Annotated in this window: 55 protein-coding genes, 3 tRNA genes, 1 other RNA gene and 1 riboswitch (1 of these 60 running past the window's edge); of the genes, 42 read left to right on the top strand and 17 right to left on the bottom strand. The window is 38.3% G+C overall.

The genetic code is table 11. The features are described 5' to 3' along the window. From SFC32_RS05260 to SFC32_RS05305, 10 genes are all read left to right on the top strand, one after another. On the top strand, positions 1-317 hold a 317-nt coding region (locus tag SFC32_RS05260), incomplete at its 5' end, for a hypothetical protein (protein ID WP_411216632.1). 209 nt (positions 318-526) lie between these two features. Next, positions 527-1,381: a dTDP-4-dehydrorhamnose reductase gene (rfbD, locus tag SFC32_RS05265; RefSeq protein ID WP_411049841.1), complete on the top strand. Its 855-nt coding sequence runs from the start codon at positions 527-529 to the stop codon at positions 1,379-1,381. A gap of 183 nt (positions 1,382-1,564) precedes the next feature. Further along, a complete protein-coding gene (locus tag SFC32_RS05270) occupies positions 1,565-3,076 on the top strand; it encodes a hypothetical protein (RefSeq protein WP_411049840.1) in 1,512 nt (503 codons plus the stop codon). 273 nt (positions 3,077-3,349) lie between these two features. Next, a complete protein-coding gene (locus SFC32_RS05275) occupies positions 3,350-4,156 on the top strand; it encodes a dihydroorotate dehydrogenase electron transfer subunit (RefSeq protein WP_205401381.1) in 807 nt (268 codons plus the stop codon). A gap of 12 nt (positions 4,157-4,168) precedes the next feature. Continuing rightward, positions 4,169-5,113, top strand: coding sequence for a dihydroorotate dehydrogenase (locus SFC32_RS05280; protein WP_214222917.1), 945 nt, complete (start codon positions 4,169-4,171; stop codon positions 5,111-5,113). 216 nt (positions 5,114-5,329) lie between these two features. Beyond that, complete coding sequence (gene pyrF / locus SFC32_RS05285; RefSeq protein ID WP_411049839.1) at positions 5,330-6,022, top strand: orotidine-5'-phosphate decarboxylase; 693 nt, start codon at positions 5,330-5,332, stop codon at positions 6,020-6,022. Positions 6,023-6,075: 53 nt separating this feature from the next. Beyond that, positions 6,076-6,705, top strand: a complete 630-nt coding sequence (pyrE, locus tag SFC32_RS05290; protein ID WP_006532509.1) for an orotate phosphoribosyltransferase — start codon at positions 6,076-6,078, stop codon at positions 6,703-6,705. 74 nt (positions 6,706-6,779) lie between these two features. Further along, on the top strand, positions 6,780-7,280 hold the full coding sequence (locus SFC32_RS05295; RefSeq protein WP_411049838.1) for a YbhB/YbcL family Raf kinase inhibitor-like protein: 501 nt from the start codon (positions 6,780-6,782) through the stop codon (positions 7,278-7,280). Between the two features lie 18 nt (positions 7,281-7,298). After that, entirely contained in the window at positions 7,299-7,952 is a 654-nt protein-coding gene (locus SFC32_RS05300; protein WP_074559862.1) for a uracil-DNA glycosylase, read from the top strand. A 12-nt stretch (positions 7,953-7,964) separates the two neighbouring features. Further along, positions 7,965-9,233, top strand: a complete 1,269-nt coding sequence (locus tag SFC32_RS05305) for a dihydroorotase (RefSeq protein WP_411049837.1) — start codon at positions 7,965-7,967, stop codon at positions 9,231-9,233. A 19-nt stretch (positions 9,234-9,252) separates the two neighbouring features. On the opposite strand, the gene plsY is transcribed toward SFC32_RS05305, so the two are convergent. Further along, positions 9,253-9,897 (bottom strand): glycerol-3-phosphate 1-O-acyltransferase PlsY, encoded by a 645-nt coding sequence (gene plsY / locus SFC32_RS05310; RefSeq protein ID WP_074563511.1) that lies wholly within the window; start codon positions 9,895-9,897, stop codon positions 9,253-9,255. Between the two features lie 222 nt (positions 9,898-10,119). Here plsY and parE point away from each other — a divergent pair, with 222 nt between their 5' ends. The 8 genes from parE to SFC32_RS05350 all read left to right on the top strand — a co-directional run bounded on the left by parE (position 10,120) and on the right by SFC32_RS05350 (position 17,753). Beyond that, positions 10,120-12,069, top strand: a complete 1,950-nt coding sequence (gene parE / locus SFC32_RS05315; RefSeq protein WP_074625832.1) for a DNA topoisomerase IV subunit B — start codon at positions 10,120-10,122, stop codon at positions 12,067-12,069. A gap of 54 nt (positions 12,070-12,123) precedes the next feature. Further along, positions 12,124-14,583 carry a DNA topoisomerase IV subunit A gene (gene parC / locus SFC32_RS05320; RefSeq protein WP_411049836.1) on the top strand — a complete coding sequence of 820 codons (2,460 nt, stop codon included), beginning with the start codon at positions 12,124-12,126 and terminating at the stop codon, positions 14,581-14,583. Positions 14,584-14,710: 127 nt separating this feature from the next. Beyond that, positions 14,711-15,733 carry a branched-chain amino acid aminotransferase gene (locus tag SFC32_RS05325; protein ID WP_039697049.1) on the top strand — a complete coding sequence of 341 codons (1,023 nt, stop codon included), beginning with the start codon at positions 14,711-14,713 and terminating at the stop codon, positions 15,731-15,733. Positions 15,734-15,799: 66 nt separating this feature from the next. Beyond that, positions 15,800-16,030 carry a DUF2969 domain-containing protein gene (locus SFC32_RS05330; protein WP_039697048.1) on the top strand — a complete coding sequence of 77 codons (231 nt, stop codon included), beginning with the start codon at positions 15,800-15,802 and terminating at the stop codon, positions 16,028-16,030. A gap of 61 nt (positions 16,031-16,091) precedes the next feature. Then, a tRNA-Tyr gene (locus tag SFC32_RS05335) sits at positions 16,092-16,172 on the top strand. Between the two features lie 42 nt (positions 16,173-16,214). Then, a tRNA-Gln gene (locus tag SFC32_RS05340) sits at positions 16,215-16,286 on the top strand. 127 nt (positions 16,287-16,413) lie between these two features. Continuing rightward, positions 16,414-17,610 (top strand): 30S ribosomal protein S1, encoded by a 1,197-nt coding sequence (gene rpsA, locus SFC32_RS05345; protein ID WP_009854084.1) that lies wholly within the window; start codon positions 16,414-16,416, stop codon positions 17,608-17,610. A 71-nt stretch (positions 17,611-17,681) separates the two neighbouring features. Continuing rightward, positions 17,682-17,753 (top strand) — tRNA-Arg (locus SFC32_RS05350). Between the two features lie 188 nt (positions 17,754-17,941). On the opposite strand, the gene SFC32_RS05355 is transcribed toward SFC32_RS05350, so the two are convergent. The 3 genes from SFC32_RS05355 to SFC32_RS05365 form a co-directional block, all read right to left on the bottom strand. Further along, complete coding sequence (locus SFC32_RS05355) at positions 17,942-18,637, bottom strand: LrgB family protein (RefSeq protein WP_039697046.1); 696 nt, start codon at positions 18,635-18,637, stop codon at positions 17,942-17,944. Then, positions 18,630-19,010: a CidA/LrgA family protein gene (locus SFC32_RS05360; protein ID WP_411049835.1), complete on the bottom strand. Its 381-nt coding sequence runs from the start codon at positions 19,008-19,010 to the stop codon at positions 18,630-18,632. Before SFC32_RS05360 ends, SFC32_RS05355 begins: the two co-directional genes overlap by 8 nt. Before the next feature lie 131 nt (positions 19,011-19,141). After that, positions 19,142-19,756 carry a TVP38/TMEM64 family protein gene (locus tag SFC32_RS05365; protein ID WP_074601748.1) on the bottom strand — a complete coding sequence of 205 codons (615 nt, stop codon included), beginning with the start codon at positions 19,754-19,756 and terminating at the stop codon, positions 19,142-19,144. Between the two features lie 93 nt (positions 19,757-19,849). Here SFC32_RS05365 and ssrA point away from each other — a divergent pair. Further along, positions 19,850-20,200, top strand: a transfer-messenger RNA (tmRNA) gene (ssrA, locus tag SFC32_RS05370). A 221-nt stretch (positions 20,201-20,421) separates the two neighbouring features. Here the strand turns inward: ssrA and SFC32_RS05375 are convergent. Genes SFC32_RS05375 through SFC32_RS05385 form a run of 3 tightly spaced genes read right to left on the bottom strand, consistent with a single transcriptional unit; the run spans position 20,422 to position 22,267 of the window. Further along, positions 20,422-21,189, bottom strand: a complete 768-nt coding sequence (locus SFC32_RS05375) for an ABC transporter permease (protein ID WP_411049834.1) — start codon at positions 21,187-21,189, stop codon at positions 20,422-20,424. A gap of 9 nt (positions 21,190-21,198) precedes the next feature. Continuing rightward, a complete protein-coding gene (locus SFC32_RS05380) occupies positions 21,199-21,897 on the bottom strand; it encodes an ABC transporter ATP-binding protein (RefSeq protein ID WP_039696991.1) in 699 nt (232 codons plus the stop codon). 1 nt (position 21,898) lies between these two features. Continuing rightward, a complete protein-coding gene (locus tag SFC32_RS05385) occupies positions 21,899-22,267 on the bottom strand; it encodes a GntR family transcriptional regulator (protein ID WP_006532025.1) in 369 nt (122 codons plus the stop codon). Positions 22,268-22,483: 216 nt separating this feature from the next. Here SFC32_RS05385 and SFC32_RS05390 point away from each other — a divergent pair, with 216 nt between their 5' ends. From SFC32_RS05390 to SFC32_RS05430, 9 genes are all read left to right on the top strand, one after another. Next, positions 22,484-25,591, top strand: a complete 3,108-nt coding sequence (locus SFC32_RS05390) for a DNA polymerase III subunit alpha (RefSeq protein ID WP_411049833.1) — start codon at positions 22,484-22,486, stop codon at positions 25,589-25,591. A gap of 90 nt (positions 25,592-25,681) precedes the next feature. After that, positions 25,682-26,698 carry a 6-phosphofructokinase gene (pfkA, locus tag SFC32_RS05395; RefSeq protein ID WP_074559978.1) on the top strand — a complete coding sequence of 339 codons (1,017 nt, stop codon included), beginning with the start codon at positions 25,682-25,684 and terminating at the stop codon, positions 26,696-26,698. 81 nt (positions 26,699-26,779) lie between these two features. Continuing rightward, entirely contained in the window at positions 26,780-28,282 is a 1,503-nt protein-coding gene (pyk, locus tag SFC32_RS05400; protein ID WP_074563519.1) for a pyruvate kinase, read from the top strand. A 228-nt stretch (positions 28,283-28,510) separates the two neighbouring features. After that, a complete protein-coding gene (gene lepB, locus SFC32_RS05405) occupies positions 28,511-29,068 on the top strand; it encodes a signal peptidase I (protein WP_074559982.1) in 558 nt (185 codons plus the stop codon). A 208-nt stretch (positions 29,069-29,276) separates the two neighbouring features. Continuing rightward, positions 29,277-31,091, top strand: coding sequence for a glutamine--fructose-6-phosphate transaminase (isomerizing) (gene glmS / locus SFC32_RS05410; RefSeq protein ID WP_039696986.1), 1,815 nt, complete (start codon positions 29,277-29,279; stop codon positions 31,089-31,091). 98 nt (positions 31,092-31,189) lie between these two features. Then, positions 31,190-31,525 carry a zinc ribbon domain-containing protein YjdM gene (locus SFC32_RS05415; RefSeq protein ID WP_039696985.1) on the top strand — a complete coding sequence of 112 codons (336 nt, stop codon included), beginning with the start codon at positions 31,190-31,192 and terminating at the stop codon, positions 31,523-31,525. 188 nt (positions 31,526-31,713) lie between these two features. Next, entirely contained in the window at positions 31,714-32,355 is a 642-nt protein-coding gene (locus SFC32_RS05420) for an amino acid ABC transporter permease (protein ID WP_014334657.1), read from the top strand. An 11-nt stretch (positions 32,356-32,366) separates the two neighbouring features. Then, positions 32,367-32,996, top strand: coding sequence for an amino acid ABC transporter ATP-binding protein (locus SFC32_RS05425; protein WP_074482136.1), 630 nt, complete (start codon positions 32,367-32,369; stop codon positions 32,994-32,996). 24 nt (positions 32,997-33,020) lie between these two features. Beyond that, complete coding sequence (locus SFC32_RS05430) at positions 33,021-33,863, top strand: amino acid ABC transporter substrate-binding protein (RefSeq protein WP_074601763.1); 843 nt, start codon at positions 33,021-33,023, stop codon at positions 33,861-33,863. A 166-nt stretch (positions 33,864-34,029) separates the two neighbouring features. Here the strand turns inward: SFC32_RS05430 and SFC32_RS05435 are convergent, their stop codons facing one another. Both SFC32_RS05435 and SFC32_RS05440 read right to left on the bottom strand, forming a co-directional pair. Next, positions 34,030-35,235, bottom strand: a complete 1,206-nt coding sequence (locus SFC32_RS05435; protein ID WP_411049832.1) for a cation diffusion facilitator family transporter — start codon at positions 35,233-35,235, stop codon at positions 34,030-34,032. A 175-nt stretch (positions 35,236-35,410) separates the two neighbouring features. Beyond that, entirely contained in the window at positions 35,411-36,739 is a 1,329-nt protein-coding gene (locus tag SFC32_RS05440; protein ID WP_411049831.1) for an alanine/glycine:cation symporter family protein, read from the bottom strand. 374 nt (positions 36,740-37,113) lie between these two features. Between SFC32_RS05440 and SFC32_RS05445 the strand changes: the two genes are divergently transcribed. From SFC32_RS05445 to radC, 4 genes are all read left to right on the top strand, one after another. Continuing rightward, entirely contained in the window at positions 37,114-38,577 is a 1,464-nt protein-coding gene (locus SFC32_RS05445; RefSeq protein ID WP_411050038.1) for a glycoside hydrolase family 1 protein, read from the top strand. A gap of 66 nt (positions 38,578-38,643) precedes the next feature. Then, entirely contained in the window at positions 38,644-39,258 is a 615-nt protein-coding gene (locus SFC32_RS05450; RefSeq protein ID WP_074601771.1) for a histidine phosphatase family protein, read from the top strand. A 92-nt stretch (positions 39,259-39,350) separates the two neighbouring features. Continuing rightward, positions 39,351-40,466: an AI-2E family transporter gene (locus SFC32_RS05455; RefSeq protein ID WP_411050039.1), complete on the top strand. Its 1,116-nt coding sequence runs from the start codon at positions 39,351-39,353 to the stop codon at positions 40,464-40,466. A 54-nt stretch (positions 40,467-40,520) separates the two neighbouring features. Next, a complete protein-coding gene (gene radC, locus SFC32_RS05460; RefSeq protein WP_014334663.1) occupies positions 40,521-41,201 on the top strand; it encodes a RadC family protein in 681 nt (226 codons plus the stop codon). Positions 41,202-41,297: 96 nt separating this feature from the next. Here radC and SFC32_RS05465 read toward each other — a convergent pair whose 3' ends face one another. The 5 genes from SFC32_RS05465 to SFC32_RS05485 all read right to left on the bottom strand — a co-directional run bounded on the left by SFC32_RS05465 (position 41,298) and on the right by SFC32_RS05485 (position 45,173). Next, on the bottom strand, positions 41,298-41,939 hold the full coding sequence (locus tag SFC32_RS05465; protein WP_039696977.1) for a redox-sensing transcriptional repressor Rex: 642 nt from the start codon (positions 41,937-41,939) through the stop codon (positions 41,298-41,300). Between the two features lie 133 nt (positions 41,940-42,072). After that, positions 42,073-42,420, bottom strand: coding sequence for a DUF1831 domain-containing protein (locus SFC32_RS05470; RefSeq protein ID WP_411050040.1), 348 nt, complete (start codon positions 42,418-42,420; stop codon positions 42,073-42,075). Between the two features lies 1 nt (position 42,421). After that, positions 42,422-43,537, bottom strand: coding sequence for a cysteine desulfurase family protein (locus tag SFC32_RS05475; protein WP_411050041.1), 1,116 nt, complete (start codon positions 43,535-43,537; stop codon positions 42,422-42,424). An 8-nt stretch (positions 43,538-43,545) separates the two neighbouring features. Continuing rightward, the gene (locus SFC32_RS05480) at positions 43,546-44,517 is read right to left on the bottom strand and encodes a ribose-phosphate diphosphokinase (RefSeq protein ID WP_039696974.1); all 972 of its coding nucleotides are present in this window, start codon (positions 44,515-44,517) and stop codon (positions 43,546-43,548) included. A gap of 86 nt (positions 44,518-44,603) precedes the next feature. Next, on the bottom strand, positions 44,604-45,173 hold the full coding sequence (locus SFC32_RS05485) for a CYTH domain-containing protein (protein WP_014334666.1): 570 nt from the start codon (positions 45,171-45,173) through the stop codon (positions 44,604-44,606). 137 nt (positions 45,174-45,310) lie between these two features. Between SFC32_RS05485 and SFC32_RS05490 the strand changes: the two genes are divergently transcribed. The 5 genes from SFC32_RS05490 to SFC32_RS05510 all read left to right on the top strand — a co-directional run bounded on the left by SFC32_RS05490 (position 45,311) and on the right by SFC32_RS05510 (position 49,516). Then, complete coding sequence (locus SFC32_RS05490; RefSeq protein ID WP_039696973.1) at positions 45,311-45,976, top strand: GTP pyrophosphokinase family protein; 666 nt, start codon at positions 45,311-45,313, stop codon at positions 45,974-45,976. Continuing rightward, positions 45,951-46,787 carry an NAD kinase gene (locus SFC32_RS05495; protein ID WP_039696972.1) on the top strand — a complete coding sequence of 279 codons (837 nt, stop codon included), beginning with the start codon at positions 45,951-45,953 and terminating at the stop codon, positions 46,785-46,787. The genes SFC32_RS05490 and SFC32_RS05495 overlap by 26 nt, the downstream gene beginning before the upstream one ends. Next, positions 46,784-47,674: an RluA family pseudouridine synthase gene (locus SFC32_RS05500; protein WP_074868817.1), complete on the top strand. Its 891-nt coding sequence runs from the start codon at positions 46,784-46,786 to the stop codon at positions 47,672-47,674. The genes SFC32_RS05495 and SFC32_RS05500 overlap by 4 nt, the downstream gene beginning before the upstream one ends. 17 nt (positions 47,675-47,691) lie before the next feature. Next, entirely contained in the window at positions 47,692-48,690 is a 999-nt protein-coding gene (gene pta / locus SFC32_RS05505; protein WP_252519441.1) for a phosphate acetyltransferase, read from the top strand. 70 nt (positions 48,691-48,760) lie between these two features. Beyond that, on the top strand, positions 48,761-49,516 hold the full coding sequence (locus tag SFC32_RS05510; RefSeq protein WP_411050042.1) for an SDR family oxidoreductase: 756 nt from the start codon (positions 48,761-48,763) through the stop codon (positions 49,514-49,516). A 31-nt stretch (positions 49,517-49,547) separates the two neighbouring features. Here the strand turns inward: SFC32_RS05510 and SFC32_RS05515 are convergent, their stop codons facing one another. Next, positions 49,548-49,943: a sodium transporter gene (locus tag SFC32_RS05515; protein WP_411050043.1), complete on the bottom strand. Its 396-nt coding sequence runs from the start codon at positions 49,941-49,943 to the stop codon at positions 49,548-49,550. 163 nt (positions 49,944-50,106) lie between these two features. Between SFC32_RS05515 and SFC32_RS05520 the strand changes: the two genes are divergently transcribed. Both SFC32_RS05520 and SFC32_RS05525 read left to right on the top strand, forming a co-directional pair. Continuing rightward, positions 50,107-50,949, top strand: coding sequence for a Cof-type HAD-IIB family hydrolase (locus tag SFC32_RS05520; RefSeq protein ID WP_411050044.1), 843 nt, complete (start codon positions 50,107-50,109; stop codon positions 50,947-50,949). A gap of 167 nt (positions 50,950-51,116) precedes the next feature. Further along, entirely contained in the window at positions 51,117-52,535 is a 1,419-nt protein-coding gene (locus SFC32_RS05525; protein WP_039696966.1) for a glycoside hydrolase family 1 protein, read from the top strand. Positions 52,536-52,577: 42 nt separating this feature from the next. On the opposite strand, the gene SFC32_RS05530 is transcribed toward SFC32_RS05525, so the two are convergent. Both SFC32_RS05530 and SFC32_RS05535 read right to left on the bottom strand, forming a co-directional pair. Next, entirely contained in the window at positions 52,578-53,234 is a 657-nt protein-coding gene (locus SFC32_RS05530) for an ABC transporter ATP-binding protein (RefSeq protein ID WP_411050045.1), read from the bottom strand. A gap of 13 nt (positions 53,235-53,247) precedes the next feature. Continuing rightward, positions 53,248-54,771, bottom strand: coding sequence for an ABC transporter permease (locus SFC32_RS05535; RefSeq protein ID WP_411050046.1), 1,524 nt, complete (start codon positions 54,769-54,771; stop codon positions 53,248-53,250). Between the two features lie 382 nt (positions 54,772-55,153). Between SFC32_RS05535 and guaC the strand changes: the two genes are divergently transcribed. The 3 genes from guaC to SFC32_RS05550 form a co-directional block, all read left to right on the top strand. Beyond that, a complete protein-coding gene (gene guaC / locus SFC32_RS05540) occupies positions 55,154-56,137 on the top strand; it encodes a GMP reductase (protein ID WP_039696963.1) in 984 nt (327 codons plus the stop codon). A 108-nt stretch (positions 56,138-56,245) separates the two neighbouring features. Continuing rightward, positions 56,246-56,341: riboswitch (purine riboswitch) on the top strand. A 179-nt stretch (positions 56,342-56,520) separates the two neighbouring features. Then, a complete protein-coding gene (locus SFC32_RS05545) occupies positions 56,521-57,102 on the top strand; it encodes a xanthine phosphoribosyltransferase (RefSeq protein WP_039696962.1) in 582 nt (193 codons plus the stop codon). After that, positions 57,095-57,671, top strand: the 5' end (the start) of a protein-coding gene (locus SFC32_RS05550; protein ID WP_074563550.1) for a nucleobase:cation symporter-2 family protein. 701 nt of this gene lie beyond the right edge of the window; only the first 577 of its 1,278 coding nucleotides appear in the window; it begins with the start codon at positions 57,095-57,097; its stop codon lies off the right edge, out of view. Before SFC32_RS05545 ends, SFC32_RS05550 begins: the two co-directional genes overlap by 8 nt.

Below are 57,671 nucleotides of genomic sequence, written 5' to 3' on the forward strand. Positions count from 1 at the left end.
TTTTTGTGGCTGGATTAGTTGGATTTTATAATATTATTTCCTTGAGTAATATTATTGTAAATATACCGTTTAGAAAATATATTATATCTATTGGATTACATACAAAGTTTATTTTGATTACACATTATTATTTATGTAGAGGGTTAGTAATGAAATTTTTAGTGCTAATAGGACTTGAAATTCAAAAATATAATGCTCTTTTTCAATTAATCGCAACATTGATTATTATCTTTATGTATGTAGCTTTTTTTGAACTTTTTGATAAATACGCTTCAAGTTATGTGAAACAAATAGTTAAAAAAATTGGTATTTTATAATTATAAAATAATATTTTATCTCATACGACCAATGGTCATAGTTTGCTCTCTTTAATCTTTAGTCATATGGGATTTTTTGTGTTCATCTTGCTAAAGATTGGGTAATCTTCCTTTCAATTACTGCTTTTTCTGAAAAAATAGTGTAAAATAGTAGGGAATGATTTAAAAGGTTTGAAAGCCTTTAATTAGATATTATGAGGAGTGCTAAAATGATTTTAGTTACAGGTGCCAATGGGCAATTAGGAACAGAATTACGTTATCTTTTGGATGAACGTGGTGAGGAGTATGTAGCGGTTGACGTTGCAGAAATGGACATCACTAATGCTGAGAAAGTTGATGAAGTATTTGCACAAGTAAAACCAACACTTGTTTACCACTGTGCGGCTTATACTGCGGTTGATGCGGCTGAAGATGAAGGTAAAGAACTTGATTATGCTATCAACGTGACAGGTACTGAAATCGTAGCTAAAGCTGCAGCAAAATATGGTGCAACTCTTGTTTACATTTCAACTGACTATGTTTTTGATGGTAAAAAACCAGTTGGTCAAGAATGGGAAGTTGATGATACTCCAGATCCTCAGACTGAATATGGTCGTACAAAACGTTTGGGTGAAGAAGCAGTTGAAAAATACGCTAAAAACTTCTACATCATCCGTACTGCTTGGGTATTTGGTAACTACGGTAAAAACTTTGTCTTCACAATGCAAAACCTTGCCAAAACTCATGACACATTGACAGTTGTTAATGACCAACACGGTCGTCCAACTTGGACTCGTACGTTGGCAGAATTCATGACTTACTTGACAGAAAACCAAAAAGAATTTGGTTACTACCACTTGTCAAATGATGCTGCTGAAGATACAACTTGGTATGACTTCGCGGTTGAAATCTTGAAAGATACTGACGTTGTGGTTAAACCAGTTGACTCAAGCCAATTCCCAGCAAAAGCAAAACGTCCACTTAACTCAACAATGAGTCTTAAAAAAGCAAAAGCTACTGGCTTTGTCATTCCAACTTGGCAAGAAGCTTTGCAAGAATTCTACAAACAAGACGTTAAAAAATAATCTTGATAAATAGAAGAAACTGAGTTACGACTTGGTTTCTTTTTTGGTTTAAATATATCGTTCGGTTTTTCTTTTTATTTTCAGGCTTCTTATCTTTTTTTCGTTGTCCTTTTGCCTATTATATGATATATTAGTAGTAAAAGATTGTAATAAAAATGTAATATAAATTGTAAGGTGAGTGTGATGGTAGTGAAGAAAGATATGAACTCAAATGGACATCGTTTATTAATTCAAAAATTACTTGTCAGCATTCATTACCTAACACTTTTCAGAGATGAGATTGTTTTGGTTGAGAAGACCCCATCTTTATTGGGGGCTTCTTTTTCGCCAAATGTTGTGCAATCAGAGTTAGGTGAAATTTTGGCAGCAGTGGATGCGCTTTCTAAGCAAGAAAAGTTGATTAAGTCAACTTTCTGGTATGATGAAGCGTCATTCAGATTGATGAATCACTCTTTGGATATTGTCGGTACTTGGGTTCGTGGGATTGATAACGTCTTAGAAATTTGCGAGTCTAAGTCTGTTTTCCATGCGATTTTGGGTGACAATCGTCAGCGTGTTTTTGGTGTTTTGATTGATGTCTTTACCTCTCTTCGTGTGACAAATTTATCAATCAAAGAAGAATCTGAATACCCTCTTTTGGTTGATCCGCTACAAGTTGTGGAATACAAGAAAAGAGAAGTCAAAAAAGCAGAGCTAATGGCTAAGATTGATGCCTTGACGCCAAGAAAATCTGAAGAAGTTTATGATGACAGTAAAGACGAAAAAGTTGAGTCTATCCCAGAATTAGTAGAAAAAGAATTAGCTAAAGAAAAAGCAGCTAAGTCCGAAAAAGTTCTTGGACCAGGCGAATTAAAAGAAGTTGTTAAAGAAAACGACGAAGTAGCCGATAACCAAGAAGCTGCTGAGGAAGCCCTTGAAACTGTCGTTACTGACGAAGCAGAAACTGTTGAAACTACTGATGCTGAAGAAGTAAGCGAATCAGTTGTTGAGGTAGAGGTGGAAAATTCTGACGAGGAGAATGAAGAGCAAGTTCAAGAAGAAGTGACTCAATCTCCTGAAGAAGAAACTGAACAAGAAGTCTCAGAAGAAGCTGAGCTTGAAGAAGTTTCTGATGAAAATGAAGAAATTGAAGAAACTGCAGAACTAGAAGTTGAAGACGACCTTGTCGAGGCAGAAGAGCCTGAGACAGTTGAGTTGGAAGAACCAGCTGACGAAGTTGCCACGAGCGATGAAAAACAAGTTAGTGATGAAGTTCTTCTTGATGAAGAATCTGAGAAAGAAGAAGTCAAAGAGTCTGAATTTCCAGTAATCAGTCGTGATGAGGCTGTTAAACAGTTTCGTCACTTCCTTTTCGACCATAAAGGTTTGGTGTGTGTCTTGGATGCTGGAGATGATTTGAAGCGCGAGATTAACTTCCACAATGCGTTTGATCGTTTTTACGGTGCAGTAGATAATATTTCAGATTGTTTGGTTATTCTTGAAAATGTTTTGGATGAATTACGCCGCCGTAAAAAAGAAGTCTTTGATGCAGAAGGAAACTTGATTAGCGAACCGACTGAACCAATCAATCTATTGATTTATGGTCAAAATATCTTATTAGAAGATAGCCGCTTTGAAACCTTGATGTCAGAAATCGCCCCATTTACCGGACGCTCTGATTTACACATCTATTCTTATGCAGCATATCTAGATTAAAAAAACTGTCCAGTGGACAGTTTTTTCACGAGCCTAAAAATAAGAAAGCGAGTTAAGTCCATCAGAAACTTACAAAAATAATTGACAAGCAAATGAAAACGCGTTATAATAGTGAAAATTTGAAAACCTTTAATTAAGTCCAGAGAGACTTTCAAGGTTACTGTAAAAAAGAGTGTTATCTCTGATAAAGGGTATGAGTGTACTTTGGTGTGCTCTGCTTATTTTGCTGTAACCTTGCCTTCTGGCGAGGTTTTTTTGTGTGAAAGGAACACTATGAATTCAAGTTGTAAAGACAAAACTTCTGTGTTAAAAGAAGATTTACTGATTGTTAGTCAACGTGAGATTGCCCCACGCATTTTTGAGATGAAGCTTTCTGGTGAGATGGTCTTGGACATGGCACCTGGTCAATTTTTGCACTTGCGTGTGCCGGATCCTAGCAAACTCTTGCGACGTCCGATTTCGATTTGTCAGATTGATAAGGTCAATAAAGTAGCAACAATTGTTTACCGAGTAGAACGTGCTGGGACGACTATTTTATCTCAGCTAAAAGCTGGTGATCGTGTTGATACTATGGGACCTCAGGGAAATGGTTTTGATCTTTCTGTGGTTTCTGCTGGGCAAAAAGCTTTACTAATCGGTGGGGGTATTGGTGTTCCGCCTTTGGTTGAAACAGCTAAGCAGCTTGCTGCTAAGGGTGTTGAAGTTGTTTCTGTGCTTGGCTTTGCGACTAAAGATGCTGTAATTCTAGAAGAGGAATTGTCAGCTTATGGTAAGGTTTATGTGACAACAGATGATGGCTCATATGGTATTAAGGGTTATGTGTCAACGGTTGTCGATGATTTGGTTGAAAAGCAGTCGTTTGATGCCATTTATTCATGTGGTGCGCCCGGTATGCTAAAATATGTGGACAAGAAATTTGAAAATCACCCACATGCTTATTTGTCAATGGAATCACGTATGGCTTGTGGCATGGGAGCTTGCTACGCTTGCGTAGTACATTTGCGAAATGCCAAAGAAGCAGCCAACAAGCGTGTGTGTGAAGATGGTCCAGTCTTTGAAACTGGTCAAATCATTTTGTAAGGAGGCAAAATCATGTCAGAAAATCGTTTAGCGGTCAAACTTCCAGGGCTTGATTTGAAAAATCCGATTATCCCAGCATCAGGATGTTTTGGTTTCGGACAAGAATATGCCAAATACTATGATTTGGATAAACTTGGCTCAATCATGATTAAGGCAACGACCAAGGATGCGCGTTTTGGAAATCCGACACCTCGTGTGGCAGAAACACCGTCAGGCATGCTAAATGCTATTGGGCTGCAAAATCCTGGTGTTGATGTGGTCTTGTCAGAAAAACTGCCTTGGTTAGCTGAGCATTTCCCAGAATTGCCAATCATTGCTAATGTTGCAGGATTCTCAAACGACGAATACGCTTATGTGTCAGAAAAGATTTCAAAAGCTCCAAACGTCAAAGCAATTGAGCTTAACATCTCATGTCCGAATGTTGACCACGGTAATCATGGCCTTTTGATTGGTCAGGTACCAGAATTGGCTTATGCTGCTGTTAAAGCCAGTGTAGAGAACTCAGATGTGCCAGTCTATGTCAAGTTAACACCAAGCGTCGCTGACATTACGACGGTTGCTAAGGCTGTTGAAGAAGCCGGTGCGACAGGATTTACCATGATTAATACTTTGGTTGGTATGCGATTTGATTTGAAAACACGTAAACCAATCATTGCCAATGGTACTGGAGGCATGAGCGGTCCAGCGGTCTTTCCAGTAGCTCTTAAGCTTATTCGTCAAGTAGCGCAAAGTTCTGATTTACCAATTATTGGCATGGGTGGTGTTGATTCGGCAGAAGCAGCCATTGAGATGATGATTGCTGGTGCGTCAGCTATCGGTGTTGGAACAGCAAACTTTGCAGATCCTTACGCTTGTCCAAATATCATCGATCGTTTACCAGAAGTCATGGACCAATATGGCATCACAGATCTCGAGACTTTACGTCGCGAAGTTCGTCAAGAATTACGCGGCAAATAAGCTCTGCTATTTGATTAAAAAGTCAGTAAATTTTTGACTTTGATTGTAAAAAAAGATATAATATTAACAACTGAATAACCTTTAATTGAGTCCAGAGAGGCGAGAAAGGTTCGTGAAAAAAGAAGATATAATCTTTGATAATGGGGTGTTTGCTACCCTGCTTTTCGTGTAACCTCGCCCTCGGGCGGGGTTTTCTTTATAGAAAAAGGAGAAAAAATGCACGAAAGTCGTCCGATTATTGCTCTTGATTTTCCATCATTTGATGATGTGAAATCATTTCTTGCTTTGTTCCCTGCAGATGAGAAGCTCTATGTCAAGATTGGTATGGAACTTTATTATGCTGAAGGGCCAGAGATTGTTCGTTATGTGAAATCTCTTGGACACTCAGTTTTCCTAGATTTGAAATTACATGACATTCCGAATACGGTTAAATCAGCAATGCGTGTGCTTTCAAATCTAGGTGTGGACATGACCAATGTTCACGCAGCTGGTGGTGTTGAGATGATGAAAGCGGCGCGCGAAGGGCTTGGACAAGGTCCAAAACTGATTGCAGTAACTCAATTAACCTCAACATCAGATGAACAAATGAAAGCAGACCAAAACATTCAGACAAGCTTGGTTGATTCTGTGCTTCATTATGCGAAAAAGGCAGAAGAAGCTGGTCTTGCTGGTGTTGTCTGCTCGGCTTGCGAGGTTGCCGTTATCAAAGAGGCAACGTCAGATGATTTTGTTTGTTTGACACCAGGTATTCGCCCAGCAGGAGCTTCGGTTGGTGACCAAAAACGCGTCATGACACCAAGTCAAGCATCAGCTATCGGATCAAGTTATATCGTTGTTGGACGACCAATTACAAAAGCGGATGATCCTGTTGCGGCTTACAAAGCCATTTACGATGAATGGAATGCTTAGTATTTTAATACTAAAGTGAAAATTGATTTTTGAGTTTAGAAAAGAGGAATAAAATGACTTTAGCATCACAAATTGCATCAGATTTGCTTGATATTCAAGCAGTTTACTTAAAACCAAATGATCCATTTACATGGGCATCTGGAATCAAATCACCAATCTACACAGATAACCGTGTGACTTTGTCTTACCCAGAAACACGTACTTTGATTGAAAATGGTTTTGTTGACAAAATCAAAGAAGAATTTCCAGAAGTTGAAGTGATTGCCGGAACTGCAACAGCTGGTATCCCACACGGTGCCATTATCGCTGATAAGATGAATCTTCCATTTGCTTACATTCGTAGCAAACCAAAAGATCACGGTGCTGGAAATCAAATCGAAGGTCGTGTAAGAAAAGGTCAAAAAATGGTTGTCGTTGAAGACCTTATCTCTACTGGCGGTTCAGTCCTTGAAGCCGTTGCAGCTGCAGAACGTGAAGGTGCTGATGTTATCGGTGTGGTTGCCATCTTCACTTATGAATTGCCAAAAGCAACTGAAAACTTTGAAAAAGCAGGTGTAAAACTTGTAACACTTTCTAACTACACAGAGCTTATCAAAGTGGCTAAAGTGCAAGGTTACATCACTGCTGATGATTTGACATTGTTACGTAAGTTCAAAGAAAATCAAGAAACTTGGCGTGACTAATTGAGTTAGTATTTGGCTACTAAGGTGAAAAAACTTTGGTGGCCTTCTTGGTTTAAACATGGAAAGGGGTTATAATGAAACTATCATCACCATTTAAAGATAATGTTTTACCAGATACCTACGCTAAAGGGGCTAGTGTTCAAGTGAGAGGAAACGCTGTGATTTCTTTTCCTTTTACGATTGAGGATGCTCCCAAAGGAACAAAGACATTTGCTTGGACCTTTGTCGACTATGATTCTATTCCAGTTTGTGGCTTTGCTTACATTCACTGGGTAGTGGCTAATGTTCCTAGTGATATGACATCTATCTCAGAGGATTTTTCTCGTCTAGATGCTAAGCACACTCATGGTAAAAATAGCTTGGTTAGCAAGTTTTTAAATGAGGATAACTCAGATATTTATGATGGTTATATGGGACCATATCCACCGGATAAAGACCATGTTTATACCCTTACGGTCTATGCTTTGGATTGTGAATTGCCACTTGAAAATGGTTTTTACATGAATGATTTGCTACATGTTATGGATGGTCATGTCTTGGCAAAAGAAAAGCTAGATTTAGTAGGGAAATACTAAAACTAACGAGGAGTGAACATGCAACATTCAACTTGGCATGAATTAATTAAAAAGGAATTACCAGAGCATTATTTTGGGCAAATCAATCAGTTTATGGACTTCGTCTATCAACAAGAATTGGTTTACCCACCACGTGAAAAAGTCTTTAACGCGATTCAGACAACAGCGCTAGAAAATGTAAAAGTTGTCATCATTGGTCAGGATCCTTATCATGGTCCGAATCAAGCACAAGGCTTGTCATTTTCAGTGCCAGAAGACATTCCAGCTCCGCCATCTTTGCAAAATATTTTGAAAGAATTGGCAGATGATTTGGGGCAACGTGATCACCACGATTTAACACCGTGGGCACAGCAAGGAGTGCTTCTTTTAAATGCTTGCTTGACAGTTCCAGCTGGTCGTGCAAATGGGCATGCTGGTCAAATCTGGGAACCTTTCACAGATGCGATTATCAAGGTGGTTAACCAAAAAGAAACACCTGTTGTCTTCATCTTGTGGGGCGGCTTTGCACGTAAGAAAAAAGCTCTCATTACCAATCCTATCCATCATGTCATTGAAAGTGCGCATCCAAGTCCACTCTCAGCTTATCGAGGATTTTTTGGCAGCCACCCTTTCTCAAAAGCTAACGCTTATTTGACAGAGGATGGCCTCGAACCAATTGATTGGTTGAAATAATAGGAGTTTAACATGTTACTTATTAAAAATGGTCGTGTTGTTGATCCGAAATCTGGTTTTGATCAGGTAGCGGATGTACTTGTTGATGGTAAAAAAGTTGTTAAGATTGCGGATGCAATTGAAGAAGCTGGCGCTGAAGTAATTGACGCTACTGGTCTTGTTGTGGCACCAGGTTTGGTGGACATTCACGTACACTTCCGTGAACCAGGTCAAACGCATAAAGAAGACATTCACACAGGTGCATTAGCAGCGGCAGCTGGTGGCTTCACATCAGTTGTGATGATGGCAAATACCAACCCTACCATTTCTGACGTTGAGACTTTGAAAGAAGTTTTAGCAAGTGCAGCTAAGGAGAACGTTCACGTTTACACTAATGCAACCGTAACGAAAAACTTTGACGGCAAGACTTTGACTGATTTTAAGGCATTGCTTGAAAATGGTGCTCTTAGCTTTTCTGACGATGGTATTCCGCTTCAAAGCACAAAAGTGTTAAAAGAAGCCTTGGATTTGGCTAAAGCAAACAACACATTTGTGGCTGTGCACGAAGAAGACCCAGAATTAAACGGCATCCTTGGATTTAACGAAGGTATCGCACGTGATAAATTCCATTTCTGCGGAGCAACAGGTGTGGCAGAGTATAGTATGATTGCGCGTGATGTTATGATTGCCTATGACCGCGGAGCTCATTTGCATATCCAACACTTGTCAAAAGCTGAATCAGTGAAAGTGGTTGAATTTGCTCAACAATTGGGAGCAAACGTCACTGCAGAAGCAGCACCGCAACATTTCTCAAAAACAGAAGACTTGCTTTTAATCAAAGGCTCTGCAGCTAAGATGAATCCACCACTTCGTACAGAAAAGGACCGCTTGGCGGTTATCGAAGGTTTGAAATCTGGTGTGATTTCAGTGATTGCGACTGACCACGCGCCACACCATGCCGACGAAAAGAATGTCGATGACATCACAAAAGCCCCATCAGGTATGACAGGACTTGAAACATCATTATCTCTTGGTTTGACAAACTTGGTAGCGACAGGCGACTTGACGCTTTTAGAATTGCTTGCTAAGATGACCATTAATCCATCATCTATGTATGATTTCGATGCAGGTTATTTGGCTGAAAATGGCCCAGCTGACATCGTGATTTTCGCTGACAAAGAAGAACGTGTCGTGTCTGACAACTTTGCTTCTAAAGCTTCAAATTCACCATTTATCGGTGAAAAACTTCAAGGTGTTGTCAAATACACTATCTGTGATGGTAACATTGTATATAAAGCATAAAAAAGAAATTAGCATTTTGCTAATTTCTTTTTTGTTCTTGATGACTTAAATTCATTCCCCAAGGAACGAGGTTTTCTTGGTGATTTTTAATACGAATGATATTATCTTTGTGTCGTACAATGATGATGCCTGCAATAATGATAATGAGTAATGTAAAGAGCAAATCATAGTGAGTAAGCAAGAAGCCAAATGCTGGAAAGACAAGAACGCTCACCACAGCTGCGCTTGCAGCAACAACACTAGACAATGAAATCATGCTATAAAGGTAAAGGGTGATGACAAAGATAACGGCAAGAAAGAGAAGAAATAGCGGTGCATATCCAAGAAGAACACCAGCACTTGTCGCAACTGCCTTTCCACCTTTAAACTGTGCAAATAGTGGGAAGGTATGGCCAATAATGGCAAACAAACCGATAAGAACAGGTGACACACCACTAACACCAAAGATAAGTGGAAGAAGTGCTGCCAGAGTTCCTTTTAGCATGTCAATCACAAATGTGACAATTCCTGCTTTGACACCTAAAACTCGAAAAGTATTGGTTGTCCCAGTATTACCGCTACCATGTTCTCTGAGGTTGACATGATAGAAGAATTTTCCAATCCATAGACCAGTTGGGATTGACCCCAACAAGTATGCAATCACAATCATAACTAAAATTTTCATGTTTTCATTATAACATAATCAGTTCTTATGAAAAGGCAAAATTTGAAAAATAAATAACTTGAAGAATCAAGTTAAATTTGTGATAACGCTTTAAATTTGTTATACTATTTCATGAAAAAATTAGTGATTTTCCTTGTAAAATCCTTATTCGATTTGATTTTTTTTTGCAAAAATCTGAAAAAACTTGTAAGATAAAAAAGATGAATTATTTGGAGGTCGCTTTTGGCTAAAAAAGAAATTAATGTAAATAATTATAATGACGATGCCATTCAAGTGTTAGAGGGGCTTGATGCCGTACGTAAACGCCCCGGAATGTACATCGGTTCAACAGATGCGACAGGACTACATCATTTAGTTTGGGAGATTGTTGACAATGCCGTAGATGAAGCTCTTTCTGGCTTTGGTACTCAGATTGATGTTATTCTTAATCAAGATGGTAGTGTGACAGTAAAAGACCAAGGACGTGGGATGCCAACTGGTAAGCACGCTATGGGGATTCCAACTGTAGAAGTTATCTTCACTGTGCTTCACGCAGGTGGTAAATTCGGTCAAGGTGGTTATAAAACATCTGGTGGGCTTCACGGTGTGGGGTCTTCAGTTGTTAATGCCCTCTCAAGATGGCTTGAAGTCGAAATTACTCGTGATGGTGCGGTTTACAAACAACGTTTTGAAAATGGCGGTAAACCTGTGACAACCCTTAAAAAGATTGGAACAGCACCAAAATCTAAGTCAGGTACTATGGTTACTTTTATGCCTGATGACACGATTTTCTCAACGACAGACTTTAAATTTAACACCATTGCTGAGCGCTTAAAAGAATCTGCCTTTTTGCTTAAGAATGTTACATTGACGTTGACGGATAATCGTCCAGAAGAAGCAGAACATCTAGAATTCCATTATGAAAATGGGGTGCAAGACTTTGTTGAATATCTTAACGAAGACAAAGAAACATTAACACCTGTCATTTGGGTGACTGGTGAAGACCAAGGTTTCCAAGTCGAAGTTGCACTTCAATACAATGACGGTTTCTCAGATAACATCCTTTCGTTTGTTAACAATGTTCGTACTAAAGATGGTGGAACACACGAGACAGGATTGAAATCTGCTATTACCAAGGCGATGAATGACTATGCTCGCAAGTCAGGTCTTTTGAAAGAAAAAGATAAGAATCTTGAAGGGTCAGATTACCGTGAAGGGCTATCTGCAGTGCTTTCAATCTTGGTTCCAGAAGAACACTTGCAATTTGAAGGGCAAACCAAAGACAAACTTGGTAGTCCTCTAGCGCGTCCGATTGTAGACAGTATTGTCTCTGAAAAACTCACCTTCTTCCTTTTGGAAAATGGTGAAGTGGCGTCTAACCTTGTTCGTAAGGCTATCAAAGCGCGTGATGCCAGAGAAGCAGCTCGTAAAGCGCGTGATGAATCTCGTAATGGTAAGAAGAACAAGAAAGACAAAGGACTCCTTTCTGGAAAATTGACACCAGCACAGTCTAAGAACCCTAAGAAAAATGAACTGTATCTCGTCGAAGGGGATTCTGCCGGCGGTTCAGCTAAGCAAGGGCGTGACCGCAAGTTCCAAGCTATTTTGCCACTTCGTGGTAAAGTCTTGAACACGGCAAAAGCAAAAATGTCTGACATCGTGAAAAATGAAGAAATCAATACCATGATTTACACCATTGGTGCGGGTGTCGGTGCTGAATTTAACGTTGAAAATTCAAACTACGATAAAATCATTATTATGACCGATGCAGATACCGACGGTGCTCACATTCAGACATTGTTACTAACTTTCTTTTACCGTTACATGCGTCCGCTTGTGGAAGCAGGGCATGTCTACATCGCTTTGCCACCTTTGTATAAAATGTCTAAAGGTAAAGGCAAGAAAGAGCAAGTTGAGTATGCTTGGACTGATGGTGAGTTAGAAGAACTGCGTCAAAAATTTGGTAAAGGAGCTCAACTCCAACGTTACAAAGGTCTTGGTGAAATGAATGCCGACCAATTGTGGGAAACAACGATGAACCCTGAAACACGTACCCTTATTCGTGTGACTATTGATGATTTGGCGCGTGCCGAACGCCGTGTCAGTGTCCTTATGGGTGACAAAGTTGAACCACGCCGCAAATGGATTGAAGATAACGTTAAATTCACCTTGGAAGAAAATACAGTGTTTTAATGGTCTGTGATAAATCCACAAAATTTTTGACGTGAAAAGTAAAGGATAATAATTATGTCAAATGTACAAAATATGTCTCTCGAAGACATTATGGGGGATCGTTTTGGGCGATACTCCAAATATATTATTCAAGAGCGGGCTTTGCCAGATATTCGTGATGGTTTGAAGCCTGTTCAACGTCGTATCCTTTATTCAATGAATAAGGACGGCAATACTTTTGATAAAGGTTTCCGTAAATCGGCTAAATCAGTCGGTAACGTCATGGGTAATTTTCACCCACACGGTGACTCGTCTATTTATGACGCCATGGTGCGCATGAGTCAGGACTGGAAAAACCGTGAAACCTTGATTGAAATGCATGGTAACAATGGTTCTATGGATGGTGATCCACCGGCTGCCATGCGTTATACCGAAGCGCGCTTGTCAGAAATTGCAGGGTATTTGCTTCGTGATATTGATAAAGATACTGTTCCATTTGCATGGAACTTTGATGATACCGAAAAAGAACCAACTGTTTTACCAGCTGCCTTTCCTAACCTTTTAGTGAATGGTGCGACAGGTATTTCAGCAGGTTATGCAACAGATATTCCACCACACAACTTGGCAGAAGTGATTGATGCGGTGGTTTACCTTATTGACCATCCAAATGCTAAATTAGACAAATTAATGGAATTCTTGCCTGGACCTGATTTCCCAACAGGGGCAATCATCCAAGGTAAAGACGGTATTCGCAAGGCTTATGAGACTGGTAAAGGTCGTGTTGTGGTTCGTTCACGCACTGACATTGAAAGTCTTCGTGGCGGTAAAAAACAAATCGTCGTCACTGAAATTCCTTATGAAGTCAATAAAGCCGTACTCGTTAAGAAAATCGACGATGTTCGTGTCAACAATAAAGTCCCTGGCATTGCAGAAGTTCGTGATGAGTCAGACCGCGATGGACTTCGTATTGCTATCGAACTTAAAAAAGATGCAGACGAGCAAACGATTCTCAACTATCTTTTGAAATACACTGATTTGCAAGTGAACTATAACTTCAACATGGTTGCTATTGATAACTATACACCACGCCAAGTGGGTATCATTCCGATGTTGACAAGTTACATTGCTCACCGTAAGGAAATCATCGTTGCCCGTTCAAAATTTGACAAGGAAAAAGCTGAAAAACGTCTTCACATCGTGGAAGGCTTGATTCGTGTTATTTCAATTTTGGATGAGGTTATTGCGCTTATTCGTGCGTCTGAAAATAAAGCTGACGCCAAAGAAAACCTCAAAGTCAGCTATGAATTTTCAGAAGAACAAGCCGAAGCCATTGTGACTTTGCAATTGTACCGTTTGACAAATACCGATATCGTGACGCTTGAAAATGAAGAAGCAGAGCTTCGTGAACGCATCACTATGCTTAAAGCCATTATCGGTGACGAACGTACCATGTACAATGTCATGAAACGTGAACTACGTGAAGTTAAGAAAAAATTTGCTAACCCACGTTTGACAGAATTGCAAGCCGAAGCACAAACGATTGAAATCGATGTAGCAAGCTTGATTGTCGAAGAAGATACTTATGTTAGCGTGACAAAAGGTGGTTACATCAAACGTACAAGTCCGCGTTCTTACAATGCTTCTACGGTTGAAGAAATCGGTAAACGTGATGATGATGAACTGGTCTTCGTCTCACAAGCTAAGACAACTCAACATTTGTTGATTTTCACAAATCTTGGTAATGTAATTTATCGTCCAGTCCATGAATTGACAGATATTCGCTGGAAAGACATTGGGGAACATTTATCACAAACCATCACTAATTTTGCGACAGACGAGTATGTCTTGTATGCTGAAATTGTCGATGAATTTGGTTCGCAAACTTATTTTGCAGCCACAAAATATGGTCAAATCAAACGCTTTGAACGCAAAGAATTCACGCCATGGCGCACTTATAAATCAAAAGCTGTTAAGTATGCTAAGTTGAAAAAAGACGATGATATTGTTGTGACTATTGCGCCAATTGCACTTGATGATGTCATGGTCATTACGCATAATGGCTATGGTTTGCATTTCAATATTGACGAAGTACCAGTAGTCGGTGCCAAAGCGGCTGGGGTTAAATCAATTAACCTTAAGGATGATGATTTTGTTGTGTCAGCCTTTATCGCCAATACAGAAAGCTTCTTTATCTTAACGCAACGTGGTAGCCTTAAACGTATGGCGACTGAGCTAATTCCAGCAACAAGTCGTGCTAATCGAGGCTTGCAAGTCCTTCGTGAACTCAAATCAAAACCACATCGCGTCTTTATGGCAGGACCAGTACACGCTTCAAATGATGTGCAAAATATTGATTTGTTCACCATTGACCCACTTGATTCTGATAAGATTGAAACCTTGGAAGTTTACTCAAATAAGGGCAATCACTATCAAGCCATTTTGGAAGATTTGACACTCTCAGAGCGCACAAGTAACGGTTCCTTTATCTCAGATAAAATTTCTGATGAAGGTGTCTTTAGTGCAAGAATTAAATAGCGATAATAAGTCGGAGATTTTCTCCGATTTATTTTTTTGAACAAATTTTCAGAATTTTATGAAAAAGTACTTGAAAAAAGATTTAAAAAGCGTACAATAGGATAAAAACAAAGAAAGAGGAATAGTTATGACAGTAGATTTAGACTGGGAAAATCTAGGCTTTGCCTATCGTAAATTACCATTTCGTTACATCTCTTACTACAAAGATGGTAAATGGGATGAAGGAAAATTAACAGAAGATTCAATGCTTCACATTTCTGAAGCATCACCAGCTTTGCACTATGGCCAACAAGCCTTTGAAGGGTTGAAAGCCTATCGTACAAAAGATGGTTCAGTACAATTGTTCCGCCCAAATATGAACGCTGAACGTTTGCAACGCACTGCAGATCGTCTTCTTATGCCACAAGTGCCTACAGAAAAATTTATTGATGCTGCAAAACAAGTCGTTCGTGCTAACGAAGAATTTGTACCACCATACGGCACTGGTGCAACACTTTATCTACGTCCTCTTTTGATTGGTGTCGGTGACATTATTGGTGTTCACCCTGCAGATGAATACATTTTCACTATTTTCGCAATGCCTGTTGGAAATTACTTCAAAGGTGGTTTGGTACCAACAAACTTCTTGATTCAAGACGAATATGACCGTGCTGCTCCACATGGTACAGGAGCTGCAAAAGTTGGTGGTAACTATGCTTCAAGTCTCCTTCCAGGTAAAATGGCTCATGATCGCAAATTTTCTGATGTTATTTACCTAGATCCAGCGACACATACTAAGATTGAAGAAGTTGGTTCTGCAAACTTCTTTGGTATTACAGCTGATAATGAGTTTATTACACCACTTAGTCCATCTATTTTGCCATCTATTACAAAATATTCACTTCTTTACTTGGCAGAACACCGTTTTGGCATGAAAGCTATTCAAGGAGATGTTAAACTTGATGAATTGGATAAATTTGTTGAAGCAGGTGCCTGTGGTACAGCAGCCGTCATTTCACCAATTGGTGGTGTTCAACACGGTGATGACTTCCATGTCTTCTACAGTGAAACAGAAGTAGGTCCTGTTACTCGTAAATTGTACGACGAACTTGTCGGCATCCAATTCGGTGACATTGAAGCTCCAGAAGGCTGGATTTACAAAGTTGACTAATAAATTAAAGCTTGCTCTTGCAAGCTTTTTTGTTTTTCGGTAAAATGAATAGCGTGAGGTGGAAAAATGAGCAAAAAAGATAAAAAAATCGAAATTCAACTTGCTGACGCCAAAGTTGCTATCAATAATGCCAATGTCGATGGCTACAATTTGACTGCTGGAAAAAAAGTTATCGGTGAAATTGCTGAGCTTGATAACAAATTTGCTGTTGTCAAAAATGGAGAAGTGGAAGCACTTTTCAAAACTTTAGAGCAAGCAATTGAAAGTATTATTGAAAATTACAACTTAAATCGCTAAAAAATAGCGAAAAGTACTTGTCAGAGAACAAAAACTATGCTAGAATAGTTTTTGTCGTAACGGAAGGGTAGCGAAGAGGCTAAACGCGGCGGACTGTAAATCCGCTCCTTCGGGTTCGGGGGTTCGAATCCCTCCCCTTCCATTTCTGAAATGAAAATTTTAGAAAGTAATTGAACCTTGTTTTTGGGGTATAGCCAAGCGGTAAGGCAAGGGACTTTGACTCCCTCATGCGTTGGTTCGAATCCAGCTACCCCAGTCAAAGGTATCGAGTTTCGGCTTGACACCGTCAAAGATAAAAGTTGTTGTCGTTGCGGGTTACCTTGAGAAATATTATTGTTGTCAAAAGCTAGCTTAAGCTAGCTTTTGTTGGAGGATTTTTTAGAATGAATGAATTTGAAGATTTGCTAAACAGTGTTAGCGAAGTAAACCCTGGTGATGTTGTCACTGCGGAAGTTTTAACTGTTGATAATGATCAAGCAAACGTTGTTATCGAAGGAACAGGTGTTGAAGGTGTTCTTACACTTCGTGAATTGACTAACGATCGCGATGCTGATATTAACGATTTCGTTAAAACTGGCGACACAGTTGAAGTACTTGTTCTTCGTCAAGTAGTAGGTAAAGATACTGATACAGTTACTTTCCTTGTCTCTAAAAAACGCTTGGAAGCTCGCAAAGCTTGGGATAAACTTGTTGGTCGCGAAGGCGAAGTTGTTACTGTTAAAGGTACACGCGCTGTTAAAGGTGGTCTTTCAGTTGAATTCGAAGGACTTCGCGGATTCATCCCTGCTTCAATGATCGATACACGTTTCGTACGTAATACTGAAAAATTCGTTGGTCAAGAATTTGAAGCTAAAATCAAAGAAGTTGTTCCAGCTGAAAACCGCTTCATCCTTTCACGTCGTGAAGTTGTTGAAGAAAAAGCTGCTGCAGCTCGTAAAGAAGTCTTCTCTAAACTTGAAGAAGGCGCAATCGTTAAAGGTAAAGTTGCTCGCTTGACAAGCTTCGGTGCTTTCATCGATCTTGGTGGTGTTGACGGACTTGTTCACGTAACTGAATTGTCACACGAACGCAACGTTTCACCTAAATCAGTTGTTTCTGTTGGTGAAGAAGTTGAAGTTAAAGTTCTTTCAATCGACGAAGAAGCAGGTCGTGTATCACTTTCACTTAAAGCTACAACACCTGGACCATGGGATGGTGTAGAACAAAAACTTGCTGCTGGTGATGTTGTTGAAGGTAAAGTTAAACGTTTGACTGACTTCGGTGCTTTCGTTGAAGTGTTGCCTGGTATCGATGGACTTGTTCACATCTCACAAATCTCACACAAACGTGTTGAAAATCCAAAAGATGTTCTTTCAGTAGGTCAAGAAGTTAACGTTAAAGTTCTTGATGTTAACGCTGCTGCGGAACGTGTATCACTTTCAATCAAAGCTCTTGAAGAACGTCCAGCACAAGCTGAAAACGAAGAAAAACGTCAATCACGTCCACGTCGTCCAAAACGTGAAGCTAAACGTGATTACGAACTTCCAGAAACTCAAACTGGATTCTCAATGGCTGACTTGTTTGGCGATATTGAATTGTAATTATAAATGAGAAAAAGACTTACTTTGTAAGTCTTTTCTTTTTACTTCGATGTGGTATAATATAGTAGTTGCCACTCTTAGTGTAATGGATATCACGCAAGATTCCGGTTCTTGAAATAGGGGTTCGATTCCCTTAGAGTGGAGTATTATACCAATTAGAAAAAGTCAATAACTGGCTTTTTCTTTTTATATATGCCCATAAAAACCGTGTTGTGAAGCTTGTAGAAGAATTTAAGGAAAGTTGTTGCAAGTTAATATTGCATGGCATTACGAGCAATTTAAGGGCAAATAAAAGGCCTGTGATTTTCACCACAGGCACTTATAAAAAAGCTTATTTTAAAATAATTTGAGCTACGATTGGACTGATAATAACATAAACGATTCCGGTAACTCCGATAGCAAGTCCGCCCATCGCACCTTCAACGAGACCGTATTTTAGAGCTGTTCCAGTACCGATTGCGTGCCCTGTTCCTCCAAGACTAAGCCCGATAGCAACAGGATCTTCGATTCGTAAGAGTTTTAAAAAAACGGGTCCAAGAACACTTGTCAAAATTCCAGTAATAACAACGACAACAAGTGTTACAGTTGTGATTCCTCCCATTTTTTCAGTGATTCCAACAGCCATTGCAGTTGTTACTGATTTAGGGAATAATGAAATAGCTAGCAAATATTTAATACCAAATGTTTTCGCAACAAGAGCGGTAAAAGTCGTGTTGACGATACAAGCAGCAAGAATACCAGTTAGGATACTTCTGATGTGATGTTTCATCAAGTGGAATGAGCGATAAAGTGGAATACCGAGCGCTACTGTTGATGGAACAATCAATGTGTTAAGATAACTTCCACCGATGTAATAATCATGGTAGGAAATCTTAGTAATCTTTAAAAAGGCAATAATAAAAAAGGTTGCCAATAGTAAAGGGGTAGTAATTGGGTGTGGAAAACGCCTAAAAATAAGCATGCCCATAAGGTATGCTAGGATTGATAGCATGATACCAAAGATTGGGTTTGTAAGAATATCAGTCATGATGACCTCCTTTATCAACATAGTCTCCTTCAAAGCGTGTTTTGATGAATTGAACAACAAAACCAATAGTAGCAACATTCAAAAAGATAGCTACAAGAATGATAATGGTGATAGGGAACAAATAATCCTTGATGTCATTGAATCGATCCATGATTCCGACAGCCGCAGGCAAGAATAGAATGGTCATATTATTGAGCAAGAAATTTCCCACAACATCTATGTGTCTCAAACGAATTACCTTGAATTCCAGGGCAAGAAAAAGTAGCACTAACCCAATAATGCTACCAGGAACAGGTAAATTGAGTAAATTAGAAATCGCCTCCCCAATAAATGAAAAGATGAGAATTATCATAAATTGAACGTATAACTTCATTAGTAAACTCCTTCGTTATAAGTCTACTACTATGTAAGAATTTTTCAATACTGTGAAAATGTTTACATGAAATTTTTTTGAAAAATTACAGTTGTAATGAAAAAAAGAAAAAGCCGAGCAAAGCTCAGGCTTTAGTGACCTAATAGTAATTTTAGGATATTTCCTCCAAAAATCCAGATATAACTATAAGAAATAATTGAAATTGGCTTGGTTAGTAGGATAATGAAGATGAAACGTTTTAATGAAATGCGAGATAATCCAGTTATCATCACCACGATATCAGCTGGTGAAATGGGTGATAACATGCAAATGATGAAGAAGTTTTCATAATTTTGAGTGTTTAGTTTTGCTTCGTATTTGTAAAAAGTCTTCTCATCGACAAAAAGTAGAATAAATTTGCGGCCATATAGTCTAACAAGAATAAATAGTATGATACTACCAATCACAATACCAACATAGTTGTAAAAGAAGGCTAGGATTGGATCAAAAATTAAAAAGCCAGCAACTGTTGTGACACCACCTGGAATAACTGGGAAGACGACTTGAAAGATTTGCACTAAGATAAAAACTAAAGGCCCACAGACACTGTGCTGATTAACAAAATCTTTGAGTGCATTACTATCGTTTAGAATCCCTAAATGGTAGAACCAGATGACTAAAACAAACGTTCCCAGCAAGGCTAATACTCCCAGAAACTTGATCAGTCGCTGCCAAAAGGCATAGTGGTCAAACATCTTCATTTTCATAATTCTTATCATATCATAAGAATTTCTTTTTTGCTATTTTAAACATTATTTGCTATAATAACAAACGTAGCTTTTGACTACTTTATAATATCTGGGGTCGTTACGGATTCGACAGGCATTATGAGGTACATTCTGCGACTCATCGGCAGATGTAAAAATGCCAGTTAAATATAACTGCAAAAAATACAAATTCTTACGCTGTAGCTGCCTAAAAACCAGCTCGCGTGATCTCTACAGGATTGCTTGTGTTTTGCTAGAGGTTTCATTGATTAGCAAGCTACGTTTGATTATTGCCTAGCTAGTCAAAAAGAGATTTATAGGCTCGCTTAATCTAGGTTTGAGTTATGTATCGAGCTTAAGTTAAATCAAAGACATAACCTATGGTTGTAGACGAATGTATTGGCAGGTGTTTGGACGTGGGTTCGACTCCCACCGGCTCCATAAAAGCTTTTCATAGTTTAGCAAAGTTACGCAAAACGTTGATATATCAACGTTTTTTATTTTTACGTTTTGCCTAGTTTTGCCTTTTGGAGAGACCCAAAAAGAAACACAAAAAATTTTTTTCACTATTAGTAGTAGGAAGACTGCGAGAATGTTTTTTGTGCTTTCACCCAGATACAATTCCAGATATAAAAATAGCCACCAGAATTTGGTGGCTATAATATTTATTGAATATTAATTTTGTTTTTTAGCAAGTAATGTGTTGCTAAGTAGAAGATGGCACCTTCGATAAAGCACTCAATACAAGAATAGATAAAGAAATGGATAGTAAGGTCACTATTTAGTTCGTGGCTTCCGAGGATTTCAGACACTAATAAAAAGATGAATGAAACGACGAAGTAGGCAACGAATGCCATAAGACCACGTCTATTAGCAAATAATTGACCAATTGTAATAGCTAAGTAGATGAGCAGAATTCCTGAAATAGAAGAGATTGCTAACCAAAGGAACCCAATTCCCCATTCGGCAGGAGAGAGCGTTTTAGCTAATTGTGGTAGGAAGGCTAAGAAATGGCCTAAACCAAAAATCGGTATAACAAGTAAGGTCACTCCGATGGTAACAACAATAGTGTTAAACGCTGTCCAAATCAGTGAAGCAATCAGTTTAGATAAAATGATTTGGTGAGTAGATACTGGCAAGGTTAAAGTAAGGTAACCTTCGCGACCAAAGATATTTTTATAAAAACGTCGCACGATGATAGCTAGTGTAGCAATCCATGCACTGGCAACGACCACACCGAACATAATTGCCAAAATAATTGGAATGAGTTTAGTGAAGTTGCTAGGGTTGCTTGTTGTATAGTTTTCAGCATAGTCTGTAAGTGTCTTGATGCTAAAGCCAAGGAAGATGGAAATAGCGATAATTGACGCATTAAGTGCGAAGTACCATTTACCGACAGATTTTAGTTCGTATTTTAAAAGTTTTGAAAACATAATTCCTCCCTAAGCTTTGTAAGTCTCACGGAAGAGTGAATCAATGGATTGACCGTGCTCTTCACGAATATCATCCGTATTACCTTGCAAAATAATTTTTCCGTCTTTTAGGAAAATGATTTCATCAAGGATTGGTTCGATTTCTGAAATTAAGTGCGTTGAGATAATAACAGAAGCCTCTTCACAGTAATTATTGATGATAGTGCGTAAAATGTAGTCACGCGCGGCTGGGTCAACACCACCAATTGGTTCATCAAGAATATAAAGTTTTGCTTGTCGGCTCATGACCAAGATTAGCTGCACTTTTTCTTTATTCCCTTTTGATAGGTTTTTGAGGATATCATTTGGATTAAGGTCTAAATCTTCTAAAAGGTGTTCAGCTTTTTCACGAGAGAAGTCTTCGTAAAAATCTTCGAAGAAAGCAAGGGCATCCTTGATTTTCATATCTTCTCTAAGGTAAGAAGTATCTGGAAGGTATGAAATGATTTTTTTAGTGTCGACTGAAGGACGGTAACCATCAATGACGATTTCTCCAGTTGTTGGGTGAAGAAGTCCGTTGATTAGTTTAATCAGTGTTGTTTTCCCGCTTCCATTTGGACCGAGTAAGCCAATAATCTTACCGGCAGGTAAACTAAGTGTCACATCGTCAACAGCTACATGTTTTTTGTATTTTTTTGTAACGTGATGTAGTTGGAGTAATTGACTCATCCTATTTTTTCTCCTTAATATACGATTCTAGTGTAGTCACAATATCGTCGATTTCAAATCCTATTTTTTGCATGTTATTAACAAATGATTGCAATTCTGCCTCAGCAACTTCTCGACGTTTCTGCATGATGAGGTCAGTGTCATCTGTAACAAAGCGGCCAGATGTTCGTTGAGAGTAAACCATGCCTTCGCGTTCTAGTTCTGAAAAAGCGCGTTGCATTGTGTTGGGATTGACACCAGCTTCTTCGGCTAATTCGCGAACGGTTGGAAGTTGATCACCGCTTTTGATTTCTTGACTGATGATTTGCATCTTAATATGTTGTGCAATTTGGACATAAATAGGTGATTTTTCATCAAATTTCCAGGACATACGATAACCCCTTTCTATTAAAATTTAAAGAAGTCTTAATTGTATTAATTAGAAGAAGTCTTGAAAGAAGTCTTGTACTAAATAAATGGTACAAAAATAAGTTTGAAATGTCAAGGAATCAATCGCTAAGGCATCTTATTTCAATTTAAACGCAAATATGCTTTGATTTTTAGTGTATAATAGAAAAAGAAATCAATCGGAGAAAGGAGGGCTTTTATGTTTGCCCAATTAGATACCAAGACTGTTTATTCTTTTATGGATAGCTTAATTGACTTAGAGGGCTATGTCAAAGAAGCAAAAGTATTAGGCTACCAAACCATTGGGATTATGGACAAAGATAATCTCTATGCCGCCTTTCATTTTATTACAAAAGCTAAAAGTGAAGGCTTACGCCCTGTTTTAGGTCTTGAGTTGACGCTTAATTTACAGGAAAATCTTTCCTTAAGTATGTACTTAATTGCGCGTGATACGACAGGTTACAAAAACTTGATGAAAGTGTCTAGTCGTCAGATGACATCTGGTATTCAGGTAGAGGATTTAAAGGATTACTTGTCAGGCTTAGTGGTTATTATCCCGTATTTTGATGGTTTGGAGAGCTTGTCGCTTCCTTTTGAGTATTATATCGGAGTGAATGTTCACTCAGAAGAAAGGGATTATGACAAACCTTTAATTCCACTTCATACAGTACGGTATTTTAATACTAATGAAGTCGAAACGCTTCACATGCTTCATGCTATTCGAGATAATATTAGCTTGAAAGATGCGCCAGCTGCACCGCAAGGACAACAGTTGATGGCTTGTGATATTTTTACACAGGCTTTTGAGCAAAAATTTCCACAAGCTCTAGAAAACTTAGAAAAATTAGTCGCTGAAATTCATTATGACTTTAATAGTGAATTAAAATTACCGCGTTTTAATCGTCAAAAACCTGCTCAAGAGGAATTGATAGAATTAACTGAAGCAGGGCTTAAAGCTAAAAATCTTTGGTTGCCAGAGTACCAAGAACGCTTAGCTAAAGAACTTTCGGTCATTCACAAGATGGGATTTGATGATTACTTCCTTATCGTTTGGGATTTACTGCGCTTTGGTCGCAGTCGAGGGTATTACATGGGAATGGGACGCGGTTCTGCTGCGGGAAGTTTAGTTTCCTATGCTCTTGATATTACTGGTATTGACCCAGTGAAGAACAATCTGCTTTTTGAACGTTTCCTAAATGAAGAACGTTATAGCATGCCTGATATTGATATTGACCTCCCAGATGTTTATCGCAGTGAGTTTCTTCATTATGTCCGTAATCGTTACGGTAGTCTTCACTCGGCTCAAATTGTGACTTTTTCAACTTTTGGTGCTAAACAAGCTATTCGTGATGTTTTTAAACGATTCGGTGCACCAGAGCATGAATTGACTAATATCACTAAAAAAATCAGTTTCAGAGATAACTTAAGTACGGTTTACGAAAAGAATCTATCTTTCCGCCAAATCATTAATTCTAAAATCGAGTATCAAAAAGCTTTTGCGATTGCCAAACGTATCGAAGGAAATCCTCGGCAGACTTCAATTCACGCCGCTGGTGTCGTTATGAGCGATGACAATCTGACCGAGCATATTCCATTAAAAGCTGGCGAAGATATGATGATTACGCAATACGATGCGGCTGCGGTTGAGGCTAATGGTCTTCTTAAAATGGACTTTCTTGGGCTTCGTAACCTTACTTTTGTGCAACGCATGCAAGAAAAGGTCGCTAAAGAATATGGTATCACAATTGACATCAAATCGATTGATTTAGAAGATCAGCAAACGCTGGCTTTATTTGCAGCAGGAAAGACAAAAGGGATTTTTCAATTTGAACAAGCTGGTGCCATTAATCTGTTAAAACGTATTAAACCACAAAAATTTGAAGATATTGTGGCAACAACAAGTTTGAACCGTCCAGGGGCTAGTGATTACACCGAGAACTTTATTAGACGTCGTTTTGGGCAAGAAGCGATTGATTTAATCGATCCTTTGGTGGCAAAAATTTTGGAACCAACCTATGGCATCATGCTTTATCAAGAGCAAGTGATGAAAATTGCACAGGTCTATGCAGGATTCACTCTAGGAAAAGCGGATTTGTTGCGTCGTGCCATGTCAAAGAAAAAGGCAGAAGACATGCAAAAAATGGAAAGCGAGTTCTTAAAAGGTGCACAGGCTCTGGGTCGACCGCTTGAAACGGCCAAAGATTTATTTTCTCGCACGGCTAAATTTGCTGGCTACGGTTTTAATAGAAGTCACGCCTTTGCTTACTCAGCATTAGCTTTTCAACTAGCTTACTTTAAGGCACACTATCCTGCAGTTTTTTATGATGTCATGCTGAATTATTCAAGTGCTGATTATATTACAGATGCTATGGAATCAGAGTTTCGCATCAAGAAAATCGACATCAATACAGTGCCTTATAATGATAAGATAGCTGATGGTCAAATTTATCTTGGCTTGAAAAATCTACGAGCACTTCCACGTGATTTATGTTACTGGATTATTGATCATCGACCATTTTCAAGTATTGAGGACTTCTTGACCAAGTTGCCTGAGAATTACCAGAAGAAGGAACTTATCACACCATTGGTTGAAGTCGGTGCTTTTGATAATTTTGAAAAAAATCGTCGCAAGATTATTGAAAATCTGGAACCTCTTTTCATGTTTGTTAATGAGTTAGGAAGTCTTTTTGCAGAGAATTCCTATAATTGGATTGAAGTAGAAGACTTTCCAAATACTGAAAAATATCGTCAGGAACAGGGATTGCTAGGTGTGGGAATCAGTCCTCATCCTCTTCTTGAAATTGCCAAGAATTCATCTATTGCTTTTACGGCTTTGTCCGATTTGCATGAAAATACTGAAGCGACTATTCTTGTTGAATTAAGTCAGATTCGTGTGATTCGAACAAAAACCAAGGGGGAGCAGATGGCTTTTCTAAATGTGACAGACACACAGAAAAAATTTGACGTCACTCTCTTTCCAGAAGTTTTTACACATTATAAAGACGAATTGCAAGAAGGAAGATTTTATTATTTAACAGGTAAGATTCAAAATCGCAACAATCGATTGCAGATGGTGTTAAATCATGTTCAAGAAGCAAGCAGTGAACGCTTGTGGTTATTACTTCCAAATCATTTACATGATAGAGAAGTTTCAGAAATCTTGTCACAATATCCAGGAAATATTCCCGTGATTTTGCATTATCAAGATAGTAAGCAAACCTTGCAAAGTCAGAGACACTTGGTTAAAAAGGACGAAGAACTTTTACAAGCTTTAACTCCATATACAGTGAAAACGATTTATCAATAAAAATTTAGTAAAAATAAAATAAAGTAAAGCTTTTTACAAAGTAATGTGCTATAATAAGAACGTTAGATTAATAAAAGGAGTATTAGCAAAATGAAACGTATTGCTGTTTTGACTAGTGGCGGCGACGCTCCTGGTATGAATGCTGCTGTTCGTGCAGTTGTTCGTAAAGCAATTAAAGAAGGAATGGAAGTCTTCGGAATCAACCGCGGTTATGCTGGTATGGTCGATGGCGACATTTTCCCATTGGATGCTCAAAGTGTTTCAAACATTTTGTCACGTGGTGGTACTTTCCTTCAATCAGCTCGTTACCCTGAGTTTGCAACTCTTGAAGGACAACTTGCTGGTATCGAACAACTTAAAAAACACGGTATCGAAGGTGTCGTTGTTATCGGTGGTGACGGTTCTTATCACGGTGCTATGCGCTTGACAGAACACGGATTCCCAGCAGTTGGTATCCCAGGTACAATCGATAACGATATCGCTGGTACAGATTACACTCTTGGGTTTGATACAGCTGTAAACACAGCTATGGAAGCTCTTGACAAAATCCGTGATACATCTTACAGTCACAAACGTACATTCGTTGTTGAAGTAATGGGACGTAACGCTGGTGATATCGCTCTTTGGGCAGGTATTGCTGCAGGTGCTGACCAAATCATTATTCCTGAAGAAGAATATGACATCAACGAAGTTGTTGCAAAAGTTAAAGATGGTTACGAAAACAAAGGTAAAGAACGTCACCTTATCGTTCTTGCTGAAGGTGTAATGCATGCTGAAAAATTTGCAGAGTTGATGAAAGAAGCTGGTGATACTAGCGACCTTCGTGCAACTAACCTTGGTCACATCCTTCGTGGTGGTGCACCATCACCTCGTGATCGTGTTCTTGCTTCTTGGATGGGTGCTCACGCTGTTGAATTGCTTCAACAAGGTCGTGGTGGACTTGCTGTTGGTATCCACAACGAAGAATTAGTAGAAAGCCCAATTCTTGGTACTAAAGAAGAAGGTGCTCTATTCTCATTGGCAGAAGATGGTAGCATTATCGTCAACATGCCACACAAAGCACGTCTTGACTTTGCTCAATTAAATCGAGACATTGCTCATTTGTAATATAGTATAGTATTAGATTAAAAATTATTGTTATTAATAGTCGTTCATTCGGCTTAAAAATAAAGGGAGTTTCATATTATCATGAATAAACGCGTAAAAATCGTTGCAACACTTGGTCCTGCGGTTGAAATCCGTGGCGGTAAAAAATTCGGTGAAGATGGATATTGGGGTGAAAGCCTTGATGTTGAAGCATCAGCACAAAAAATCGCTCAATTGATTAAAGAAGGTGCAAACGTCTTCCGTTTCAACTTCTCACACGGTGACCACGCAGAACAAGGTGAACGTATGGCAACTGTACGTCGTGCCGAAGAAATTGCTGGACAAAAAGTTGGTTTCCTTCTTGACACTAAAGGTCCTGAAATCCGTACTGAACTTTTTGAAGGCGAAGCTAAAGAATATTCATACAAAACTGGTGAACAAATCCGTGTTGCTACTAAACAAGGTATCAAATCAACTCGCGAAGTTATCGCTTTGAACGTTGCTGGTGCCCTTGACATCTACGATGACGTTGAAGTTGGTAAACAAGTTCTTGTTGACGATGGTAAACTTGGTCTTCGTGTTGTCGCTAAAGACGATGCAACTCGTGAATTTGTTGTTGAAGTTGAAAACGATGGTATTATCGCTAAACAAAAAGGTGTAAACATTCCTTACACTAAAATCCCATTCCCAGCTCTTGCTGAACGTGATAACGCTGATATCCGTTTTGGTCTTGAACAAGGTCTTAACTTCATCGCTATCTCATTCGTACGTACTGCAAAAGACGTTGAAGAAGTTCGTGCAATCTGTGAAGAAACTGGTAACGGACACGTTCGTTTGTTTGCTAAAATCGAAAACCAACAAGGTATCGAAAACATCGACGAAATCATCGAAGCTGCTGATGGTATCATGATCGCTCGTGGTGACATGGGTATCGAAGTTCCATTTGAAATGGTTCCAGTTTACCAAAAAATGATCATCACTAAAGTTAACGCAGCTGGTAAAGCAGTTATCACAGCAACAAACATGCTTGAATCTATGACTGAAAAACCACGTGCAACTCGTTCAGAAGTATCTGACGTGTTCAACGCTGTTATTGATGGTACTGACGCAACAATGCTTTCAGGTGAATCTGCAAATGGTAAATACCCAGTTGAAGCAGTTCGTGCAATGGCTACAATCGATAAAAACGCTCAAACTCTTCTTAACGAATACGGACGTCTTGATTCATCATCATTCGCTCGTACTTCTAAAACAGAAGTTGTTGCTTCTGCAGTTAAAGATGCAACAAGCTCAATGGATATCAAACTTGTAGTTGCTCTTACTGAATCTGGTAACACTGCTCGTCTTATCTCTAAATACCGTCCAGATGCTGACATCTTGGCTGTAACATTCGACGAAAAAACCCAAAAATCATTGATGATTAACTGGGGTGTTATTCCAGTCGTAACTGAAAAACCTGCATCAACTGATGACATGTTTGAAGTTGCTGAAAAAGCTGCTCTTGAATCAGGTTTGGTTCAATCAGGTGATAACATCGTTATCGTCGCTGGTGTTCCTGTTGGTTCAGGTGGTACAAACACAATGCGTATCCGCACTGTAAAATAATTAAAAATAAAAAAGCCTATCATATCAAGCTTTACGGCCTGTGTGATAGGGCTTTTTTTATGTCAAAATGCTAGCAAGGGGCACAGAAGGGGCAAATATTCTCATTTTTTATTCTTTTATCTAGATAAAACAAGGCTAACTTACTTACTTACTTTGTGTCAAAAGTCACATGCCCACTTTTTTTATGTTCAGAAACATGATATAATAGAACAAAGAATAGGAGAAATTATGGTTAAGCGCGATTTTATTCGAAATATTATTTTAGTCTTAATTGCTATTTTAGCGATATTTTTGTTGAGAATTTTTGTTTTTTCAACATTTAGAGTGCATGAAGATGCCGCTAATTCATACCTATCAAATGGTGATGTCGTAGTTGTTAATCGTAATCGAGAACCACGCTATAAAGATTTTATCGTTTATAAGAAGGATGGCATTTTTTACATTAGTCGTGTTGTCGCAACAGCTGGACAAAGTGCGACTGTAATGGATGATATTCTTTATGTTAACAACAAAGTAAAAGAAGAACCGTACATTAGCAAGATAAAATCCGAATATTTGTCAACTTCTGATACCCAACAGCCATTTACTTCTGATTTTTCTGTTAATACAGTTTCTAATGGTAAATATAACGAAGTGCCAAAAGGGTATTATCTAGTCTTAAATGATGATCGTCAGAATACTAATGATAGTCGTAGTTTTGGACTAATCAAGGAAAGTCAAATTCGTGGTGTTGTTACTTTCAAAGTTTTACCACTTAATCAATTTGGATTTATTACAACAGAGTAGTTTAGCTACTCTGTTTTTTGTTGGTTTAATTTTCCTTTTATACCAATAAAGAATTGGTATAGTATATTTTATACCAATCTTCCTGTTGACAAGGCAAAAGTAAAGTTATATACTGTTGCTGTAAGGTTTTGGAAGGTCTTTATTAGACTATACCAATTCAAAAAATAAGAAAGAGATAATAGGTTTTTCCTATTAAAGGTAAAAAAATATGTGTGGTATTGTTGGTGTTGTTGGAAACAAAAACGCAACAGACATCTTAATGCAAGGTCTTGAAAAATTGGAGTACCGTGGTTACGATTCTGCAGGAATTTACGTTACTAATGGTGTTAATCAAGGTCGCTTAATTAAATCAGTTGGACGTATTGCTGATCTTCGTGCGAAAATTGGAATTGATATGGCTGGTTACACTGGTATTGGTCACACCCGTTGGGCAACTCACGGTCAACCAACTGAATTGAATGCTCACCCACATACATCTGAAACTGGACGTTTCGTCTTGGTTCACAATGGTGTTATTGAAAACTATCTACAAATTAAAGAAACATATCTTTCAAATCACCATCTTAAAGGTGAAACTGATACTGAAATCGCTGTTCATTTAGTTGGTGAATTTGTTGAACAAGGTTTGTCAGTTCTTGAAGCTTTTAAAAAAGCTTTGAAAATCATTGAAGGTTCATATGCGTTTGCTTTGGTTGATGCTGAAGATCCTGATACTATTTATGTGGCTAAAAATAAATCACCTCTTTTGATTGGCTTGGGTGACGGATACAACATGGTATGTTCAGATGCTATGGCAATGATTCGCGAAACTAGCGAATTTATGGAAATCCATGACAAGGAATTGGTTGTTTTGACAAAAGATTCTGTTTCAGTTATGGATTATGATGGCAATACTATCGAACGTGATTCTTACACAGCTGAACTTGACTTATCTGATATTGGTAAAGGAACTTACCCTTACTATATGTTGAAAGAAATTGATGAACAACCAACAGTTATGCGTAAGTTAATCACTGCTTACACAGATGACAATAATCAAGTCACTGTTGATCCAGAAATCATTAAAGCTGTTCAAGAAGCAGATCGTATTTACATTTTGGCTGCTGGAACATCTTACCATGCTGGTTTTGCTTCAAAATCATTCCTTGAACAAATGACTGATACACCAGTTGAACTTGGTATTGCATCTGAATGGGGCTACAACATGCCTTTATTGAGCAAAAAACCACTTTTTATCATGATTTCACAATCTGGTGAAACCGCTGATAGTCGTCAAGTCTTGGTTAAAGCAAATCAAATGGGCATTCCTAGCTTGACTATTACAAACGTTCCTGGTTCAACATTATCACGTGAAGCAACATACACTATGCTTTTGCATGCAGGACCTGAAATTGCAGTTGCTTCAACAAAAGCTTATACAGCTCAAGTTGCTACATTGGCAATTCTTGCTAAAGCAGTAGGCGATGCTAATGGCAACAAAGCAGCAGCTGATTTTGATGTTGTTCACGAACTTGCTATCGTTGCACAATCTATTGAAGCAACACTTTCTGAAAAAGACACGATTGCTGAAAAAGCAGAAGCACTTCTTAAAGAAACTCGTAACGCCTTTTATATCGGTCGTGGTTCAGATTACTATGTTGCCATGGAAGCTAGCTTGAAATTAAAAGAAATTTCATACATTCAATGTGAAGGATTTGCAGCTGGTGAATTGAAACACGGTACAATTTCATTGATTGAAGAAGGTGTGCCTGTTATCGCACTTATCTCAAGCAATCCTGTTCTTGCATCACATACACGTGGTAATATCCAAGAAGTTGAAGCACGTGGAGCAAGTGTTCTTACAATTGTTGATGAAAGCCAAGCTCGTGAAGGTGACGATATCATCGTAACAACTGTACATCCATTCTTGTCAGCTATTGCAATGGTAGTCCCAGCACAATTGATTGCTTATTACGCAACACTTCAACGTGGTTTGGACGTCGATAAACCTCGTAACCTTGCGAAATCGGTTACTGTGGAATAATACTTGCCAAAATTTACTTTCTAAGGTAGAATGGATAATGTAACTTTTAACTTTATGACAGTAATAAAGTTATAGCTATTTTTTGATAAGGAGAAATGATGTCTTTACCAAATTGTCCAAAATGTAACTCTGAGTATGTTTACGAAGATGGATTAATGTTAGTTTGCCCAGAGTGCGCTTATGAATGGAACCCAGCTGATTCAGTTGAAGAAGAAGATGGCTTGGTTGTTCTTGATAGCAACGGAACTCGTCTTGCTGACGGTGACAGTGTTACTATCGTTAAAAACTTGAAAGTAAAAGGTGCACCAAAAGATCTTAAACAAGGAACTCGTGTTAAAAACATTCGTCTTGTTGAAGGTGACCACAACATTGATTGTAAAATCGATGGTTTCGGTGCAATGAAATTAAAATCAGAGTTTGTTAAAAAACTATAATGACATTAACGCTATGAGCTTTTCTCGTAGCGTTTTTTATATTTAAAGATATTATTTACATAAATATAGTTATGTTATTTGAGTTCATTTTTATAAGGTCAAATGATAAAATATTCTTCTTTGCTCCCCAATTGTTTGAAAATTTGATATAATACTATAATAGTAACAAATTCTTTTTAGGAGATAACATGTCATATATTTCACAAGTTCTGCCTAGCTTGTTAGATGGCGCTGCGGTAACTTTGCAAGTTTTCTGTATTGTTATTGTGCTTTCCATTCCGATTGGTGCTATCCTAGCTTTTTTGATGCAGATTAAATTTAAACCTTTGCAATGGTTGTTGACATTATATGTATGGATTATGCGTGGAACACCATTGCTATTGCAACTTATTTTCTTCTACTACGTTTTACCAAGTGTAGGAGTGGTTATGGACCGTATGCCTGCGGCAATTTTGGCATTTACCTTGAATTATGCAGCTTATTTTGCTGAGATTTTCCGTGGTGGGATTGCTGCTATTCCAAAAGGTCAATATGAAGCTGCAAAAGTTTTGAAATTAAATCAGTTGCAAACTATTCATTATATTATTTTGCCACAGGTCTTCAAGATTGTTTTGCCAAGTGTTTTCAATGAAATTATCAACCTTGTCAAGGATTCTTCACTCGTTTATGTTCTTGGTGTTGGTGACTTGTTGCTTGCAAGTAAGACAGCTGCCAACCGTGATGCAACACTTGCACCGATGTTTGTGGCAGGGGCTATTTACTTGCTTATGATTGGTATTGTTACCTTGATTTCAAAACAAACTGAGAAAAAATTTGATTATTATAAATAAGAGGTGACCAGATGTTAGAATTAAAAAATATTTCCAAACAATTTGGTCAAAAGAAGATTTTTGACCATTTTAATTTAACAATTGAAGATGGTAAAATTTTGTCTCTTGTAGGACCTTCAGGTGGTGGTAAAACCACTTTGCTACGTATGCTTGCTGGTCTTGAAAAAATTGATTCGGGTGAAATCATCTATAATGGTGAAGTTGTTCCGATTGATCACTTAGAGACACTTAACTTGCTTGGCTTTGTTTTCCAAGACTTTCAATTGTTCCCACATTTGTCTGTTTTAGATAATTTGATTTTGTCACCTGTTAAAACAATGGGAATGACAAAAGAAGCGGCAAAAGAAAAGGCGCTTGGTCTTCTTAAACGTCTTGGTTTGGGAGAACATGCGGATGCTTATCCTTACTCATTATCAGGTGGGCAAAAGCAACGTGTCGCCCTTGCTCGTGCGATGATGATTGATCCTCAAATCATTGGTTATGATGAACCAACGTCAGCGCTTGACCCAGAATTACGTCAAGAAGTTGAAAAATTGATTTTACAAAACCGAGAAGCTGGAATGACTCAGATTGTGGTTACCCATGATTTACAATTTGCAGAAACGATTTCAGATCACATTTTAAAAATTAATCCAAAATAACAGAAAGTCTCATTAGGTGTCTTTATGAAATTGAAAAAAGTTCTTTTAAGTGCCATGGCGCTTGTTGCGACAGTTAGTTTAGCTGCTTGCGGGTCATCGTCATCAAAAAAAGTTGCTAAGACAGACCAATGGAAAACTTATCAAAAAGATGGTAAGATTACGATTGGTTTTGATAACACTTTTGTACCAATGGGGTACGAAGATGAAGATGGCAAAAATGTTGGTTTTGATATCGATCTTGCCAATGCCGTCTTTGAACAGTATGGTATTAAAGTGAAATGGCAATCAATCAACTGGGATATGAAAGAAACTGAATTGAACAACGGTACGATTGATTTGATTTGGAATGGTTATTCTATTAGTGATGAACGTGCCGAAAAAGTTCTCTTTACAAATCCTTACATGGTTAATGAACAAGTGCTAGTCACTAAAAAATCTTCAGGAATTACAAGTTTTGCAGGGATGAAAGATAAAGTCCTCGGAGCGCAATCAGGTTCATCTGGTTACGATGCTTTCAATGCAAAACCAAAAGTCTTAAAAGATATTGTATCTGGTGGTGATGCGACACAGTATGAAACCTTCACACAAGCCCTTATCGACCTCAAAAACGATCGTATCGATGGTCTCTTGATTGATAAGGTTTATGCGAATTACTACCTTGAACAAGAAGGTGAGTTAGATAACTACAATATCATTGCTAGTGAGTTTGATGGTGAAGATTTTGCTGTAGGGGCTAGAAAAGCTGATAAAACATTGGTTAAGAAAATCAATCAGGCTTTCCAAAAACTTTATCAAGAAGGCAAGTTCCAAGAAATCTCAAACAAATGGTTTGGTGATGACGTGGCAACTGATGCCGTTAAAAAATAAATTAAAAGAGTTCTAAGTAGTGAAACTTAGAACTTTTTTAGTTTTCATTTTTTTCTTGATTATCAATAGAATCGTGCTATAATATAAAATAGTTAACCGGTTAATTAAAACAACTGATTAATTCTAAGCATCTAAAAAACCAGGAGTATTAATCCTGGTTTTACGGTTAATCTTGAGAATTTGTTGTTTGTGGAGTGATTTGGTGGAAGACAAGGAACCAATTTTCCTTGCGACGCCAGATACTTGTATGAGTCATATTATCGAGCTTGTAAGTGATAAGCTTTGTTTTTTGACTGATAGATGTCATTTCAAAAGCTTCGATATTGCTCATGTAGTGTCTTTCTCGAGCAGTCATTTCAGATTTGGTATAGGAATGACCGTCAACATCGATAAGGTAGAAGTCATCTGAGATAAGGTTTTCGTAATCTGGAATCTTAGCGAGAATGGTTTTTTCGGCTTTATAAAGCTTTTTGTAGACATTATCCCAAATCTCATCTTCAGGGATTGCTCCTGGTTCAACGTGAACATCTGTATCGTAAACAGAGAATTCTTTACGAAGGAGTTCTTCGATTTGTTCAGTAACTTCGTGGCTTTCGTAAACTGATAGGTCAGGATTCATCTCAACAACGATATCAAGGTAAATATTGCTTCCGTATGAGCGACCACGTTGTGATTTGACATTTGAAACTTTTGGTAATTTGAGGATAGCTTCTTTGTATTTTTGGAGTTCTTTTTGATCAAATCCATCTGAAAGACTAAAGGCACTTTCGATAAAAATATCATAGGCTGTTTTCAAAATGAAGTAAGTAATAACGATGGCAGCCAATCTATCAATGATGACTAAGTTAAATGAAGCTGCGAGGATGGCTACAGAAGTACCGATAGAAGTGACAGCATCAGAAAGATTATCTTTTGATGCGGCTAAGAGTGCGCTTGATTTGACACGTTGTGAGAGGCGTTTATTGTGAAGGTAAACACCATACATAATCGCTGCAGAGATGACTCCGACAATGGCACCTTCAGGATCAAGAGGTGTCATGCTACCTGAGATGATTTTTTCAATGGTTTGAAAGAGAACTTTAAAGCCAATGTAGAACATGATGAAAGAAGTGATCAAACTTGATAAATCTTCCATTTTCCAATGACCAAAGCGGTGATCTTCATCGGCTGGTTTGCTCGCCAAATGTAGTCCAATTAAAAGCACAACATTTCCGAGAATATCAGACAAGTTGTTAAAACCATCAGCGATTAATGATGATGAATTCAAAAAATAACCAGTGATTAGCTTCAATAAGGTGATGACCATGTAGGCAATAATACTAACAATGGGCCCTCGTTTTGCTAAGCGTAGGTTTTCTTCTGGTGTTGACATAAGAAATGCCTCCTTTGTTCAAATGAGGTTATAAATGTATCAGTAGATTATGTTAAATTTGAGCTACCTTTTATTATATCACTAAAACGCCTCTTTTGGCACAGAAATCCCGTTAATAAGCGTTTTCTTTAAAGGGAAAAACAAGAGATTAGGATAATCCCTAATCTCTTATTTTTTAATGTGTATCGAAATAGTGTTTTGTTTCTTTGATAATAATTGGTGAAAGGGCTAGTAAGGCAATCAAGTTTGGAATTGCCATCAAACCGTTAACGATATCAGCGATAACCCAGATAGTTTCAAGGCTAATGTAACCGCCAAGAGCGACCATAGCGATGAAAATGATACGGTAAACTGGAATAGCTTTGACACCAAATAGGAATTCAAAACAACGTTCTCCGTAATATCCCCAACCAAGAATTGTGGTAAAGGCAAAGAGAATTAAACTGAATGTCAAAGCATAGACACCAAAGTTTCCAAAAACAGTAGAGAAAGCAGACTGTGTTAAAGTTGCTCCGTTAAGTTTGCTTGACCAACCACCAGTGACAATAATTGAAAGTCCTGTTAGGGTACAAATAATGATGGTATCAATGAAAGTACCAGTCATAGAAACAAGACCTTGTTCAACAGGTTCATCAGTTTTCGCAGCAGCAGCAGCGATTGGTGCAGAACCAAGCCCAGATTCATTTGAGAAGATACCACGTGCGATACCAGCTTGGATAGCTGTGATAACCGTTGCACCAGCAAAACCACCAGTTGCTGCTTTTCCAGTAAAGGCTGATTTAATGACTAAGCCGATACTTGGAATAATTTGATCACAGTGGAAAGCAAGAATAGTGATAGTTGCTAGAATGTAAATAATTGCCATAAATGGAACAATTTTTTCAGCAACTTTTGAAATTGATTGAATACCACCGAAGATGATAATGCTGACAAGGACAGCCAAGACAATACTGATGATTTTTGGTGACCAGCCAACAGTGTTGCTAAGTGAATCAGTGATTGAGTTAACTTGTGTGAAAGTCCCTGAGCCAAACAAGGCAACCATTACCCCAAAAATTGAGAAGGCAATGGCCAAAGGTTTCCAACGTTTTCCCATCCCATTAACAATGTAGTGCATTGGACCACCAGAAATTTCACCATTTGCATCTGTTGTACGGTATTTGATGGCTAAAACACCTTCAGCATATTTTGTAGCCATTCCAAAGAATGCGGCCATCCACATCCAAAGAAGTGCCCCTGGACCACCAAGTTTGATGGCAGTTGCGACACCGACAATATTACCAGTACCGACAGTTGCTGCAAGAGCAGTAGCTAGTGCAGCAAAACTTGAAATATCCCCTTTACCTTTTGCTTCAGATTTAAAGATCAGTTTTAAGGCCTTTGGGAGGCGGAAAACTTGCAATAATCCTAAGCGAGAAGACAAATAAATTCCTGTTCCAACAAGAAGAACAAGAAGAGGTGGTCCCCAGACTAGACTGTCTAAAGACGATAGAAAATTATACATAATTAAACTCCTAAGTCAGTCATAGTACTGTAATCATTGGTTAAAGGGTAAATCATCAAGTGACTCTTTATCTTTTAGCCATTAAATCAGTACTACTTATTAAAATATATTTCCCATTTTCAGAAAAAATAGAATAATTTCAACTAATTAATTATATAGAGAGAAAGGGCTTTTGTCAAATTTTCTTCTATAGAATGAATGAAAAATGAGTAGTTTTCATACTTGATTTCATTTTTTGAAAAGATTTTTCCTCTAAGGTGAGGAAATAGTTTTATTATCATGTGATAGTATTGTTTTTTAAGATAATAGTGATAGAAAACACTTACATTTCAAGATATAATACAAGAGTAAACTAAAGTATGAGGTGAGAAAATATGACAAAACAATTTCCAAAAGATTTTTTATGGGGTGGTGCAACAGCTGCCAATCAATTTGAAGGTGCGTGGAATGTTGACGGACGCGGACCTGCTACCTCAGATACGTCACGTGCAGTAGCGCCAGAAGAGAGAAAATCAATGGGAAGTGAATTCAATAGCCCAATGACTCGTGCTAAATTGGATGCTGCTTTAAATGACACAGAAGGTTTATATCCGAAACGTTGGGGTTCAGATTTTTATCACCGTTACAAAGAAGATATTGCTCTTTATGCGGAAATGGGCTTTAAGACTTTCCGTATGTCAATTGCCTGGTCACGTATTTTTCCAAATGGTGATGATGCTACCCCAAACGAAGCAGGTTTAGCGTTTTACGATAGTGTTTTTGATGAACTTAATAAATATGGCATCGAACCCCTTGTGACATTGTCACATTATGAATTTCCAATTCATCTAATCACAGAATATGGCGGTTGGAAGAATCGTAAAGTGATTGATTGCTTTGTGCGTTACGCTGAAACAGTCTTTAATCGCTACAAAGATAAAGTCAAATACTGGTTGACTTTTAACGAAATCAACATTATTGGTATGACAGGTTACTTGTCTGGTGGCCTCTTATTTGACGATGGTAAATTGAATTTGCAAGAGATGTATCAAGCAGCGCATCACCAATTTGTGGCATCAAGTTTAGCCACAAAAGTTGGTCATGAAATCAATCCTGACTTTAAAATTGGTTGTATGTTAGCGCGTATGCAAGCTTATCCAGCTACATGTAATCCTGATGATGTCATGGAAGAAATTAAAAAAGACCATGAAAATCTTTTCTTCTCTGATGTTCAAGTGCGTGGTAAATACCCTTCATACGCGAAACGTTTCTTCAAAGAAAACAATATTGAGTTAGAAATTGCTGATGGTGATCTTGAAATTCTTGAAAAATACCCTGTTGATTTCATGTCATTCTCATATTACATGAGCTCTATTGCACGTAAGCAAAAATCTGGTGAAGAGACAGCTGGTAATTTAATCTTAAGTGAACCTAATCCATATCTGGAAGCTTCTGACTGGGGCTGGCAAATTGACCCTGTTGGACTTCGTATCACTTTAAATAAGCTTTATGACCGTTACCAAGTACCGCTTATGGTTGTTGAAAATGGTCTTGGTGCTCTTGATAAGGTGGAAGAAGATGGTTCTATCCATGACCAATACCGTATTGATTATCTGGAATCTCATGTCAAACAAATGTATGAAGCCATTGAAGATGGTGTTGACTTGATGGGATATACTTGGTGGGGGTGTACAGACCTTGTGTCAGCATCAACGTCTGAAATGTCTAAACGCTATGGTTTTGTTTACGTTGATGCCGATGACCAAGGTAATGGTAGCTTTGACCGCTCACGTAAGGATTCATTCTTCTATTACAAAGATTTGATTGCAACACGTGGTGCTAATATTTTAAACGATTAATAAGCTAAACTCGGTTGATAGTTTTCAACTGAGTTGCTTTGCTTCTATGAGATGGTGGAGGAGAAAATGGTTAAAACTTTTTATCTAATGCGACATGGGCAAACTCGCTTTAATGTTCAAGGGAGAATTCAAGGAGCGTGTGATTCTCCATTGACAGAGGAAGGGATTGAACAAGCTAAGGCAGCAAGACGGTATTTTGAGCAAGAAGGGATTACTTTCACGCGTGTCTATTCGTCAACGCAAGAGAGAGCTTGCGACACTGCTGAGTTAGCGACTGGGCGAGTTGACTACATTCGCTTAAAAGGAATCAAGGAAATGGATTTTGGAGCGTATGAAGCGCATCAAGAGTATTTGAATCCGCCAGTTCACCATGAAGATGGTTCTGGTTACCGTGATTTCTTTGTGCGTTATGGTGGTGAATCCACTGCTCAGGTTTATGAGCGCATGGAGCGTACTATTCGTGAGGTTTTGGAAGCTAGCAAAGAAGATGAGACTTTGTTATTTGTCAGCCACGGTGGAGCTATTATGCAGTTTTATTTGCATGCTACGAAAAATCCGCCGACTCCCAAAAAACGTCCAGCAAACTGTGCGATTTTCAAAATAACTTATGATGGAAAAGAAATGTGTGTTCAATCGATTTATAATCCAAGCACGCAAGAATATATCTTTGAGCGAGATTGAAATAATAAAAGTAGGCAAAGCAGCAGACTTTTCGACATTTTAATAAAATTTGCTATAATGGGAATAACTTTATTAAGGAGAATTTATTCCCCATGAAATTTGAGAAAAAACAGGTTTATTATATAGTTCTTGCTTTTGTGATATGTTATGCGATTAAGGCATATTGGGATATGGGAACATCACTTGTGGCGACGGTGATTAAAGCTAGTCAGCCATTTCTGATTGGAGCTGGTATTGCTTATATCGTAAATATCGTCATGAGTCTTTATGAGATGATTTTCACACGTCTGATTAAAAATAAATACCTTTTGAAGGTAAAACGGGCTGTCTCAATGATTTTGGCTTATTTAACCTTTATCTTGTTGATTAGTTGGCTCTTTTCAATTGTTCTACCAGATTTGATTGCTAGTATCAATTCACTGTTGAAGATTGATACAAGTGGTATTGCAAACTTTATCAAAGAAGTTAATGACAATAAAGTTGTCAAAGATATTTTGGCATACTTTGGGACATCATCAGATGTGACGACGACATTATCAGACTACAGTCAACAGATTTTGAATCAAGTGTTATCAGTTTTGACAAGCATTTTAACGTCAGTAAGTACCATTGCCTCAACGCTTCTGAATGTCTTTATTAGTTTGGTCTTTTCAATTTATGTGCTAGCTAGCAAAGAACAACTATCTCGTCAATTTAATCTGTTAATTGATTCTTATCTTGGAAAATACGCTAAGACTGTCCACTATGTTTTAGATATTTTACACCAGAGATTCCATGGTTTCTTTGTCGGACAGACCTTGGAAGCAATGATTCTTGGTAGTTTAACAGCTGGAGGTATGCTTTTGTTGCATTTGCCTTATGCAGCAACTATCGGGATTCTGGTGGCCTTCACGGCTTTAATCCCAGTTGTAGGAGCTTACATTGGTTTGACAATTGGATTTATTCTGATCGCAACTCAGTCAGTCTCTCAAGCTATTTTCTTCGTGATCTACCTTGTCGTTCTTCAGCAATTTGAAGGAAATCTTATTTACCCGCGCGTGGTTGGTGGCTCAATCGGATTACCTGGTATGTGGGTATTGATGGCTATTACCATTGGCGCAGCGCTTTGGGGTGTTTTAGGAATGCTAGTAGCTGTACCTTTAGCAGCTAGTCTTTATCAGATTATCAAGGACAATGTCGCTAAACGCCAAGAAAATCGTTTAGAATAGCGAATTAAAGAAAAAATACCTCTAACTTACGAATAAATAAGTGGAGGTATTTTTATGTATGCAATAGAAATGAAAGCAGATGCCATGTTGCCACGCGAACGATTGAGAGATTTAGGTGCCGAGCAATTAAGCAATCAAGAATTATTGTCCATTTTATTACGAACAGGTACCAAGACAAGGCCAGTTTTAGAAGTAGCTAATGATATTTTAAAACACATCGATACACTTGCTGACTTTCAGCATTTATCCTTACAAGAATTGCAAAAAATTAAAGGAATTGGCTATGTCAAATCTATTGAAATCAAAGCAATGATTGAACTGGCAAAGCGCATTAGCAAAGCAGAATATGTCCAAAAAGAGCGTATCATGAGTAGTGAACGTTTGGCTAGAAAGATGATGTTAGAGTTGAGCGATCAGAAGCAGGAGCATTTGGTGGCGATTTATTTGGATACTCAGAATCGCATTATCGAACAACGGACGATTTTTATTGGTTCGGTTCGTCGTTCAATCGCAGAACCTCGTGAGATTTTGTACTATGCTTGTAAAAACATGGCAACTTCAGTGATTATTATTCACAATCACCCGTCAGGTTCACCAGCACCGAGTGAAAATGACCTACGATTTACCGAGAAAATGAAACGAGCTTGCGATGATATTGGCATAGTCTGTTTAGATCACATTATAGTAGGCAAATACCAATATTATAGTTTTAGGGAAGAAACAGATGTACTGTAAAACTAAAAAAACCTGAAAGGAAAACTCTCAGGCAAGAAAAAGTATTCTAATACTAAATAAACTCAGCTAAGCAAAAAGCAGTTGGATTGCAGTTTGTTATTGATTTGATTGACTCATGAAATAAAGAAGTGTCTGTAATTCACTTGTTAAGTCAACGTATTGGACGATGACACCTTTTGGAACATTTAGATGAACGGGAGAGAAACTCAAAATACCACGGATACCAGCTTCAACCAAGATATCAGCAACTTCTTGAGCTTTAGTACTTGGAACCGTTAAGATAGCTGTTTCGATGCCAGCTTCTTGTGCGTGCTCCTTAAGTGATGAGATACCATAAACTGGAATACCATCTGATGTTTGATGTCCAACAATTTCATTATCGTCCGTATCAAAAGCCATAGCAATTTGCATCTTGTTACGATCATGGAAACGGTAGTGAAGTAATGCTCGACCGATATTACCACATCCAACCAATAAAACATTTGTCGTTGAATGGTCGTTTAGAATATCAGCGAAGAAGTTCATTAATTTTTTGACGTCATAGCCGAAGCCACGTCTTCCTAGCTCACCAAAATAGGAAAAATCTCGGCGAACAGTTGCAGAATCGATTCCCATAGCATCTGCAATTTGTTTTGAACTTGCTTTTTCGACATTATCTGTATTAAAACGTTTGAAAATGCGATAATACAGCGAAAGTCGCTTAGCCGTTGCTTTAGGAATAGATTTCTCAGTAGTCACAATACCATCTCCCTTTTACTTGTTACATCTATTGTAACAAAAACTTTGTGAAATTAAAAACAAATTTTACAAAATAGAGTAAAAAAACAACTCCAAAGCTAATAAGAAGTAGCTAGGGAGTTGTTTTTATTGATTAAGCTTCTTTTTTAGTGAAAATATCACGTTCAACGAGGCTGTCCATCAAGAAATAGAATTTTTCTTGGAGGATTTTATTATCTTCAGATTTGAAGATATTAACGAAACGTAGCCCTGATTTGTCAGTAATGCTTAGTTTGAAGCCTGTCAAATCTTTGTTGATAGTGATTTTTAGTGGGAATCCATCACCTGAATTAGGGACTTTTTCCAATAAACGCGTTAATTCGTAATTACCGATATGGTTTTGCGTAAAGGTTGTGTCACGAAGCGTATATTTTTTAATATTATCGCTAATAGCATAGCTGTAAAGACAGTCTTTTAAAGTGATTTCTTTTTCAAATGCCATCCTATTTTCCTACAATTTCTATTAATTTTTTAGCGAGTTCTTGAACTTCTTCGATAGTGTTGAGTTCTGAGAAGCTAACGCGGATTGATTCTACCAAACGTGGTGAATCTTCACCATATAGGCTTGCCAAGACGTGACTTGGATCAACAGTACCAGCGGTACATGCAGAACCAGTTGAAACAGCGATACCAGCTAAATCAAGGCGAGTTAGGAGAATACCATTGTTTTGATTTGGAAAACCAATGTTGAGCACGTGAGGCATTTTGTTTTGGCTACCGTTGATGTAATAGTCTAAGCTAGAAATAGCATCAAGGAAGGCTTGACGTAGTTCTTGGACGTGTTTGTAATTAGCATCTTTGTTAGCAACAGCATCTGATAGGGCTTTTGCCATACCAGCAATACCAATCATATTTTCAGTGCTAGCTCTGCGTTTTTCTTCTTGTTCCCCACCATGGAGCAAATTATCAAAGTGTTGTGGTGTTGAGTAAAGAATACCCACACCTTTTGGTCCGTGGAATTTATGAGCAGAAGCTGAAAGGAAATCAGCTTTAATCTCTTCAGGATAAACATCAATTTTCCCGATTGCTTGAACAGCATCAACGTGGAAAGCAGCTTGATGGTCTGAGAGAAGTTCGCCAATTTCTTTAACGGGAAGAAGGTCACCTGTTTCGTTGTTTGCAAACATTGTGCTGACTAAAATCGTATCATCGCGAAGAGCGTCAGCCACTTGTTTAGCAGAAATATGACCATCTTCAGGTTTTAGGTATGTGACTTCAAAACCAAAACGTTTTTCCAAATACTCCATTGTATGAAGAACAGAGTGGTGTTCGATAGAAGTGGTAATGATGTGTTTACCTTTTTCTTGGTTAGCAAGAGCATAGCCTTTGATGGCAGTGTTGTTGCTTTCAGTAGCACCAGATGTAAAGATAATGCGGCGTGGGTCAGTTTTTAAAGCTGAGGCAATGGTCTGGCGGTAAGAACGCAAACGCTGGTTAGCGTGACGTCCAATCCCATGAATACTTGATGGGTTACCAAAATCGTTGACCATAATTTCTGTCATTGCATCAATAACAGAAGGTGTGAGAGGGGTAGTTGCAGCATTATCGAGATATATCATATAGTAAATTAATCCTTTTTAGCGTTATATGAGAATAGTGGGCTGAGCGGAGTTTTTTCGTGGATACGAATAATCGCGTCAGCAATCAATTTGCTTGCTGAAAGGTATTTAATGTTCTTAGGCAAGCGTTCTTTAGTAGCAACTGAGTCAGTTACTAAGATTTCTTTAATAGGAGCAGCATCAAGGCTTTCTGCAGCAGCTCCAGCAAATAGACCGTGACTAGCAACGGCATAAATTTCAGTAGCGCCATCGCGTTCAACGATTTTAGCTGCCTCAGCAAATGTTTTACCAGTGTTCAAAATATCATCGATAAGGATTGCTTTTTTACCAGCAACATCACCGATAATGTAGCCTTCTTCACGGTGTGCATCATCTTCAGCGTAGTCGATGATAGCGATTGGTGAATCAAGAGTTTGAGCCAAGCTACGAGCACGTTTGATACCAGAGTTTTTAGGGCTGACAACAACAACGTCTTCACCTTTCAAACCAAGGTCGCAGTAGTATTTAGCAAACAATGGAACAGTAAAGAGGTTATCAACTGGGACATCAAAGAAACCTTGTACTTGAACAGCGTGAAGGTCAAGAGTCAAAAGACGGTCAACACCAGCTTTAACAAGCATGTTTGCTACAAGTTTAGCTGTGATTGGTTCACGTGATGCAGCGATACGGTCTTGACGTGAGTATCCGAAGTAAGGGATAACGACATTGACAGTGTGGGCGCTGGCACGTTTACAAGCGTCTACCATAATCAAGAGTTCCCAAAGGTTGTCATTAACAGGGTAGCTAGTTGATTGGATGATGTAGATATCATCACCACGAACTGTTTCTTCGATGTTAATCATGATTTCGCCGTCTGAAAACTTGCGTGTTGACACTTTTCCAAGAGGGACTCCAACTTCGTCCGCAATTTTTTGTGCAATCTCTACGTTAGAAGAAAGAGAAAAAAGCTTGAATTGTTTGTCGGCGTAATGTTCTGCCATGATATAAATAAACTCCTTTAAAATTAATACTTATATTTTACCAAAAAAACTGAAATAATTCAGCATTTTCTAAGGAAAAAGCGCCTTTAATTTCGCTTAAGGGTTGCGCTAAAGCGAGCAACTTTGCTTTTAGCATACTTAAAGTCAATGTCATGCTGAGCTAAGAAGTTGTCAAAATCTTTTTTGCCTTTTTCAGCATTTTCAACTTCTAGTTCAAGTTCATAGTCTTTAATATCAGCATATTGATTGCTATCAAGAGCCATAAGACCAATATCAGTCATTGTTTCGCGGCGTGTTGTCGTCAGACTACCAAAATTTTTAAGGCTTGATAGTTTAACACCATTTTCTTCGATAAGTTTCAAAAAATCAACTTCTGGAAATTGACCTGATTTGATGATTTCTTTGGCATCAGCAACACTCAAATCATAGTTGTATTCCAAATTACCAACTTCTTTTGGAATTTTCAATGTGATTTCTGCGCGATTTGGCAATGTCCGAATGCGAAGAGACATGCGATGTGCTTTCATGTCAAAATTATCTGAATCGAAGTAGTAATTCGTTTGCGTTACTGGTGTAACGTGTGAAAGTTGACTGTTAAGACGATTGAATTCGTCTTTAGTGAGTAATGTTTTGTACTCAATTTCAAGGTGTGTCATAAAATAATTTTCCTTTTTTCCTCAATTAGAAATATGGTATAATAGGTTTGTTATATTAATTCTATACAAAAGTCAATTTTTTGACAAGGATTGGTTATGTCTGCGTGACAAGCCCATCCCATTAGGAAGGAAATGTGATGGACTGGGAGAAATTTTTAGATCCTTACATACAAACTGTTGGTGAATTGAAGATTAAATTGCGCGGAATCCGCAAGCAATTTCGTAAACAAAATCGACATTCACCGATTGAGTTTGTGACTGGTCGTGTAAAATCGGTCGAAAGTATCAAGGAAAAAATGGTGCTACGCGGGATTAAACCAGAGAACATTGAACAAGATTTGCAAGATATTGCTGGTCTTCGTATTATGGTTCAATTTGTTGATGACGTTGATGAAGTTTTGGCACTTTTACGTAGTCGACATGATATGAAAATCGTGCAGGAACGTGATTACATCACGCATATGAAAGCCAGTGGTTATCGTTCATACCATGTTATTGTGGAATATCCTGTTGATACCATTGATGGTCAAAAAACAGTTCTAGCTGAGATTCAAATTAGGACTTTAGCGATGAACTTCTGGGCAACGATTGAACATTCATTGAACTATAAATATAAAGGCGAGTTTCCTGATGAAATTAAAAAACGTTTGGAAACAACAGCAAAAATTGCCCTTGAGTTGGATGAGGAGATGCGAAAAATTCGCGAGGATATTAGGGAAGCACAGCTTTTATTTGATCCCGCAAGTCGGAAATTAAGTGATGGTGTAGGAAATAGTGATGACACAGACGAATATTACAGATAAAGTTACACGTGTTGCTATCGTAGCAAACGGGAAATATCAGAGTAGACGAGTTGCCTCAAAGCTTTTTGCGGCATTCAAGGAAGATAAAGGATTCTATTTGTCTAAAAAAGATCCAGATATTGTCATTTCCATTGGTGGTGATGGCATGCTGTTGTCTGCTTTTCACACGTATGAAAAGATTCTTGATAAAGTCCGCTTTGTGGGAATTCATACCGGTCATCTGGGGTTTTACACCGATTACCGAGATTTTGAAGTAGAAAAGTTAATTGAGAATTTGCGAGCTGATAAGGGGCGTAAGGCATCTTATCCAGTTTTGCGAGCTAAAATCACTTTAGATGATGGTCGTGTGGTGAAAGCGCGTGCCCTTAACGAAGTAGCCATCAAACGTATTGAGAAAACAATGGTTGCTGACGTTGTCATTGATAAAGTGAAGTTAGAACGTTTCCGTGGTGACGGTATTTCGGTATCGACACCGACAGGAAGCACAGCTTACAATAAATCTTTAGGCGGAGCTATTTTGCACCCGACGATGGAAGCAATGCAGTTGACAGAGATTTCTAGTCTTAACAACCGTGTTTATCGCACCCTTGGGTCATCTGTGATTGTGCCGAAAAAAGATAAAATTGAAATCATTCCTAAACGCCAAGGCGTTTATACAGTGTCAATCGATAACAAAACCATGCATTATAAAAATGTGTCTAAAATTGAATATTGTATTGACAATAAAAAAATTAGTTTTGTGGCAACACCCTTCCATACAAGTTTCTGGGAGCGCGTGAGAGATGCCTTTATAGGAGAAGTAGATTCGTGAGATTTGAATTTATTGCGGACCGACGAACAAAAGTAAAAACCTTTTTAAAGGGACATGATGTTTCAAAAGGCTTATTAGCCAAAGTGAAATTTAAAGGTGGAAATATTTGGGTAAATGGCGTTGAGCAAAATGCCATTTATTTATTGGATGTGGGAGATGTGGTGACGATTGAAATTCCTGATGAACAGGAACATGAAACCCTTATTCCAGTCAAGCATGACCTTGATATTGCCTATGAAGATGATCATTTTTTGATTATCAATAAACCCCATGGTTATGCAAGCATTCCAAGTGTTTTGCATTCAAATACCATTGCTAATTTTGTCAAATATTACTACATGGAGCAAAATTACCCTAACAAGCAAGTTCACATCGTAACTCGACTTGATAAGGATACAAGCGGTTTGATGCTCTTTGCCAAACACGGCTATGCCCATGCTAGACTTGATAAACAACTACAAAGTAAGACCATTGAAAAACGTTATTATGCCTTGGTTTCTGGTCAAGGTGAACTAGAAGATGAGGGAGAAATCATTGCGCCGATTGCTCGAGATGAAGATAGTATTATCACACGTCGCGTGCACCCGTCTGGAAAATACGCTCACACAAGTTATCGCGTTGTGGAACGCTTTGGCGATGTGGCTTTGGTAGATATTCGACTTCACACAGGACGAACTCACCAAATTCGTGTGCATTTTGCTCACATTGGTTTCCCGCTTTTGGGAGATGATTTGTATGGTGGCCGTATGGATCTTGGCATTACGCGACAAGCCTTGCATTGCCATTATTTACGTTTTGTAGACCCTTACACAAATAAAGAGATTATCCAAAGCGCAAACTTGACAGATGACTTTGATAGCGTTATCATGAAGCTACAACAAAAATAGATGGAAGGTTAATTTTTATGGGAATTCGATCTTTATTTGGTAGCTTAAGGGAAAAAATTGTTGGTAAAAACCTCAAAATTGTTTTTCCTGAAGGAAATGATGAACGTGTTCTTCGTGCAGCCGCTCGTTTAAAATTTGAAGGTTTGATTGAACCAATTATTTTAGGAGAAGCTACGGAAGTTCGAGAATTACTGGCTAAATTCGGTTTTGCTGATCAAAACTATGTGATTATTAACCCGCAAACTTATGATAAGTTTGATGAGATGAAGGAAGCCTTTCTTGAAATCCGAAAAGGTAAAGCAAGTCCTGAAGATGCTGATCGTCTATTGAAAGACGTTAATTATTTTGGTGTCATGTTGGTCAAACTTGGTTTGGCTGATGGTATGGTTTCTGGTGCGATTCATTCAACAGCAGATACTGTTCGCCCAGCTCTTCAAATCATCAAAACAAAACCGGGCATTTCCAGAACATCAGGTGTTTTCTTGATGAACCGTGAAAGCACTGATCAACGTTTTATGTTCGCGGATTGTGCTATCAATATTGATCCGAATGCTCAAGAATTATCTGAAATTGCTTTAAACACTGCTGAAACGGCAAGAATTTTTGACATTGATCCAAAGATTGCCATGCTTAGCTTTTCAACAAAAGGAAGTGCCAAAGCACCTCAAGCTGAAAAAGTTCGTGAAGCCACTCAACTGGCTAAGGGACGTCAGCCTGAATTGGCTATCGATGGTGAATTGCAATTTGATGCCGCTTTTGTTCCAAGTACAGCAGAAGTAAAAGCACCAGATAGTGACGTCGCTGGACAAGCAAACGTCTTTATCTTCCCAGACCTTCAATCAGGAAACATTGGTTACAAGATTGCTCAACGTCTTGGTATGTTTGAGGCAATCGGTCCAATTCTTCAAGGATTGAACAAACCAGTCAATGATTTATCACGTGGTTCAAGTGCAGAAGATATTTATAAATTAGCTATTATCACAGCAGCTCAGGCTGTTGATGACATGAACGAATAATAAGAAAGAATCAGTTGGCTGATAACCAACTGACTTTCTTATATCCAGAAGAGTATAGAAAGAGAGTAACATGACAAAAATTGCATTAATAACAGGCGCTTCGGCAGGATTTGGAAAAGCTATTGTTAAGAAATTAGTAGCAGATGGTTATCAAGTTATTGCCAGTGCTCGTCGTTTGGAAAAATTGCAGAGCTTACAAGCAGAACTAGGTAGTGATAAGGTTTATCCTTTACAAATGGATGTTTCTGGGCCAAAACTCATTGATCAAGCTTTAGCAAGTTTACCAGAATCTTGGCAACACATTGACCTTTTAGTCAACAATGCTGGATTGGCACTTGGTTTAGACAAGGCATATGAGGCCGATTTTACTGACTGGATGACCATGATTAATACCAATATCGTAGGTCTTGTTTATCTGACACGCCAAGTCTTACCAGACATGGTTAAGCGTAATTTAGGGATGATTATTAACCTTGGGTCAACAGCAGGAACTATTCCATACCCAGGTGCCAATGTTTACGGTGCATCAAAAGCCTTCGTCAAACAATTTTCGCTAAATTTGCGTGCTGATCTTGCTGGGACAAAGATTCGTGTGACGAATATCGAACCAGGGCTTTGTGAAGGAACAGAGTTCTCAAATGTCCGCTTCAAAGGTGACGATGAACGTGCTGAGAAACTTTACGAAGGAGCGCACGCCATTACGCCAGAAGATATCGCAAACACTGTTTCTTGGGTGGCTAGTCAGCCAGAGCATGTTAATTTTAACCGTATTGAAATGATGCCAGTGTCTCAAACATACGGTGCGCAGCCTGTTTACCGTGATTAAGAATAAGCAAAAAGAGCCAAAAGGCTCTTTTTTAATCATCGAAAATAGGATTAGTGCTAGAAGGTCCAGAAGTGACATCAGACCAGCCAACGATTGCTTGACCAGATTCATTTAGGTAACTTGCCAGAACAGGCTTTAAGTCTTGGATAAAAGTAATAACACCCATAAGTTCACCAGAATCATCTTTAACTGCTTGATAAGTTTGAAATAAGATACGGTCAAATGATTCGGTAGGAATTTGAAAATGAAGGGCTTGTTCTGGTGCTTGCTCAAGGCTGGTCCAAACCCATTGTGGTAATTCATTTTCTTCGGGTTCCGAGAAAAAAGAGCCGTCTGAACGATTATTGCTATAAATCAGTTTTAAATCTTTATCATAAAAACTAGCTCGGTAAGGAAGATGAGCCAATAAGTCTTTTACATTTTTCATGGTTTTAGCATAGCGATTTTGTATCAGAAATGCAAGCAAGCTGTCTGAAAGCTGTCAGCTGGAAAAAAAGCAGAGGAAAGTATCAGTTTTTCGTAAGATATAACTATCGTTTTCAAACTTTTCTTAGTAAAATAGAGGCATTAAAAACGAAGAGGACAGTGCTGTGAGTAAAATTATTTTTTTAGATGTTGATGGAACTTTGGTGGATTATCACAATCGTATTCCAGAATCTGCTGTATTGGCAATTCGACAAGCGCGTGCCAATGGGCATAAAGTCTTTGTCTGTACGGGACGTAGTCGTGCAGAAATGCAACCTGAATTATGGAAGATTGGGCTTGATGGCATGATTGGGGGCAATGGTTCATATGTCGAGTACAATGAAGAAGTTATCATGCATCAGATGATTTCAAAAGAAGATTCGAGAGCGATTGTTGACTGGTTACATGAGCGCGGATTGGAATTTTATTTGGAATCTAATAACGGATTGTTTGCTTCAGAAAACTTTAAAGAAGCTGCTCGCCCAGTCATGCGCAAGTACGTCATGCAAAAAGGAAAAACAGCCGCAGAAGTAGAACACATGGAAGCTGAAGATGCTCTTCATGGCTTGGTTTATGGTGGCGAATTATACCGTGATGACCTAAATAAAGTCAGCTTTATTTTGAATTCTTACCAAGATCATTTGGATTCTGCTAAGGCTTTTCCAAACTTAAAAGCTGGGACTTGGGGCGGCCGAGGGGAAACAGCTTTATTTGGCGACCTCGGCGTTAAAGATATTACCAAAGCGCATGCCATTGACGTTATTTTAGAGCATTTGCAGGCTAGTCGTGAGGATACCATTGCTTTTGGTGATGCCAAAGTGGACATTCCAATGCTTGAGTGTTGTAAGATTGGTGTTTCTATGGGAAATGGTGGCCCAGAAATTCTAGCGATGGCTGATATGGTGACTGACGATGTCGAAGAAGATGGTCTTTACAACGCCTTTGCCAAATTAGGTTTGATGGAATGAAAATGACTTGAGATAGGAATTGTCAGATTGTTTATATTTTGTTTAGATATCTGACATTTGTCGTCATTTTTTCGTATGATAGTACAAGGATAGCGTTGGATAGCATTAGTTTTTTAGAAATGATAGCGCTATAATTGTAGTCAATGAAAAGTTAAAAGGAGATTGACATGTTACACAAAACGCTAAAACCATTTCCAGATTATTTCTTGTGGGGAGCTTCAACCTCTGCTTACCAAGTAGAAGGTGCCTCTTTAGAAGACGGCAAAGGACCTTCTTGTCAAGATGTGAAAGAATTGCCAGCAGGAACTGCAGATTTGACAGTTTCAGTTGACCATTATCATCACTACAAAGAAGATATTGCCTTGATGGCAGAAATGGGCTTTAAATCTTATCGTTTTTCAATTTCTTGGTCACGTGTTTTGCCAAACGGGACTGGCGAAGTGAATCCAAAAGGAATTGAGTTTTATAACAACTTGATTGATGAATGTTTGAAATATGATATCGAACCAATTGTGACAATGTTCCACTTTGATATGCCAGCAGCGCTTGATGAACGTGGTTCTTGGTCAACACATGAGTCAGTAGATTGGTTTGCTGAATATGCGCGTGTCTTGTTTGAAAACTTTGGTGACCGTGTGAAATACTGGTTAACAATCAATGAACAAAATATGCTTACTTTGGTTGGTCCTGTCATCGGTACTCTTCATGTGCCAGAAGGAACAACAAACCTTACAAAAGAAATTTACCAACAAAATCACCATCAATTGGTAGCGCAAGCTAAAGCTATGCAACTTTGCCACGAAATGCTTCCAGAAGCTAAAATTGGTCCAGCACCAAATATTTCATTGGTTTATGCGGCTTCATCAAAACCAGAAGATGTTCTAGCTGCTCAAAACTTCAATGCAATTCGTAATTGGCTCTATCTTGATGCTTATATCCTAGGTGAATACAATAACCTTGTCTGGGCATACCTTGAAGAACAAGATGCTACACCAGTGATTACTGATGAAGATCGTGCCATCATGAAAGCTGCAAAACCAGACTTTATCGGATTTAACTACTATAATACAGCAACAGTAGCTGCATCAGATGGTACAGAAAGCTTGAACCCATCAGCTGACCAACAAACAGCACGTGGAGAAGCAGGTTTCTACCGTGGTGTTGACAATCCAAATCTTCCAAAAACTGAATTTGGTTGGGAAATTGACCCAGTCGGTTTCCGTGCAACTGTTCGTGAAATGTACAGCCGTTACCGCTTGCCACTTTTGGTTACTGAAAACGGTCTTGGAGCTTACGATACTTTGACAGAAGATGGTAAAGTTCACGACCAATACCGTATCGATTATCTTCGTGCTCACATTGAACAAATTCAATTAGCGATTACGGACGGTGTTGATATGCTTGGTTACAATCCATGGTCAGCTATTGACCTTATCTCAACACACGAAGGCATTCGTAAACGTTATGGTTTCATTTACGTTGACCGTACTGATGAAGAAGTTGGTAGCCTTGAACGTTACCGCAAAGATTCATTCTTCTGGTATAAAAAAGTTATCGCAAGTAACGGACAAGATTTGTCAGACTAAAATAAGAAAAAACACTCAGCAGTTTTGCTGGGTGCTTTTCGTTTATAGTTGGGTAAATTGTTTTTTCTTGAGTTCAAAAACGACATCTGTTTCTTTAGCGACAGCCGTTTCATGTGTCACGATAATCACGGTTTTATTTTGCTGATGAGCGATGTCTTTGAAGATATTGACAATGTCTTGGGTAGTTTCTTCGTCTAAGTTTCCTGTTGGTTCATCAGCTATAATGACATCATGATTGGTTGCTAGGGCTCGGACGATGGCAACACGCTGTTGTTGACCTCCGGAAAGTTGAAGAACTGGCTTATCAATCATTTCTTTAGGAATGCCCACCAGCTCAAAAAGCTCATCGATTTTAGCATTGTCAACGGGAGTGTTTGTGATTTCGAGTGCTGTTTGAACATTTTGACGTGCAGTCATGTAAGTCATTAAATTATAAGCTTGAAAGATAGTTGAAACAGCGTTTTTACGGTAATTGGTCAAGCCAGACTTATTAATATCTTTGTCATCTAAGTAAATCTTGCCTGTTTTTGGGCTATCTAAGCCAGCAAGCAAGGAAAGAAAGGTGGTCTTTCCACTTCCTGATTGTCCAAGAATGGCATAAATTTTTCCTCTTTCGAAGCTTAGATTAACATCTTTGAACAGGTAATCATCTGGATTATTAGTGTACCAATAGCCAATATTTTTTGTGTGTAAGGTCATATGAGTGTCCTTTCTAATTTGATGATAAGATATCTTTTGGTTTCATGCGAATGATACCAATACTTGCTAAGATAGTTGAGATAAATGAGATGAGAAGGGCGATTCCACCGAGTTTTGCGACATCAGTTCCTGTTAGTTTGATATCGAGATTATCGATTTCTTTTGGTGAAGTTGTTGCCATTGACATCATGTTGCCAAAACCACCGCCGGATGGTTTGTCATTTTGGGGTTTTGAGTCATTTTGCTTATTGTCATCATTAGAAGAGTTTGTCTCTTGACCAGGACCATCGCCATTAGCTCCTTGGTTTGTAGTTTGTTGTGTCTGAGTTGAAGATGACAACAGTTGATTACCAAGGGCATTTCCGACAAAATTTCCTGCAAATGATGCAATCACAAGAGAAACAATAGTTACCATGAATAACTCTGTGAAGAATTGGCCGATGATTTTAAGGCGATTTTCACCCAAGCTCATGAGAACTCCAATTTCGTAACGGCGCTCACGAATGCTTAAAATAACAATCAAGGTTAGGATAACTGCGCCAGCAATAGCCACCAAAATAACAATATTTTGTGCAATTGATGAAATGTTATTAAGTGGTGAAAGCATTTGTTCGTAGATTTCATCGCTTGATGTCACAGAGTAAGTGTCAGTGTCGATTTCTGATTTTACTTCTTTAACGAAACTGTTCATTTTTTCAGGATTTGAAAGGGTATAGACAGCTGAATCAAGTTTATCTGTTTCACCTTTCATGGTATTAGCTGTTGTCAGTGTTGTGTAAATGTTGTTTTGTGGGTTTGAAGCATTTGACATCATTTGAGCTGTCGTTGCTGTTGATGAATTGTCGTAGATACCAATGATAGTTAGAGTGTAGTTTGTCTCAGTACTATCTACAGTTGTTGTTACTGTGAAAGTATCACCTACACTTAAATTGTTTTCGCTAGCCAAATCTGAAGAGATAAGTGCGGAATTGTCGGCAGTTTCTGAAGTAATGCCGTCTCCTTTAGAAATCGTACTTGTTCCTGAAGTGAAGTCACTGACATTGTCAGTTGTGTTAACACCAGTAATGGTAAAATCACCCGATGCCATCATGGCGCCGTGGTTCTCAGGTTGGTTGCCATTTTGTGAAGCATTATCGCTTGAATCATCAGAAGATGAAGAAGTAGAGATAGCAGAAATACCGTCACCTGCATTAGCCGTTGTGGTTGTTGTGAAAAGGTATGATGAGACACCGCTTTTTTCTGCGATTGATTTTGCTGTTGCAAGCTCAACAGAAGTAGTAGCTGTGGTGGTGCTACTTGAGTCAGAACTATTTTCGCTGTCAGGTTTAAAAGCCTTCATCATAGCTTCGCGATTAACGGATAAAGTCACTGTTGCACCCGCTTGTTTTTTAGCTGATGTGACAGCAGAATCTGCCGCATTTTTAATGGTTAATCCAGCTAGCACAAAAATTAAAATCGCACTGGTCACCAAAACGAGTAGTCCCGTGCGTCCTTTTTTAGCTTTTGTCGCAAGCCAGGCTCGCTTAATAAAATTCATGTCAATAACTCCTTTGCAATCGTATTACAAAAAAGTCTAGGGGATTAAACTTAAGTCAAACTGAAAGAAAACTGAAATAAAACTTAAAAATTATGAAAATCTTACCAGCAAACAAAGTTCGTTAAAAACGAACGATACAAAAATATAAAATAGAAATATTTGACATTAAACGAATGAAGTTGTAAAATGATAATGGAAGGGTAAGGTTTTACCTAGCGATGCTTTATTAAGTCAATGCTTAATAGAGTTATAGGAAGGTCATTTTTTAATGAAAGAGTCGATGTGTTTTTGAGCTACTCTGACAGAGAAAAGGTGACCTTTTTAGATTGTCCTTTGACCTTGTCTGAGTGTTCACTGACACAAAGACCACGGAGAAATTGATATGTATAACGAAATGCCTGTCTTTGATTATGAAGATATTCAACTCATTCCTAACAAATGTATCATTAAAAGCCGTTCGGAAGCTGATACGCATGTAACACTTGGTGATTATACCTTTAAATTGCCAGTTGTTCCTGCTAATATGCAGACGATTATCGATGAAGATATCGCTGAAAAGCTTGCTAAAAATGGTTACTTTTACATTATGCATCGTTTTGACGAAGCTTCTCGAAAACCTTTTGTCAAACGCATGCATGACCAAGGCTTGATTGCTTCAATCTCAGTAGGTGTTAAAGATTATGAGTACGACTTTGTCTCAAGCTTAAAAGATGATGCGCCGGAATTCATTACCATTGATATCGCTCATGGACATTCTGATAGTGTCATTGAGATGATTAAGCACATTAAAAAAGAATTGCCAGATACTTTTGTTATCGCTGGTAATGTTGGAACACCTGAGGCTGTTCGTGAGTTGGAAAATGCAGGTGCTGATGCCACAAAAGTTGGGATTGGTCCTGGTAAAGTTTGTATCACAAAAGTGAAAACTGGTTTTGGAACAGGCGGCTGGCAATTAGCAGCACTACGTTGGTGCGCAAAAGCAGCTCGTAAACCAATTATCGCTGATGGTGGTATTCGTACTCACGGTGACATTGCCAAATCTATTCGTTTTGGTGCGACAATGGTTATGATTGGTTCTCTCTTTGCTGGACACTTAGAAAGCCCAGGAAAATTGGTAGAAGTAGATGGAAAACAATATAAAGAATACTACGGTTCTGCTTCTGAGTACCAAAAAGGAGAACACAAAAACGTTGAAGGTAAGAAAATCTTACTCCCTGTCAAAGGACATCTAAAAGACACACTTGTTGAAATGCAAGAAGATCTTCAAAGCTCAATTTCATACGCTGGTGGTCGTGATTTGCATGCCTTGACACGTGTTGATTATGTTATCGTTAAAAATTCAATCTGGAATGGTGATTCAATTTAGAACAGGAAAGTTGTCATTATTTTCAGAATATTACTTCTTTAATAATAGGACCAATGTCATCTTGAAATCCAAGTTTAAAATGATACAATAGTTCTATCATTAATGTGATGGTTAAAATTCAATATTACTTATTTATGCTACGAATAGGCGTAGCGTTTCTACAAGACACCGTAATGTCTAACAATAAGTCAATTCTCAGTTGCTGTCTGAGAAAACATTTTTGCATACCTGTAGAAATGTGACCGAGTTTTGCAAGAGGTGTTTACAATTCGTAAACACCTCTTTTTATGCAATCTGTCTTTGTTTAATGACGCTTGAAAAGTTTCATAGTAAGTTGTTTGTTTTAACAATCCGATTTTAAAAATTTTTCAAAAGGAGAATCCATGAAATTATTGGAAGATCGCATCTTAAAAGATGGTAATGTTTTGGGTGAGGATATCTTGAAAGTAGATAGTTTCCTCACTCATCAAGTTGACTATGAACTCATGCAAGAAATTGGTAAAGTTCTTGCAGAAGCTTATAAAGACGCTGGTATCACAAAAGTAGTTACAATTGAAGCATCTGGTATTGCACCAGCTTTATATACGGCACAAGCCATGAACGTTCCAATGATTTTCGCTAAAAAAGCTAAAAATATCACAATGACAGAAGGTATTTTAACAGCAGAGGTTTATTCATTTACTAAGCGCGTGACAAGCACAGTATCAATCGCAAGTAAATTCTTGTCAGAAGACGACACTGTTCTTATCGTTGATGATTTCTTGGCAAATGGACAAGCTGCTAAAGGGCTACTTGAAATTATTGGTCAAGCAGGTGCTAAAGTAGCTGGTATTGGTATTGTCATTGAAAAATCTTTCCAAACAGGTCGTAAATTACTTGAAGAAACAGGTGTACCTGTAACATCTCTAGCTCGAATCAAAGAATTTAAAGATGGTCAAGTTGTCTTTATGGAGGCTGATGCATAATATGGAAATGAATGAACAAAAACACTCACAAGCCGCTATTCTAGGTTTGCAACATTTACTTGCCATGTATGCAGGGTCAATCTTGGTTCCTATCATGATTGCCAGCGCCCTCAACTATTCAGCTGAACAATTAACTTACCTCATTTCAACTGATATTTTCATGTGTGGGGTTGCTACATTCTTGCAATTGCAGTTACGTAAGCACTTTGGTGTCGGACTTCCAGTTGTTCTTGGTTGTGCCTTCCAATCTGTTGCACCGTTATCAATCATTGGGGCTAAACAAGGTTCTGGTTACATGTTTGGTGCTTTGATTGTCTCTGGTATTTATGTGATTTTAATTTCTGGCATTTTCTCAAAAATTGCTGATTTCTTCCCACCAGTTGTTACTGGTTCTGTCATCACAACTATTGGTTTGACTTTGATTCCAGTTGCTATCGGTAACATGGGTGATAACTCAGACAAACCAACAGCACAATCATTGATTTTGGCTCTTGTAACCATTGCGATTGTTCTTGCGGTTAATATTTTTGCTAAAGGATTCATTAAATCAATTGCCATTTTGATTGGTT

The organism is Streptococcus sp. TATVAM-FAB8 (assembly GCF_046592795.1).
Lineage (GTDB): Bacteria > Bacillota > Bacilli > Lactobacillales > Streptococcaceae > Streptococcus > Streptococcus ruminicola.

Bases quoted from the DNA above. Each gene is read 5' to 3' on its own strand.
- rfbD (WP_411049841.1), top strand. From the start codon at position 527: ATGATTTTAGTTACAGGTGCCAATGGGCAATTAGGAACAGAATTACGT.
- SFC32_RS05270 (WP_411049840.1), top strand. From the start codon at position 1,565: ATGGTAGTGAAGAAAGATATGAACTCAAATGGACATCGTTTATTAATT.
- SFC32_RS05275 (WP_205401381.1), top strand. From the start codon at position 3,350: ATGAATTCAAGTTGTAAAGACAAAACTTCTGTGTTAAAAGAAGATTTA.
- SFC32_RS05280 (WP_214222917.1), top strand. From the start codon at position 4,169: ATGTCAGAAAATCGTTTAGCGGTCAAACTTCCAGGGCTTGATTTGAAA.
- pyrF (WP_411049839.1), top strand. From the start codon at position 5,330: ATGCACGAAAGTCGTCCGATTATTGCTCTTGATTTTCCATCATTTGAT.
- pyrE (WP_006532509.1), top strand. From the start codon at position 6,076: ATGACTTTAGCATCACAAATTGCATCAGATTTGCTTGATATTCAAGCA.
- SFC32_RS05295 (WP_411049838.1), top strand. From the start codon at position 6,780: ATGAAACTATCATCACCATTTAAAGATAATGTTTTACCAGATACCTAC.
- SFC32_RS05300 (WP_074559862.1), top strand. From the start codon at position 7,299: ATGCAACATTCAACTTGGCATGAATTAATTAAAAAGGAATTACCAGAG.
- SFC32_RS05305 (WP_411049837.1), top strand. From the start codon at position 7,965: ATGTTACTTATTAAAAATGGTCGTGTTGTTGATCCGAAATCTGGTTTT.
- plsY (WP_074563511.1), bottom strand. From the start codon at position 9,897: ATGAAAATTTTAGTTATGATTGTGATTGCATACTTGTTGGGGTCAATC.
- parC (WP_411049836.1), top strand. From the start codon at position 12,124: ATGTCAAATGTACAAAATATGTCTCTCGAAGACATTATGGGGGATCGT.
- SFC32_RS05325 (WP_039697049.1), top strand. From the start codon at position 14,711: ATGACAGTAGATTTAGACTGGGAAAATCTAGGCTTTGCCTATCGTAAA.
- SFC32_RS05330 (WP_039697048.1), top strand. From the start codon at position 15,800: ATGAGCAAAAAAGATAAAAAAATCGAAATTCAACTTGCTGACGCCAAA.
- rpsA (WP_009854084.1), top strand. From the start codon at position 16,414: ATGAATGAATTTGAAGATTTGCTAAACAGTGTTAGCGAAGTAAACCCT.
- SFC32_RS05355 (WP_039697046.1), bottom strand. From the start codon at position 18,637: ATGACTGATATTCTTACAAACCCAATCTTTGGTATCATGCTATCAATC.
- SFC32_RS05360 (WP_411049835.1), bottom strand. From the start codon at position 19,010: ATGAAGTTATACGTTCAATTTATGATAATTCTCATCTTTTCATTTATT.
- SFC32_RS05365 (WP_074601748.1), bottom strand. From the start codon at position 19,756: ATGAAAATGAAGATGTTTGACCACTATGCCTTTTGGCAGCGACTGATC.
- SFC32_RS05375 (WP_411049834.1), bottom strand. From the start codon at position 21,189: ATGTTTTCAAAACTTTTAAAATACGAACTAAAATCTGTCGGTAAATGG.
- SFC32_RS05380 (WP_039696991.1), bottom strand. From the start codon at position 21,897: ATGAGTCAATTACTCCAACTACATCACGTTACAAAAAAATACAAAAAA.
- SFC32_RS05385 (WP_006532025.1), bottom strand. From the start codon at position 22,267: ATGTCCTGGAAATTTGATGAAAAATCACCTATTTATGTCCAAATTGCA.
- SFC32_RS05390 (WP_411049833.1), top strand. From the start codon at position 22,484: ATGTTTGCCCAATTAGATACCAAGACTGTTTATTCTTTTATGGATAGC.
- pfkA (WP_074559978.1), top strand. From the start codon at position 25,682: ATGAAACGTATTGCTGTTTTGACTAGTGGCGGCGACGCTCCTGGTATG.
- pyk (WP_074563519.1), top strand. From the start codon at position 26,780: ATGAATAAACGCGTAAAAATCGTTGCAACACTTGGTCCTGCGGTTGAA.
- lepB (WP_074559982.1), top strand. From the start codon at position 28,511: ATGGTTAAGCGCGATTTTATTCGAAATATTATTTTAGTCTTAATTGCT.
- glmS (WP_039696986.1), top strand. From the start codon at position 29,277: ATGTGTGGTATTGTTGGTGTTGTTGGAAACAAAAACGCAACAGACATC.
- SFC32_RS05415 (WP_039696985.1), top strand. From the start codon at position 31,190: ATGTCTTTACCAAATTGTCCAAAATGTAACTCTGAGTATGTTTACGAA.
- SFC32_RS05420 (WP_014334657.1), top strand. From the start codon at position 31,714: ATGTCATATATTTCACAAGTTCTGCCTAGCTTGTTAGATGGCGCTGCG.
- SFC32_RS05425 (WP_074482136.1), top strand. From the start codon at position 32,367: ATGTTAGAATTAAAAAATATTTCCAAACAATTTGGTCAAAAGAAGATT.
- SFC32_RS05430 (WP_074601763.1), top strand. From the start codon at position 33,021: ATGAAATTGAAAAAAGTTCTTTTAAGTGCCATGGCGCTTGTTGCGACA.
- SFC32_RS05435 (WP_411049832.1), bottom strand. From the start codon at position 35,235: ATGTCAACACCAGAAGAAAACCTACGCTTAGCAAAACGAGGGCCCATT.
- SFC32_RS05440 (WP_411049831.1), bottom strand. From the start codon at position 36,739: ATGTATAATTTTCTATCGTCTTTAGACAGTCTAGTCTGGGGACCACCT.
- SFC32_RS05445 (WP_411050038.1), top strand. From the start codon at position 37,114: ATGACAAAACAATTTCCAAAAGATTTTTTATGGGGTGGTGCAACAGCT.
- SFC32_RS05450 (WP_074601771.1), top strand. From the start codon at position 38,644: ATGGTTAAAACTTTTTATCTAATGCGACATGGGCAAACTCGCTTTAAT.
- SFC32_RS05455 (WP_411050039.1), top strand. From the start codon at position 39,351: ATGAAATTTGAGAAAAAACAGGTTTATTATATAGTTCTTGCTTTTGTG.
- radC (WP_014334663.1), top strand. From the start codon at position 40,521: ATGTATGCAATAGAAATGAAAGCAGATGCCATGTTGCCACGCGAACGA.
- SFC32_RS05470 (WP_411050040.1), bottom strand. From the start codon at position 42,420: ATGGCATTTGAAAAAGAAATCACTTTAAAAGACTGTCTTTACAGCTAT.
- SFC32_RS05475 (WP_411050041.1), bottom strand. From the start codon at position 43,537: ATGATATATCTCGATAATGCTGCAACTACCCCTCTCACACCTTCTGTT.
- SFC32_RS05480 (WP_039696974.1), bottom strand. From the start codon at position 44,517: ATGGCAGAACATTACGCCGACAAACAATTCAAGCTTTTTTCTCTTTCT.
- SFC32_RS05485 (WP_014334666.1), bottom strand. From the start codon at position 45,173: ATGACACACCTTGAAATTGAGTACAAAACATTACTCACTAAAGACGAA.
- SFC32_RS05490 (WP_039696973.1), top strand. From the start codon at position 45,311: ATGGACTGGGAGAAATTTTTAGATCCTTACATACAAACTGTTGGTGAA.
- SFC32_RS05495 (WP_039696972.1), top strand. From the start codon at position 45,951: ATGACACAGACGAATATTACAGATAAAGTTACACGTGTTGCTATCGTA.
- pta (WP_252519441.1), top strand. From the start codon at position 47,692: ATGGGAATTCGATCTTTATTTGGTAGCTTAAGGGAAAAAATTGTTGGT.
- SFC32_RS05510 (WP_411050042.1), top strand. From the start codon at position 48,761: ATGACAAAAATTGCATTAATAACAGGCGCTTCGGCAGGATTTGGAAAA.
- SFC32_RS05515 (WP_411050043.1), bottom strand. From the start codon at position 49,943: ATGAAAAATGTAAAAGACTTATTGGCTCATCTTCCTTACCGAGCTAGT.
- SFC32_RS05525 (WP_039696966.1), top strand. From the start codon at position 51,117: ATGTTACACAAAACGCTAAAACCATTTCCAGATTATTTCTTGTGGGGA.
- SFC32_RS05530 (WP_411050045.1), bottom strand. From the start codon at position 53,234: ATGACCTTACACACAAAAAATATTGGCTATTGGTACACTAATAATCCA.
- SFC32_RS05535 (WP_411050046.1), bottom strand. From the start codon at position 54,771: ATGAATTTTATTAAGCGAGCCTGGCTTGCGACAAAAGCTAAAAAAGGA.
- guaC (WP_039696963.1), top strand. From the start codon at position 55,154: ATGTATAACGAAATGCCTGTCTTTGATTATGAAGATATTCAACTCATT.
- SFC32_RS05545 (WP_039696962.1), top strand. From the start codon at position 56,521: ATGAAATTATTGGAAGATCGCATCTTAAAAGATGGTAATGTTTTGGGT.